This is a genomic window from Richelia sinica FACHB-800 (assembly GCF_014698825.1).
Classification (GTDB): Bacteria; Cyanobacteriota; Cyanobacteriia; order Cyanobacteriales; family Nostocaceae; genus FACHB-800.
On sequence record NZ_JACJTT010000033.1, the window covers coordinates 1 to 57,671 of the forward strand.

At 39.1% G+C, this 57,671-nt stretch carries 52 protein-coding genes, 1 tRNA gene and 1 pseudogene (1 of these 54 running past the window's edge); 23 read left to right on the forward strand and 31 right to left on the reverse strand.

Annotation, left to right across the window (positions count from 1 at the left end; translation table 11 throughout):
• Positions 1–104 precede the first annotated feature (104 nt).
• Positions 105–1,946 carry a GAF domain-containing protein gene (locus H6G73_RS18735; protein ID WP_190607244.1) on the reverse strand — a complete coding sequence of 614 codons (1,842 nt, stop codon included), beginning with the start codon at positions 1,944–1,946 and terminating at the stop codon, positions 105–107.
• A gap of 91 nt (positions 1,947–2,037) precedes the next feature.
• Here H6G73_RS18735 and H6G73_RS18740 point away from each other — a divergent pair, with 91 nt between their 5' ends.
• Positions 2,038–3,177, forward strand: coding sequence for a quinone-dependent dihydroorotate dehydrogenase (locus tag H6G73_RS18740; RefSeq protein WP_190607246.1), 1,140 nt, complete (start codon positions 2,038–2,040; stop codon positions 3,175–3,177).
• A gap of 96 nt (positions 3,178–3,273) precedes the next feature.
• Here H6G73_RS18740 and H6G73_RS18745 read toward each other — a convergent pair whose 3' ends face one another.
• Entirely contained in the window at positions 3,274–4,035 is a 762-nt protein-coding gene (locus tag H6G73_RS18745) for a hypothetical protein (RefSeq protein WP_190607248.1), read from the reverse strand.
• A gap of 569 nt (positions 4,036–4,604) precedes the next feature.
• Between H6G73_RS18745 and H6G73_RS18750 the strand changes: the two genes are divergently transcribed.
• A tRNA-OTHER gene (locus H6G73_RS18750) sits at positions 4,605–4,745 on the forward strand.
• Between the two features lie 188 nt (positions 4,746–4,933).
• Positions 4,934–6,535, forward strand: a complete 1,602-nt coding sequence (locus H6G73_RS18755) for a TROVE domain-containing protein (RefSeq protein WP_190607250.1) — start codon at positions 4,934–4,936, stop codon at positions 6,533–6,535.
• Positions 6,536–6,833: 298 nt separating this feature from the next.
• Here H6G73_RS18755 and H6G73_RS24295 read toward each other — a convergent pair whose 3' ends face one another.
• Entirely contained in the window at positions 6,834–6,980 is a 147-nt protein-coding gene (locus tag H6G73_RS24295; RefSeq protein WP_206756241.1) for a hypothetical protein, read from the reverse strand.
• Between the two features lie 1,133 nt (positions 6,981–8,113).
• Between H6G73_RS24295 and H6G73_RS18760 the strand changes: the two genes are divergently transcribed.
• Both H6G73_RS18760 and H6G73_RS18765 read left to right on the forward strand, forming a co-directional pair.
• On the forward strand, positions 8,114–8,638 hold the full coding sequence (locus H6G73_RS18760) for a LabA-like NYN domain-containing protein (protein ID WP_190607252.1): 525 nt from the start codon (positions 8,114–8,116) through the stop codon (positions 8,636–8,638).
• An 87-nt stretch (positions 8,639–8,725) separates the two neighbouring features.
• Positions 8,726–10,318 (forward strand): 2-isopropylmalate synthase, encoded by a 1,593-nt coding sequence (locus tag H6G73_RS18765; protein ID WP_190607254.1) that lies wholly within the window; start codon positions 8,726–8,728, stop codon positions 10,316–10,318.
• 29 nt (positions 10,319–10,347) lie between these two features.
• On the opposite strand, the gene H6G73_RS18770 is transcribed toward H6G73_RS18765, so the two are convergent.
• From H6G73_RS18770 to H6G73_RS18780, 3 genes are all read right to left on the reverse strand, one after another.
• Positions 10,348–10,773: a DUF29 family protein gene (locus H6G73_RS18770; RefSeq protein WP_190607255.1), complete on the reverse strand. Its 426-nt coding sequence runs from the start codon at positions 10,771–10,773 to the stop codon at positions 10,348–10,350.
• 151 nt (positions 10,774–10,924) lie between these two features.
• Entirely contained in the window at positions 10,925–11,338 is a 414-nt protein-coding gene (locus H6G73_RS18775) for a hypothetical protein (RefSeq protein ID WP_190607257.1), read from the reverse strand.
• A 56-nt stretch (positions 11,339–11,394) separates the two neighbouring features.
• On the reverse strand, positions 11,395–11,709 hold the full coding sequence (locus H6G73_RS18780) for a ribbon-helix-helix domain-containing protein (RefSeq protein WP_190607258.1): 315 nt from the start codon (positions 11,707–11,709) through the stop codon (positions 11,395–11,397).
• Positions 11,710–12,174: 465 nt separating this feature from the next.
• Between H6G73_RS18780 and H6G73_RS18785 the strand changes: the two genes are divergently transcribed.
• Genes H6G73_RS18785 through H6G73_RS18795 form a run of 3 tightly spaced genes read left to right on the forward strand, consistent with a single transcriptional unit; the run spans position 12,175 to position 14,727 of the window.
• A complete protein-coding gene (locus H6G73_RS18785) occupies positions 12,175–12,726 on the forward strand; it encodes a GNAT family N-acetyltransferase (RefSeq protein WP_190607260.1) in 552 nt (183 codons plus the stop codon).
• 21 nt (positions 12,727–12,747) lie between these two features.
• Positions 12,748–13,254, forward strand: coding sequence for a hypothetical protein (locus tag H6G73_RS18790; protein ID WP_190607262.1), 507 nt, complete (start codon positions 12,748–12,750; stop codon positions 13,252–13,254).
• Positions 13,255–13,281: 27 nt separating this feature from the next.
• On the forward strand, positions 13,282–14,727 hold the full coding sequence (locus H6G73_RS18795) for a RecQ family ATP-dependent DNA helicase (protein ID WP_190607264.1): 1,446 nt from the start codon (positions 13,282–13,284) through the stop codon (positions 14,725–14,727).
• 54 nt (positions 14,728–14,781) lie between these two features.
• On the opposite strand, the gene H6G73_RS18800 is transcribed toward H6G73_RS18795, so the two are convergent.
• From H6G73_RS18800 to pheS, 3 genes are all read right to left on the reverse strand, one after another.
• Positions 14,782–14,985, reverse strand: coding sequence for an MAE_28990/MAE_18760 family HEPN-like nuclease (locus H6G73_RS18800; RefSeq protein ID WP_190607265.1), 204 nt, complete (start codon positions 14,983–14,985; stop codon positions 14,782–14,784).
• Positions 14,982–16,097 (reverse strand): DUF262 domain-containing protein, encoded by a 1,116-nt coding sequence (locus H6G73_RS18805; protein WP_190607266.1) that lies wholly within the window; start codon positions 16,095–16,097, stop codon positions 14,982–14,984. The genes H6G73_RS18800 and H6G73_RS18805 overlap by 4 nt, the downstream gene beginning before the upstream one ends.
• A gap of 125 nt (positions 16,098–16,222) precedes the next feature.
• Positions 16,223–17,215, reverse strand: a complete 993-nt coding sequence (pheS, locus tag H6G73_RS18810; RefSeq protein ID WP_190607268.1) for a phenylalanine--tRNA ligase subunit alpha — start codon at positions 17,213–17,215, stop codon at positions 16,223–16,225.
• A gap of 362 nt (positions 17,216–17,577) precedes the next feature.
• Between pheS and surE the strand changes: the two genes are divergently transcribed.
• From surE to H6G73_RS18830, 4 genes are all read left to right on the forward strand, one after another.
• Positions 17,578–18,375, forward strand: coding sequence for a 5'/3'-nucleotidase SurE (gene surE, locus H6G73_RS18815; protein WP_190607270.1), 798 nt, complete (start codon positions 17,578–17,580; stop codon positions 18,373–18,375).
• 287 nt (positions 18,376–18,662) lie between these two features.
• Positions 18,663–19,559 carry an MBL fold metallo-hydrolase gene (locus H6G73_RS18820; RefSeq protein WP_190607271.1) on the forward strand — a complete coding sequence of 299 codons (897 nt, stop codon included), beginning with the start codon at positions 18,663–18,665 and terminating at the stop codon, positions 19,557–19,559.
• A 316-nt stretch (positions 19,560–19,875) separates the two neighbouring features.
• Positions 19,876–20,979, forward strand: a complete 1,104-nt coding sequence (locus H6G73_RS18825; protein WP_190607273.1) for a bifunctional riboflavin kinase/FAD synthetase — start codon at positions 19,876–19,878, stop codon at positions 20,977–20,979.
• Between the two features lie 126 nt (positions 20,980–21,105).
• On the forward strand, positions 21,106–22,014 hold the full coding sequence (locus tag H6G73_RS18830; protein WP_190607274.1) for an AAA family ATPase: 909 nt from the start codon (positions 21,106–21,108) through the stop codon (positions 22,012–22,014).
• Between the two features lie 51 nt (positions 22,015–22,065).
• Here the strand turns inward: H6G73_RS18830 and H6G73_RS18835 are convergent, their stop codons facing one another.
• The 16 genes from H6G73_RS18835 to H6G73_RS18910 form a co-directional block, all read right to left on the reverse strand.
• Positions 22,066–23,406, reverse strand: coding sequence for a TldD/PmbA family protein (locus H6G73_RS18835; RefSeq protein WP_190607276.1), 1,341 nt, complete (start codon positions 23,404–23,406; stop codon positions 22,066–22,068).
• Positions 23,407–23,675: 269 nt separating this feature from the next.
• Positions 23,676–25,148, reverse strand: a complete 1,473-nt coding sequence (locus tag H6G73_RS18840; RefSeq protein WP_190607278.1) for a TldD/PmbA family protein — start codon at positions 25,146–25,148, stop codon at positions 23,676–23,678.
• 237 nt (positions 25,149–25,385) lie between these two features.
• Entirely contained in the window at positions 25,386–26,240 is an 855-nt protein-coding gene (locus tag H6G73_RS18845) for a glycosyltransferase (protein WP_190607280.1), read from the reverse strand.
• Positions 26,237–27,313, reverse strand: coding sequence for a glucose-1-phosphate thymidylyltransferase (locus tag H6G73_RS18850; protein ID WP_190607281.1), 1,077 nt, complete (start codon positions 27,311–27,313; stop codon positions 26,237–26,239). The genes H6G73_RS18845 and H6G73_RS18850 overlap by 4 nt, the downstream gene beginning before the upstream one ends.
• Positions 27,310–28,203 (reverse strand): dTDP-4-dehydrorhamnose reductase, encoded by an 894-nt coding sequence (gene rfbD, locus H6G73_RS18855; RefSeq protein WP_190607283.1) that lies wholly within the window; start codon positions 28,201–28,203, stop codon positions 27,310–27,312. The genes H6G73_RS18850 and rfbD overlap by 4 nt, the downstream gene beginning before the upstream one ends.
• Positions 28,196–28,741 carry a dTDP-4-dehydrorhamnose 3,5-epimerase gene (rfbC, locus tag H6G73_RS18860; protein WP_190607285.1) on the reverse strand — a complete coding sequence of 182 codons (546 nt, stop codon included), beginning with the start codon at positions 28,739–28,741 and terminating at the stop codon, positions 28,196–28,198. The genes rfbD and rfbC overlap by 8 nt, the downstream gene beginning before the upstream one ends.
• A gap of 94 nt (positions 28,742–28,835) precedes the next feature.
• Positions 28,836–29,750 (reverse strand): glycosyltransferase family 2 protein, encoded by a 915-nt coding sequence (locus H6G73_RS18865; RefSeq protein ID WP_190607287.1) that lies wholly within the window; start codon positions 29,748–29,750, stop codon positions 28,836–28,838.
• 340 nt (positions 29,751–30,090) lie between these two features.
• Positions 30,091–31,422 (reverse strand): glycosyltransferase family 4 protein, encoded by a 1,332-nt coding sequence (locus H6G73_RS18870; protein ID WP_199317771.1) that lies wholly within the window; start codon positions 31,420–31,422, stop codon positions 30,091–30,093.
• Between the two features lie 10 nt (positions 31,423–31,432).
• A complete protein-coding gene (locus tag H6G73_RS18875) occupies positions 31,433–32,521 on the reverse strand; it encodes a glycosyltransferase family protein (RefSeq protein WP_190607289.1) in 1,089 nt (362 codons plus the stop codon).
• Between the two features lie 71 nt (positions 32,522–32,592).
• On the reverse strand, positions 32,593–33,756 hold the full coding sequence (locus H6G73_RS18880; protein WP_190607290.1) for a glycosyltransferase family 2 protein: 1,164 nt from the start codon (positions 33,754–33,756) through the stop codon (positions 32,593–32,595).
• Positions 33,757–34,857, reverse strand: coding sequence for a DegT/DnrJ/EryC1/StrS family aminotransferase (locus tag H6G73_RS18885; RefSeq protein ID WP_190607292.1), 1,101 nt, complete (start codon positions 34,855–34,857; stop codon positions 33,757–33,759).
• Positions 34,854–35,267: a sugar 3,4-ketoisomerase gene (locus tag H6G73_RS18890; RefSeq protein WP_190607294.1), complete on the reverse strand. Its 414-nt coding sequence runs from the start codon at positions 35,265–35,267 to the stop codon at positions 34,854–34,856. Before H6G73_RS18890 ends, H6G73_RS18885 begins: the two co-directional genes overlap by 4 nt.
• Positions 35,268–35,307: 40 nt before the next feature.
• Positions 35,308–36,552, reverse strand: coding sequence for an acyltransferase family protein (locus tag H6G73_RS18895; RefSeq protein WP_244997471.1), 1,245 nt, complete (start codon positions 36,550–36,552; stop codon positions 35,308–35,310).
• Between the two features lie 128 nt (positions 36,553–36,680).
• Positions 36,681–37,412 (reverse strand): DapH/DapD/GlmU-related protein, encoded by a 732-nt coding sequence (locus tag H6G73_RS24895; protein WP_190607296.1) that lies wholly within the window; start codon positions 37,410–37,412, stop codon positions 36,681–36,683.
• A 32-nt stretch (positions 37,413–37,444) separates the two neighbouring features.
• Complete coding sequence (locus tag H6G73_RS18905) at positions 37,445–38,803, reverse strand: ABC transporter ATP-binding protein (protein ID WP_190607298.1); 1,359 nt, start codon at positions 38,801–38,803, stop codon at positions 37,445–37,447.
• A gap of 76 nt (positions 38,804–38,879) precedes the next feature.
• Complete coding sequence (locus tag H6G73_RS18910) at positions 38,880–39,716, reverse strand: ABC transporter permease (protein ID WP_247719043.1); 837 nt, start codon at positions 39,714–39,716, stop codon at positions 38,880–38,882.
• A 377-nt stretch (positions 39,717–40,093) separates the two neighbouring features.
• Between H6G73_RS18910 and petP the strand changes: the two genes are divergently transcribed.
• The 5 genes from petP (at position 40,094) to H6G73_RS18935 (ending at position 46,833) form a co-directional block, all read left to right on the forward strand.
• The gene (petP, locus tag H6G73_RS18915) at positions 40,094–40,285 is read left to right on the forward strand and encodes a cytochrome b6f subunit PetP (protein WP_190607299.1); all 192 of its coding nucleotides are present in this window, start codon (positions 40,094–40,096) and stop codon (positions 40,283–40,285) included.
• Between the two features lie 92 nt (positions 40,286–40,377).
• Positions 40,378–41,475, forward strand: coding sequence for a Get3/ArsA fold putative tail anchor-mediating ATPase NosAFP (locus tag H6G73_RS18920; RefSeq protein WP_190607301.1), 1,098 nt, complete (start codon positions 40,378–40,380; stop codon positions 41,473–41,475).
• A 209-nt stretch (positions 41,476–41,684) separates the two neighbouring features.
• Positions 41,685–42,710, forward strand: a complete 1,026-nt coding sequence (gene chlG, locus H6G73_RS18925; protein WP_190607302.1) for a chlorophyll synthase ChlG — start codon at positions 41,685–41,687, stop codon at positions 42,708–42,710.
• A 595-nt stretch (positions 42,711–43,305) separates the two neighbouring features.
• Positions 43,306–46,095 carry a preprotein translocase subunit SecA gene (secA, locus tag H6G73_RS18930; RefSeq protein WP_190607304.1) on the forward strand — a complete coding sequence of 930 codons (2,790 nt, stop codon included), beginning with the start codon at positions 43,306–43,308 and terminating at the stop codon, positions 46,093–46,095.
• A gap of 222 nt (positions 46,096–46,317) precedes the next feature.
• A complete protein-coding gene (locus H6G73_RS18935; protein ID WP_242034243.1) occupies positions 46,318–46,833 on the forward strand; it encodes a class I SAM-dependent methyltransferase in 516 nt (171 codons plus the stop codon).
• 148 nt (positions 46,834–46,981) lie between these two features.
• Here H6G73_RS18935 and H6G73_RS25165 read toward each other — a convergent pair.
• Positions 46,982–47,140 (reverse strand): annotated as a pseudogene (locus H6G73_RS25165) (transposase); the annotation flags it as partial.
• A 45-nt stretch (positions 47,141–47,185) separates the two neighbouring features.
• A complete protein-coding gene (locus H6G73_RS18945) occupies positions 47,186–48,199 on the reverse strand; it encodes a VOC family protein (RefSeq protein ID WP_190607307.1) in 1,014 nt (337 codons plus the stop codon).
• 246 nt (positions 48,200–48,445) lie between these two features.
• Here H6G73_RS18945 and H6G73_RS18950 point away from each other — a divergent pair, with 246 nt between their 5' ends.
• The 5 genes from H6G73_RS18950 to H6G73_RS18970 all read left to right on the forward strand — a co-directional run bounded on the left by H6G73_RS18950 (position 48,446) and on the right by H6G73_RS18970 (position 52,775).
• A complete protein-coding gene (locus H6G73_RS18950) occupies positions 48,446–49,237 on the forward strand; it encodes an aminotransferase class IV (RefSeq protein ID WP_190607309.1) in 792 nt (263 codons plus the stop codon).
• Between the two features lie 109 nt (positions 49,238–49,346).
• Complete coding sequence (gene ftsH3 / locus H6G73_RS18955) at positions 49,347–51,188, forward strand: ATP-dependent zinc metalloprotease FtsH3 (RefSeq protein ID WP_269468934.1); 1,842 nt, start codon at positions 49,347–49,349, stop codon at positions 51,186–51,188.
• Between the two features lie 152 nt (positions 51,189–51,340).
• Positions 51,341–51,496: a DUF3285 domain-containing protein gene (locus H6G73_RS18960; RefSeq protein WP_190607310.1), complete on the forward strand. Its 156-nt coding sequence runs from the start codon at positions 51,341–51,343 to the stop codon at positions 51,494–51,496.
• Between the two features lie 19 nt (positions 51,497–51,515).
• Entirely contained in the window at positions 51,516–52,043 is a 528-nt protein-coding gene (gene ybeY / locus H6G73_RS18965) for an rRNA maturation RNase YbeY (protein WP_190607337.1), read from the forward strand.
• A 276-nt stretch (positions 52,044–52,319) separates the two neighbouring features.
• Entirely contained in the window at positions 52,320–52,775 is a 456-nt protein-coding gene (locus tag H6G73_RS18970) for a diacylglycerol kinase family protein (RefSeq protein ID WP_190607312.1), read from the forward strand.
• A gap of 224 nt (positions 52,776–52,999) precedes the next feature.
• On the opposite strand, the gene purE is transcribed toward H6G73_RS18970, so the two are convergent.
• Positions 53,000–53,518 (reverse strand): 5-(carboxyamino)imidazole ribonucleotide mutase, encoded by a 519-nt coding sequence (gene purE / locus H6G73_RS18975; protein WP_190607314.1) that lies wholly within the window; start codon positions 53,516–53,518, stop codon positions 53,000–53,002.
• Positions 53,519–53,595: 77 nt separating this feature from the next.
• On the opposite strand from purE, the gene nagA reads away from it, so the two are divergent.
• The gene (gene nagA / locus H6G73_RS18980) at positions 53,596–54,753 is read left to right on the forward strand and encodes an N-acetylglucosamine-6-phosphate deacetylase (RefSeq protein ID WP_190607315.1); all 1,158 of its coding nucleotides are present in this window, start codon (positions 53,596–53,598) and stop codon (positions 54,751–54,753) included.
• Positions 54,754–54,955: 202 nt separating this feature from the next.
• On the opposite strand, the gene cobA is transcribed toward nagA, so the two are convergent.
• The 3 genes in view from cobA to H6G73_RS18995 are tightly spaced (at most 30 nt apart) and all read right to left on the reverse strand, a layout consistent with a single transcriptional unit that may run on beyond the window.
• Positions 54,956–55,741, reverse strand: coding sequence for a uroporphyrinogen-III C-methyltransferase (cobA, locus tag H6G73_RS18985; RefSeq protein WP_190607317.1), 786 nt, complete (start codon positions 55,739–55,741; stop codon positions 54,956–54,958).
• Positions 55,741–56,451, reverse strand: coding sequence for a sirohydrochlorin chelatase (locus tag H6G73_RS18990; protein WP_190607319.1), 711 nt, complete (start codon positions 56,449–56,451; stop codon positions 55,741–55,743). Before H6G73_RS18990 ends, cobA begins: the two co-directional genes overlap by 1 nt.
• A 30-nt stretch (positions 56,452–56,481) precedes the next feature.
• Positions 56,482–57,671, reverse strand: the 3' portion of a protein-coding gene (locus H6G73_RS18995; RefSeq protein WP_190607321.1) for a serine/threonine-protein kinase. 163 nt of this gene lie beyond the right edge of the window; the window shows 1,190 of its 1,353 coding nt (coding positions 164–1,353); its start codon lies off the right edge, out of view — the gene reads right to left on this strand; its stop codon occupies positions 56,482–56,484.

The following is a 57,671-nucleotide window of genomic DNA, read 5'->3' on the forward strand; positions in this document are numbered from 1 at the left end:
CTTCAGGATTGTTATGAATATACTCGACTATGTTGCTCATAATACCAGGTTACATATGCGATTTTATCTGGTTATATCATAATTTTATTCTTTTTCGGAGATGTCTAATGGATAATAGCTTCTTGCTTGATATTAATTTTGGCATCAGCTAACAAGGTAAACTGATTATCTGTACAGACACCACGAATAATTGACGCTTCCTGATCATCTGGTGACCAAGACAGCATAAAGCCAAAGGGACAGCCGAGAACAGATGCTATTTGCTTGATGGCTGCCGTGGGTGTGATCTTTTGAGCGGAATTTGTTAAGATATCTAAGTATTTTTTGGCAGTTTGAGCAATTTTGTGCTGGTCTTCGCTGAAAGTCCGCATTTGCCAATGACGGATAACTACACCCAGATTTTGAGCAAACACCCACAGGAGTTCTTTTTCCAGGTTTTTCCAAGAGCGGTGACTATCATGGGTAATTAGTAATAGTAGCTCTGGAACACGACCTTGGGTACAGTTACAGATTAAAAGCGATCGCACACTATTCTCTAGCAACTGCTTACGCCAATTCAATAACCGTAAATCTTCCTCAAAATTTTCAATTTCTAAGGCTTGTTTGGCATTTTGCAACAGTTGAATATCGACTTCTGACAGTTCACCCAAAGATAAATTTAAATTGCGACGATTAGGCCGTACACTTTGAAAAATAATTTCATATTTCTTTTGATTGCTATCATATTCTAATAAAACAAAGCGTGTAGCCGTTAAACGTTCCAACAGCCTAGCTGCACAAATATGCAAACTAGCATCAATATCTTGTTCCTTATAAATAGTTTGAGCAACTTGCTGAGTTAATTGGGTATCTTGTTGAATTTGTCTAATGGTGGTTTCCATACTATCAGTAGGAGCCACTAGAGAAATAAAACCAGATGCTGCTTGCACAAAACTCATTTCCGCTTCTGACCAAATGCGCTGTTCATGACTTTCAACAGACAAGAAACCCAATAAGTCTTTTTGCCAAATAATTGGTGCAGCTAATACTGCTCGCACACCTAAACGCTGCAATAACTTATCTTTAAAATGACTCTTCAGAGAACTGCCAGTCTCCGTCACCCAAACCACTTGATTCACTGCTAAAGCATAGTAAAAATCACTTAATTCCTGAACAGTGATACCTGCTGTAGCGGCACTAGGATTACTTAAATCCCGACCCATATTAATCAAATGATTGCTCATTCGACACCAAAAATACCGCCCTTCCCGTTCTAGCCAATAAATATTAGTCCGTGATGGAGCCACAAATTGATGAGCCGCTTCCACAACTGCTTCTAGTCGTTTATTCAAGCTGCCTAAAGACCGGATATTTTCCAACAGTTTTAACAACGAATCGGTAGGAGATTTAGAAAACCTGGAACTTCTGTCTTTTTGAGCCAGGACTACTCCTAATTCTCCAATCACTATAAATAGTTTGGCTCTGAGTTCTCCTTTCAATAAATAACCCCACCTTTCAGATCCCAATAACACCAGACCTAAGAGGTTATTTTTGTAACGAATCGGTAAAATTATTGTCCCTTGAATATTATATTGAGCCGCTACTTCTTGCCATTCTGGAATACGAGCTTCGGCCTGTAAATTTGAAACACCAACTGGACATTGTTCATTGACTACTTGCTCTAATAAATTTCCCTCATAAAGACGGATATTGCGCTGCAATGCATTATGGTCATTATCTGGAGTCCAACCACCTCTACCATATAAAGTGTGATTGAGTGGATCATAAAGGGCCAGCCAAATTAACTGATATTCAAACTGTTCTAGTAAATAAGTAACTGTCGTTTTAATCAAAAAATCAAGATTATCCTCCTCGCGGAGGCTGTGAAGAACTTGACCCAACAATAGAATTTGTTGTTCGGATGATTGAGGTCTTTGTGGCTGCCCCATCTGATTATCAGTCACCATAACTTGTAGTAATATATAAAATGCTTATGAAAGCATCGTGCATTTAATCAAATCTGATGCTTTTTCACAAATCCACAGATGTTAACCTAATTTGGATACTTATCAAGCTATTATCAGGCCAATTTTGTTCAATCTGGTGAAGGCAGATCCAGAATGGTTACACCAGCAAACAATGAACAGTTTGCTTTGGCTATCGGCAACAAAAGAACACCCCCTTGGTAGCTGGTTAAATAATTGCTTACAGCAGCATTTGTGTCTAAGTGATAAACGTTTAGAACAAAATCTGTTGGGAATAAATTTTGCCAATCCCATAGGTTTAGCAGCAGGCTTTGATAAAGATGGCATTGCGGCTAACATTTGGTCTAGTCTTGGTTTTGGCTTTGCAGAACTGGGTACCATAACCTACCATTCACAACCAGGCAATCCTCGCCCTCGATTATTTCGCCTACCATTAGATCAAGCTGCTCTCAACCGGATGGGTTTTAATAATTCCGGTGCAGCAGCAGTAGCTGCTAGACTGAAACAGGATAAGTTAGAAATTACCTCGTCCGTATCTTCACCCAAAGGAATTAATTTAGGTAAATCTAAGATAACACCCTTGGAGGACGCAGCGCAGGATTATCTAGAGAGTTTTCGCTTACTGAAAGATGTAGGCGACTACTTTGTTGTTAATGTATCATCTCCCAATACCCCAGGATTGCGATCGCTCCAAGATGCCTCCCTACTCAGTTCAATTTTGGATGTATTGCAGCAAGAAAATACATCACAAAAGCCGTTATTTGTCAAGATAGCTCCCGATTTAGAATGGGAAGCGATCGCGGATATTATTCATCTGGCTCAAACCTACAATCTAGCTGGGTTGATTGCTACCAACACCACCATTAGTCGTGAAGGACTGAAAACCCAAATTATTGAACAAACAGGCCAACCACCCCAAGCAGAAGCTGGTGGCATCAGTGGAGCACCATTACGCGATCGCTCCACAGAAGTGATTAAATTTATTTACCAGCAAACTCAAGGCCAAATGCCCATCATTGGTGTAGGTGGCGTATTTACCACAGAACATGCTTGGCAAAAAATCACCGCTGGAGCCAGTCTCATCCAAGTCTACACAGGCTGGATTTATGAAGGGCCACTCATGGTTAAACGGATTCTTACTGGTTTACTAGGCAAACTAGAAGAACACAGCTTAAATTCCATCAGTGAAGCAGTAGGAATGGAAAATAGGTGACAGGTGACAGGTGACAGGTGACAGGTGACAGGTGACAGGTGACAGGGAACAGGTGAAAGTTATGAATTGCTTTCCCTGTTCTTCCTATTTACCCACCTATTCATCCAAAGGAAAGAATTCCCTGGTTTTTTTCGAGTATGACCAAGCAATCCCATCAGGATCGCGGTTACGGCTCCATTCAGGGAAATCAGGATCATTACGTCGTTTATATACCGTACTGGAATAGACGTTTAGCCGTTTAGCTAGTTCCGACTGAATCAACGAGCCAAACATTAACTGCTTTTCCAAAGGTTTGCTAACCTGCTGTTCCGTTGAAGGTGGTAAAGATTCAGACTCTGTTTCTGTGTCTTCCACCAGTTCCACTGCTTCAGATTCCGTTTCCACTGCTTCAGATTCTGTCGCTGGTGGCGCTAACAAAGAAAGAGCAGTTTTCGTCACTGGTTGAGGTGGAAGCTCTTTAACAGGCTCACTACTATCAAGTATGTCACCCAGAATACTGGCAGTCATAAAGTAGTATGACTGCTCATCCTCCTCTGATTTCAGTACACTAGCTCCAAATTCTGTAGCCTTACTTTCCAAGTAGCGTTTAGCCACAGTTCCTGAAAAATTGCCTCTAATTGCCAAATCTATAGGTGTAATTTTTCCCTGATTTTCGCGAATTAGCTGATAAAAAATTGGGTTAACTTGCTCACACCATTTTTCCCATCGATACTGCTGCCACAGATTAAAGCTAATTAGTACCAGCAATATGATCAGCAACACTCTCCAGGTAGAAACCAGGAAAACGATCAAAAAGGAAATTGGCAAAAGTAGAACAAGAAAACTTTTTCCCGTAGTTTCTATAGTTTTTTCACTCATGCTGATTTATGCCAAGTGAATTTTTGCAAAATCATATATTATCTTGGCAAAAATCGGGACATTTTTTTGTATAGTTTGGCAAAATTATGGCAAATTATCAGGCAAAACCTTTACTGGGTATTGAATACAAGCCATATAAATAAAAAAACTCTAGCCTCTAACCAGAAAATATCAACATTCAAGGCAAAAATTTTTCATCCCAGGTTTGCGAAAAAAACAGCCTTGTAACTTGTGTAGTTAATTGATGTGTTACGCCTAGCAGATACTTTAAGCATAAATGCTTATTTAACTATGAGAAAATCAATTCTTTGAGTCACTTGACAACTAGAAATTCTTGTATTACATTAATACTACAAAGCAACCTCATACAGGAGTTAGCTTTTCAATGTAGCGGATAGCTCAAGTGCTAGAGCGCCCACCTTGCCTTTTTAGGCCGACCTATCGAGGGTTATCGTATTTACATTCAAAGACCCTTGAAAACCATCCCGGAGATGCAGACTAAATTTCTGCTCCGCTACACCCAAAACTATTTATATTGAGTTTCTACAATCTCACTTTTGAATTGTTCTGTAGTGGGTGGCGAAATGGTAAACGCACCAGATTAAATCCTTAATTTACTTTCATTGCCTGAAAAGGCCGATTAATTGAGGTTTATCGGGTTCTGGCGACTAAATTAGTCTTGTAGGTTCAAGTCCTATCCCGCTACACCAAACCCAGAATTTTGAATTTTTATGTGGCAGGTAGCTTAGAAACACACCTTGCCTTTGAGGTAGAGACAGACCAACTAGGTTTGGAGAGGTTGCAGCTATTGCTCAAGCTATGGGAATAAATCCTTCTCTGCCACCTTCCAGTTTTCGCTGGAAATAAAATTTGCCCATCCGGGCCGGGAGAAGAAGCCATGAATTACAACTTCTTTACTAAAAACAAAACAACTACACCCCAAAATCAGCCTATCCCTGGACGAGAAGCAGAGATGATGAAGGGACGTAGTGGCGGCTTCATGTTTAATGCTGGTATTTGGCAAATGCTGCGCCGTTGTTTGTTAATTGGTACAGCGCAAAGCACATACTACGCAGGTAAACAGGAGCTAACAGAAGACTTTGTTAATGTTGTTAAACAAGCTGTGGCAGAAAATCCCGGCCGAGTTGCAGAAGAAATTCTCTATGCTAGTGATGGCCGCGCCATTAACAACAGCGCGCCGATATTCGCCTTAGTCTTGTTGTCTATGGGTGAAACACCAGAGGCTAAACAGGCTTTTGGAGAAATCTTTCCCCAAGTTATCCGTACTGGCAGTCACTTTTATGAATGGCTGAACTACACCAAATCTCTTCGGGGTTTTGGCAAAATTGTACGGGAAGCTGGCAAAGCTTGGCTGTCAAAAGAAGATGTCAAAGGTTTAGCTTATCAACTTTTAAAATATCAACAACGTCAAGGCTTTACTAATCGAGATGCGCTGAGGTTGTTCCATGTTTACCCACCTACAGAAAATCACCGTCAACTATTTGAGTGGGTGGTGAAAGGTTGGAAAGAGTTACCCGCAGACATACCCTCAGCCGCTTTAGCTCAGATTTGGTGGTATGAGTGGTTAAAACGAAATCCCAGCGAAACCCATACAGCTATTTCTCAAGGGCATTTAACCCATGAAATGGCTGCTCCTGTGGGCAAAATGGATCAACAAGCTTGGAATTTGCTCTTTCAAGAAATGCCTATTGGTGCAATGTTGCGGAACTTAGGTTCTTTGACAGAAATAGGTGTGCTCAGGGCTGATGAAGGCGCAAATTTACACCGTGTCGAAGCAGTTCTGAATAGTCCTGAACATCTGCACAAAGGTCGTATCCATCCCATTGATATCTTGAAAGCACTCAAAACCTATCAATCTGGTGGTAGGTTAGGACGCAGCAAGAAAAATTGGCAACCAGTTTCCCGCATTGTCGATATTTTGGAAAAGGCTGTGGAACTATCTTTTGAGGTGGTGCAACCTACGGGAAAAGTGTTTATGCACGCCGTAGACATTTCTAGTTCTATGGGTTGCTGGGTTGCAGATATGGGCCTCAGTTGCTGCGAAATGGCTACGACCATGGCTTTGGTGACAGCTAAAGCAGAGAAAAACTATGAAATTCGCGGTTTTTCTACTCAGTTTATTGATTTGGATATTACTGCCAAAGATAGTTTTAGTTCTGCGGTTCGCAAAGCTAGTAACCAAAATTTTGGGGGAACTGATGCTGCTATAGCTTATGACTGGATGATTCAGAATCAGTTCAAGGCTGATGTGGTCTGTTTTTGGACTGACTCGGAAAGTTGGGCGGGTTATAAGCATCCCAGTCAAGCATTGAAGGAGTATCGAAAAAAGGTCAATCCTGATGTGAAGGCAGTATATGTAACCTTGACTCCTTACCAAATTACTTTGGTAGATCCTCAAGACCCTTTATCTTGGGATTTGGCTGGTTTTGACTCCGGTACACCTCGTATTATCCAGATGTTAGCGTCTGGCGAATTGTAAGTTTTGCTGTAGATTGTCTGATGAAGGATAAATCCTCTTTTATCCTTTGTCTTTCTTGGCGGGTTTTCCTTCGTTCACAACTTGCCTTTCAGGCCGAAGAATGTAAGGTTATCGGTTATAGTCTCCACCATTTCTGGGGATGAGCGGGTTCAAATCCCGCACCCGCCGTTGTGAGTTTTAATTACAACTATTTTCTGCCAATTTAGCATACATATATTTTTTCTATTTTATCTTTAAACATATATATATAAAGGCTAAATCTGCCTGGCAGTATTAATAAACGAAGTTATGTAAAAATTTAAATTGCGGAGAAAGGCGATCGCCTTTTCGTAAAACTCGTCAACAAGGATGTAGAGTTAGCTGGCGGTACAGCCAATATCTTTAGTTTGCCATCCACATCTGCATGAATCGAGCATATCCAAGGTACAGGGTTTACCAAGCCCAACTAGATCAAAAACTCTAGCCCATACCAGAAGACAATCGGCAGCCTGTATCATCTTGGTGATAACCTGGGCATAGACTGTATATTTATAGAGGCATAATTTCAGTGGTTACAACTAAGCATATTGTTGCGGATATAATCTATAGTCCTGTTCAGGAATTGGTATAGATTAATCATCAATTGCAACAACTACAATATCTTCTGATGGGATAATTTAGACCATACCTTTCAGTAAAAGGACTCAGATTATGATTTTCCAACATCCGCACATAACTTAAATTCTCCACTCTTAACGCTAATACTAAAACAAGCGTGTTATTTCATGCTTATAAAATTCTTTTTTGGGGATTTACTTTATTAGCCGCAGCAAAACTTGATTTATTGGTTAAGGTAGACTTAGGTTATTCTGCCATATCGTCTAAATAATTAATTTAAGTACAACAACGGTTATTTATTTCCCCCATGTTTTATTACCAAATAATGTTGAAATAAGATTTACATGCCAATATTAAACATCTGTCAACTATTTTTTAATCCTAATCAAACCAAGATTAGTAAACTTGCTCCCAGCACCTTACCCAAACTACACAGCCCTCTGACTTCACTCAATCTTGTCTGTGAAAGTTACATAGACAAATTGCAGGGTTATTTTGCCTTAGGAATCACTAGCTGTCACATTCTCACCCCCAACACACTGTTGGTATCTTGATCCCAGGAACTACGACCAACTGTCATAGGAGAATGTCTCGTCACTAGTGACATATTGGCAAATGGCACTAAAAATCCTGGATATTGATAAAACAAGCTTATGATTGGGTATATATCCAAACATTACCTTTAGCCTAAACCTACCTCTTTGGGAGTAAACTTAACTGTTATCAAACACATAAAGCTGCTATTGAGTCAACTTTATTGGTAGATTTTGAGTACAGACTAAAGCCACAACACCTGGAGGTAAAACAAATTAACCGGTTATTACTTTAAAACTTTCACCCAAATTTAGGCTTTAAAAGAGGTAAGATAAAAGCTATACCTCAATATCTAGTTTATAGATATTAGCAAAGTAGCCAATTAATAATTGCTATAATCTATTGTTTTCTACTAACATTCATATCTATTATTAGGTGTAAATTTCTATGGGTTCTCCGATGAATCGTCTGTCTATTTTTGTAGACGGAAACAATATGTTCTATGCTCAACAAAAAAATGGCTGGTTTTTTGATCCACGGCGAGTCTTAGAATATTTCAAACACGAACAGTCAGAAACAACATTAATCAATGCCTTCTGGTACACTGGATTAAAAGACCCACAAGACCAACGTGGTTTCCGAGACGCACTGATTAGTTTAGGTTATACGGTTCGCACTAAAATTCTGAAAGAGTATTATGATGATGCCTCCGGTCGTTACTCACAAAAAGCGAATTTAGATATTGAAATTGTTGTAGATATGTTTAATACCGTTGATCAATACGACAGAGTAGTATTATTTAGCGGAGATGGTGATTTTGAAAGAGCTATCGAATTACTCAGATCCAAAAATACCCATATAACTGTAGTATCAACGGAAGGAATGATTGCTAGGGAATTGCGTAATGCTACAGATAGATATATAGACTTGAATGATATTAGAGACCAAATAGAAAAAGTTGAAGGACAATAGATATAACATTTATTTACAAATTTCAAAATAAAAATTACTGTTCAAGCTATTTAACCCTCACAATCACAACTACACATCATCAATCCCATGAATCAGCCAACAGACCGAATTATTATCTTTGACACCACATTGCGTGATGGAGAACAATGTCCAGGTGCGACATTAAACATTGACGAAAAGATTGTCATTGCTAAACAATTAGCCCGTCTAGGTGTAGATGTTATAGAAGCAGGTTTTGCCTTTGCTAGTCCTGGAGATTTTGAAGCCGTCAACAAAATAGCTCAAATTGTTGGTATACCCGAAGGCCCTGTGATTTGTAGTTTAGCTAGAGCTAAACATGATGATATCAAAGCCGCAGCAGAAGCGATTAAGCCAGCAGCTAAAGGCAGAATTCATACATTTATTGCCACTTCTGATATTCATCTCAAATACAAACTGAAAAAAACTAAATCAGAAGTCATAGCCATCGCGGAAGAAATGGTAGCTTATGCCAAAAGTTTCACTAATGATGTGGAATTTTCCCCGGAAGACGCGGGACGTTCTGATCCAGAATTTCTCTATCAAGTATTAGAGCGAGTAATCGCTGCTGGAGCTACTACAGTTAATATTCCTGATACAGTAGGTTACACTACACCTAGTGAATTTGGTGCATTGATTAAGGGCATAAAAGATAACGTGCCCAATATTGATCAAGCCATTATTTCTGTTCACGGTCATAACGATTTAGGTCTAGCTGTTGCCAACTTCTTAGAAGCCGTCAAGAATGGTGCAAGGCAACTAGAATGTACTATCAATGGTATTGGGGAAAGAGCCGGTAATGCTGCTCTAGAAGAGTTGGTAATGGCATTACACGTGCGGAGACAATACTTTAACCCCTTCTTTGGGAGACCAGAAGACTCCCAAGATTCACTCACCAATATTGACACCAAACAAATTTATAAAACATCTCGTTTGGTTTCCAATTTAACGGGAATGTTGGTACAACCAAATAAAGCCATTGTCGGTGCCAATGCCTTTGCTCATGAATCTGGCATTCACCAAGATGGTGTGTTGAAAAACAAACTCACCTACGAAATTATGGATGCCCAATTGATTGGTTTAACAGACAATCAAATAGTATTGGGTAAACATTCTGGTAGAAATGCTTTCCGTACTCGCTTGAAAGAATTGGGCTTTGAACTGTCAGAAACAGAGCTAAATAAAGCCTTTGTCAAATTCAAAGAAGTAGCGGATAAAAAGAAAGAAATCTCTGATTGGGATTTGGAAGCTATTGTTAACGATGAAATCCAACAAGCACCAGATTTATTCCGGGTTGAGTTGGTGCAGGTTTCCTGTGGTAGTAATGCTCAACCCACTGCTACAGTAACTCTCCGCACTCCCAATGGAGAAGAATTAACTGATGCAGCAATTGGTACAGGCCCAGTAGATGCAGTCTACAAAGCCATCAACCGAGTAGTGAATGTTCCCAACGAGTTAATTGAATTTTCTGTACAATCGGTAACTGCTGGAATTGACGCTATTGGTGAAGTTACCATCCGCTTGCGTCATGAATCTCGTGTATTTTCAGGTCATGCAGCAAACACTGATATTATCGTGGCATCGGCTCAAGCTTATGTGAATGCACTGAATAGATTGTATTCTGCCTTGCAACAACAAGGTAAGGAAGAAGTAAGAGCATAGAAGTAGTAGAGACGTTCTATAGAACGTCTCTACTTTGGTTGAATTAATTCCAACGCCTGAGTTAATATTTCTTGTTCTTCCACCATAGTTGCTAACTCTTCAGTTTCATAACGTCCCTCAAAGGCTTCTAAAGCTGCTCTTTTGAGTGCTACTTGATATCCTTGTTGGAGAATTTCCATTAATTCTGTTTGATTTAAGTAAACACCTCCAGATTTGCGGCGTTTATTGATTTTATTGATTTCCCGTACTGCATTTTCTATAGATATTTCCCAAGAACGGGTAGAACGTTTTTCAGCTTTTTGTTTAATTAAATGGATAAGAAGAATCACGCCATAACTATCAATTTTATTGATTTTATCACTGAGGCTCATTTCTTCTAATTCATCAACTAATAGTAAGGCTTCAGGAATTTTACCCTGTTCTAGAAGTTGTCTGAGTTCTAGTAGTTCTTCCATGTTATATTTTCTGCTTCATGAAAAACATTGATTTTAGTTTTAGCTAATATTTCTGCTTACTGCTATCTCAATTCTAAACTGAAAACTTTTCCAAAGAAAAACCCCTACCTGGGTTAATTTAGTAGGGGTTGTTCACTATTCTTAATTATCTTTAATCGTCTTTCTTAGCTTTATCCCGTGTTAGCAACATATAGCCACTAAAGACGCTTCCTAACAGCGTTGCTTGTGGTGTGATTACAATCGGAATAATGTCTTTAACAAAACTCCTCACGTTATCGGATTTGTCCAAAGCAATGTAGGATATAGAAATCAGAGCAACTAAGCTGGACGCAAATATCCCGGCCAGGAAAATCAGTAGTCTGGCTTTGTTGTCTTCTTTTTTGTGATCTAACACAAGTTTGAGGAATGCTTCCTCGCTTATTTCTCGTGAAACAGGTTCATCACCTACTGTACTTACTACAACTAACTCATCAGGAAGTAGAGAAGTATTTTTATTATCTTGAGTATCAACAGGTGTTAACACTTTATTAGTAGGTGCTTGTTGTTCAACGTTTTTAACAGTCATTTTAAGAAATTTTCGGTAGGGTTTGCTGGGTTACTCTCCCCACATCTACCCTGTCCTTACCTGAAAATCACCTCCCTAATCTTCTCATTGGGTTTCTGAAGCAGAATCTGAGATCCATTTTTTCTTTCTTTTAGAAAATAGGCTTCAGTCGCTATAGCTTTTCTAAGAGCTTCGCTTTTAGATATACCTTGCGTTTCCGCGAGGTATTGCAGTAGCTCGGCAGCTTCATCAGTCATTAAAACTGATATTCGCTTTCCAGAGGTAGAGTTGGGAGAGTCTTGCACACTTGGGCTTTGGTTTTCTCCTGAAACACCTGAATCCTGCCCTGTGTCTAATTTTTTGCCTTGTAGCGTGAAATTTGTGGTTGCCATGTTCTACTACTCGATTATCAGGTACTGAAAATGAAATATGTTGATACCGATTCAATAACAGAATGTAACAAATCTGTAGGTTGGGTTGAACAAAGTGAAACCCAACATATACATAGGGTTGTGAAATGTTGGGTTTCGTTCCTCAACCCAACCTACATCCGTCATATTCTCTTATTGAATTGATCTCACCTATTATTATATGTCATTTTTATGTTTTTGAGTAATACTAAAATAATATTTTTTGCACATCCTATTAATACTAAGGTATGTATTAGCTATGCTGGTTAAATATAGATAAGCGTACATTAGACAGGTTGATGAGACTTCTATCTAAAAATGTTATTTTGTCAGTGACGATGGAAAACACCAAAAGCATTGCAGATAAAGGGTTATACCCTTCTGCATCCTACAAAACCACATTGAGCGATAAACTCAACTAATAGAAAATTCTGACAAGGTGTATTAGTGCAGCTACAAATTCAATTAAATCGAGGTATAGACAACTCACCTGTTAACGCTAATATTGTTGAATTGTCTCAAAAGCACATTGATGATTATGAAAACTTATGGCGCGAACAATTGCGGGTTGTTCAAGCAGAAGATAAGTTTTGGGACTGGTTGTTTAAACTGGGATATATTACTAAACAAGATAACGAAGAAGGTTATGCACTTGAGTGTGAAGATTGTACTCAAGGGTTAATAATGATAGAAACCCAATTGCATGGTTCACGCTTGGCAATAGGACAAAAGTTAGTATACATACAGTACATTACCTCTGCACCTTGGAATCGTAAAGAAATCCAACGTCCTCCACGCTACAAAGGTGTAGGTACTGCATTATTAAGATATGCAAGATTGAGAAGTGTAGAATTAGGTTATGGTGGAAGAATTGGTCTACATTCACTTCAGAGTGCGGAACGATTTTATGAAAACCAAAATATGCTCAATCTTGGTGTTGATGAAGAATACGAGAATCTGACATACTTTGAATATAGTATTTTGAGACTAAAACAATAATATAAATATAGGAAAAAACTTATGAATAATAATCAAAATGTAGCAGCAGCTATTGATTTACTTTTTAATCCTACATCCCTTCAAGAAGCAATTAAAATTGAAGATGAAACCGGCTGTGATGTAACAGCAGGTTTAGAATGGGGTTTAGCAGTTCCAGCTTTATTAAAAAACCCTGCATTATTAGGAAGATTAACAAAATTGCGCGTATCACTTAACCGAGAACTGCGGTTACTTTTACAAGCCTGGAATTTGGGTATAGGAGAAAAAACAGCATTAGAAGTAGCACAGCAACGCTTAATTAAAAGACTACAATTACCTGAACCTGCTGCAATATCAACACTGCAAGAAATTTTAGAACAAGATGAAATATTTAATGTTGAAGAATTTATATCAAATCGAAATTTGTTAAAGTCGCTCTTGGGTATATTACTATTAGATAGCGATTGGGAAGAAATAGCTATAGCTGCTGCAAATTCAGTACGAGAACAGGTAATTTATCAAGTAGGTGTTAATCATATTTCCGCCTAAAACAATGATTTAGGCTTAAATATTACTATGAATAGCCCAATTACAAATTCATTAACTCAAATTCGCACAGCATTAAAAGAAATCTGGGGTTATGATAATTTCCGGTCTCCACAGGGAGAAATTGTCAACAGTTTGTTATCAGGTAAAGATGCTTTAATTATTATGCCTACTGGTGGGGGAAAGTCGATTTGCTTTCAACTCCCGGCTTTGCTAAATACAGGATTAACTTTGGTGGTTTCTCCGTTGGTAGCACTGATGGAAAATCAAGTGGAGGAACTAAAGCAGCGAAACCAAAAAGCGGCTCTTTTACATAATGAATTATCTTCTTCTCAACGTCGTGCGACTTTGCAAGCTTTAGAAAAACAACAATTAAGATTATTATATTTATCTCCAGAAACTTTATTGAGTCCACCTGTATGGGAAAGATTATGTCAACCTGAATTACAAATTAATGGTTTGATTCTTGATGAAGCTCATTGTTTAGCCCAATGGGGTGATACTTTTCGTCCTGCTTATCGGCGTTTGGGTGCGGTTCGGCCAGCGTTATTAAAAACAAAACCAGTAGGGACAAAAATTAGTATAGCGGCTTTTACTGCTACGGCTGACCCTTCAGCACAAAAGATAATTACTGATGTTTTACAATTACAAAAACCTGATATTTATAAACTCAATCCTTATCGGGATAATTTACATCTTAATGTGCGTATTGCTTGGACACCAAAAGGTAGAAAACAACAATTATTAAAATTTATTCAAAAGCATCACAATCAAGCTGGTTTGATTTATGTCAGAACTCGCAAAGATAGCGAAGAATTAGCAGCATGGTTAACGGAATTAGGATATAATACTGCTAGTTATCATGCGGGATTAGGGGCAACAGAAAGACGGGCAGTAGAGGCAAGCTGGTTAACTGGAAAAATCCCTTTTGTTGTTTGTACTTGTGCCTTTGGAATGGGAATTAACAAGAATAATTGTCGTTGGATCATACATTTTCATGTACCACATTTGCTATCTGAATATGTGCAGGAGATTGGTCGGGCTGGTAGAGATGGTAAACCAGCAGAAGCACTGACTTTAGTGAGTGAACCGACTGGGTTTTTAGATAGCGAAGATAAGCAAAGACGGCAGTTCTTTGAAGCACAAATGTTTAAACAACAAGAAAGAGCTAAACAATTAGCGAAAAAAATTCCGAAACAGGGGGAAATAACTGCCATAACGCGCCAATTTTCCGATGGGGCAATGGCGTTGTCTTTACTGCATAGTAATGGTGAACTGAAATGGCTTGACCCTTTCCATTATGTAATTAATTCTCAATCAGGGCATCAAGCACCAACCCAACTGCAAGCAGCTAAAGAAATGACGCGGTATTTGTATACTAAACAGTGTCGGTGGAATTTTTTGTTAAAGGCTTTTGGTTTTGGGGCAGAAGCTGAAAATTGGCGTTGTGGGCATTGTGATAATTGTCGGAAATAGATAGTCAATTTAATAGATAATTAATAAAAAGTGAAAAATTTCATAATGAATTATTTAGATACATTTAGCTGCTACTTTAACAAATCCTTCCCAATGAGCATAAAGTATAGTGATACCACTGCGAAGTAATGCTTTTCGTTTCCCTGAAGCAAAAGATTTTGAATCAATTAAACTTTTCAACGCTGAAAGCTCTACTTTCCGCCATGCAAGTTCTCTTGCTAGTATATCACTAAGCTGTTCTACGGTACGTATTTTCATGGCTGGAACAGTTTACGACCAAGGGGAATTAATCTTGTTATTCTTCGTTGTGCATTAGCATTTGACCAACCTTGACTCGATAAAATTGTATTTTCAGTATCTATCCAAATTTGCTTTACTTTTTCTCTGATATTAATAGATGAATTAGATAATTTTTTATAGTTATAACCAACACCTAAAGCTATTAACTCATAGGCTGATACCAAAAATCCTCCTAAAAACTTATCTTTAGTAAGAGAATATTTACGAAAACTATCAATTCCCATGTGTTGATTTAAAATTTCAAATGTTTTATTAAATGCATTTTCTTCCTCTGAATAATCAAAGTTTTGATTTTGAGATATTTCAATCATTCTATCTGTCAAAAATTCATTTAGATTATTGCTTATATTGACTATTTTATCTTCTTCTAAATTGCGAAATACTAAAAATTTTAATAACAATTCCATATCATATTGTTCAGCGATTGATTTTTCACTTAGTCCTACACAATCTCTAAATAGTTCATTTTGACTTAATTTTTTCATCCAATTAAACATCTCCCGATTATACATAACAAGAATACAGCTTCTTACTTCCTGTACAGTAGCTATTGAACCACCAGTGTTTAATCTTTGAAATAACTCATATTTTGCCTTATCATCACTTTCTTTTAGAATAATAGTCACATCAATTTTTGCCCTTTTGATCAAAAGACGCTGATGTTGTGTTAGAGAGTTTTGAGGATTATCATCATCTTCCCATTTTTTTCCTGCTAGACTTGGTAAATATTTAGTGCCTTCAAGAATTAATGGCTCAACATAGTTGTTATTTTCATCTTTGAGTTTTCCAATAAATTCATAGATCGTAGATAGTCTATTAAGACCATCTACAATATCCCAAACTCCATCTTCACGTTGAGCAACAAAAATAGGTGGAATAGGTATACCCAGTAAAACAGATTCTATTAACCTCGTTTTTTGGACTGTTGACCACCGAAAAAATCTTTGAAATTCAGGATATAAGTTAATTGATTTATCTTCATATAGACTGATCCATTCTCCAATAGACATTGAATAGTGATCTGATCTAATCTCCGGCCTCATTTTGTCAATTTCTTCCTGAAGCCCCATGTTCTTACTCCTATTTTTAAATTAAGAAAATCTGAAAAACCGACTTTTGGAAATTGTTAATATTTAGAACATTTTAGGGTTTGGTAAATTAGTAGTTGATTGACTATAATTTACCAATACCTAAATTAAAACTGTTGCAAAAAGCGCAAATCGCTATTATACAAACGGCGAATATCATCTATTTGGTGCAATACCATGGCAAAACGTTCTACACCAAATCCAGCCGCAAAACCAGTATAAATTTCTGGGTCATAACCGACTGCTTTGAGAACATTGGGGTCAACCATGCCGCATCCCATAACTTCTAACCAGCGTCCATTCCACTGCAAATCAACTTCCGCAGAGGGTTCGGTGAAGGGGAAATAACTAGCGCGGAAGCGAATGGGTAAATCACCAAACATTGCTTGCAAAAATATTTTGACTGTGCCTTTGAGGTCTGTAAATGTTAATCCCTCATCAATGGCTAATAATTCGATTTGGTGGAAAACTGCGGAATGGGTGGCATCTACATCATCACGACGATAAACTCTTCCTGGGGCAACGATGCGGATGGGTGGTTCCTCTTTTTCCATGTAACGGATTTGTACTGAGGAGGTGTGAGTCCGCAGTAAGTTACCGTCTGGGAGATAGAAGGTGTCCTGCATATCACGGGCAGGGTGGTCTGGTGGAGTGTTGAGGGACTCAAAGTTATAATAGTCTGTTTCCATTTCTGGCCCTTGGGCGACGGTGTAACCCATACCGACGAAGATATCTAGGGCCCGATCAATAATGCCGTTGAGGGGATGTATGCGACCTTGGGGGCGATAAATCCCTGGCATGGTGACATCTATGGTTTCTGCCTCCAGCTGTGCTTGAATTTGGGCAGCTTCTAGGGCAGTCCGTTGTTGATCAAGATGATTTTGCAGGGCTTCTTTTACAGTATTAGCGATTGCCCCAATTTTTGGACGCTCCTCTGCACTCATTTGCCCCATACTGCGTAACAGTGCCCCTAGTTGTCCTTTTTTGCCCAGATAGTTGACTCTGAGTTCCTCTAGGCGTTCTAAACTGGTGGCAGCGGCGATCGCTGCTTCTCCTTCTTGTTGCAGTGCTAAAAGTTGAGCCTCTAAATTGCTAGTCATTAGTAATTAGTAATTAGTTATTTGTCGGTGGTCATTAGTCATTAGTCTATAGTTCAAATTTGGGAACTAGAGGACAAATAACCTCTGTGGTCTGGCATTAATAAAACTACACCATTTCTCTTTTTATCAGCTAAAGACCCATTCATAAATCTGGAGTGATGATGGAAAGCTTCTATAACTGCTTTTCTCTGTTCCCTGTCACACCTAGATTCAGAAATGATACCAATTTGAGATTGGTAAATGGATTTGAGACAATACAGGTGATGTCAACTATGCTAATCATCGGCAAATCTCTTGACCTTACATCTCCCTGATTGTTGATTTTTAGCGATCGCTGACAACTGATCCTTGATTAATAACACATGAAACTATTAATTAGTAATGATGACGGTATTGCCGCTTTAGGTATCCGTGCTTTAGCAAATGGACTGGCAGAGGCAGGTCATGATGTAACTGTGGTATGTCCTGACCGAGAGCGATCGGCCACTGGCCATGGACTCACCTTACTACAACCCATTCGCGCGGAAATGGTTGAATCACTGTTTCATCCAGCTATCAATGCTTGGGCTTGTGATGGTACTCCCTCAGATTGCGTGAAATTAGCACTGTGGGCGTTACTTGATTCCCCTCCCGATTTAGTTCTATCCGGTATTAACCAAGGTGCTAACTTAGGAACAGAAATCCTCTACTCTGGCACCGTATCAGCTGCCATGGAAGGTCTGATTGAAGGTATACCGAGTATTGCTTTTAGTCTTGCTAGCCATACCTATAAAGAATTTGCTGCCGCTGCCCAGTTCGCCCAGTCCTTAGTTGACCAGTTAGCGAACTGTCCACTCCCAGAGTTGATGTTACTAAATGTAAATATTCCACCTGTTTCCTGGACAGAAATTGCTGGGGTGACCTTTACCAGACAAGGAGTGAGGCGTTATGTGGATGTTTTTGACAAGCGAGTAGATCCACGGGGCAAAACGTATTACTGGCTCACTGGAGAAGTGTTAGAAGATATAGAACCGCCAGCAGGCTTAAATTTACCGGAAAATATTCCTATTGATGTACATGCTATCCGTGAAAATTACATTAGCATTACACCACTGCAATACAATCTTACTTATGCTAGGGGATTGCAGCAACTGTCCACCTGGAAATTTAAATTTCAGTAAATTTTTGCGGCTTGAGTAAATTCCAGCTTCAAATAAATTCACAGGAGCACGGTATAAGCTATAGAATTAGGAGCTATCTTGAGATCATTAATTACATATAAATTTTGATAATCTGAGAGTTAGAACTGACAATTCTTCACTCAGCACTTATCCAAACAGTCCAAAAACAAGGTATGCTGTTTTACCAATAGATACTTGCTCACCAAAGTGGTAAGACAGCATAAACTAAACACCATAAGAAACCTTTTTTTTGATTAACCGCCCGCTCAGTCCAGCAAGCAACACCCATGTCTAGGATAGAGAACCAGTTTAACGTTGAATTTTGGGGCGTTCGGGGTAGCATCCCCAGTCCAGGGTCACATACCGTCCGTTATGGAGGTAACACTCCTTGCGTCTCTATGCAAGTGGGAGGTAGACGCTTGATATTTGATGGCGGCACGGGACTACATGTGTTAGGACAATCGCTGCTGCGTCAGATGCCTTTACAAGCTTACCTATTTTTCACTCATTCCCACTGGGACCATATACAAGGTTTTCCCTTCTTTACCCCAGCGTTTATTAAAGGCAATAAATTTGATATTTATGGTGCGATCGCCCCTGACGGTTCAACAATAGAACAGCGTCTCAATGACCAGATGTTACATCCTAACTTCCCTGTACCTTTGCAAATTATGCAGGCAAGTTTAAGCTTCCACAACGTTAAACCAGGGGAACCCATTCAAATTGACGATATTACTATTGATACTGGACATTTAAACCATCCAGGGGAAGCAGTGGGCTATCGAGTTAACTGGCGCGGTGGGGCAGCTGTTTATATTACAGATACTGAGCATTATGCTAATAAGTTAGACGAAAATGTCCTCAGGCTTTGTCACAATGCTGACATAGTGATTTACGATTCTACTTATACAGAAGCAGAATATCACTCCCCCAAAGCACCAAAATATGGCTGGGGACATTCAACTTGGCAAGAAGCCGTAAAAGTTGCCAAAGCAGCCAATGTCAAAACCTTAGTCATTTATCATCATGACCCTTCCCACAATGATGAATTTCTAGATAATGTTGGGCAGGAAGCATCTGAGCAGTTTCCGGGAGCGATTATGGCTAGGGAAGGTTTAGTTCTCCATGTGCCTGTATCCTCTTCTTTATCGGAATCTTATTCAGTCAGTCAATCTTCTATATAACCTACCAACTCTCTGCTATTTAGTGGAGAACTTAAAGCGATTTAGTGAAAAGTCAGAGGGATTGATCGAAATTAGATTAGATTGGTGATCAGAGCGCTCACAGCACCAGATTGTACTCGTTGCTGAGGTGTCCATGAAGATGGTGCCCCAGAACGGTTTCATCAAATCCCCAGCATTTGGGAGTAAATGAGAGTAAACTAGTCTGGCCTCCACTGCATCAGGCTATTGGTGGTATGGTGTGATTGGCTAGGGAGTTTGCCATGATTGATGAACTGACTGCTGATAGCGATAATTAACCTCAAATCCCAAAATCCAAGTGCTAAATTTGTCTCAAAATGGGTCTTCTGTGTGGGTTGCGGCTGCGGCCGAATTGGCTCTAACACCGACTGCTGTTGCTCTTGGCAAATTTGATGGTGTACATCTTGGTCATCAAAGGGTAATTCAGCCAATTTTGCAGTCAGCAATAGCTGAACAGAGATGGAGAAATGGGGAAACTCCAGAAGTCAACTTATCCCCTCATCCTGTAACTGCACCAAATCTTAACTCACCCCAAAAACGTGCCTACTCCACAGTTGTTACCTTTCATCCCCATCCCCAGGAATTTTTTACAGGCCAACCCCGTGCGTTATTGACACCACTGGATGAAAAAGTGGAATTATTGCGATCGCTTGGGGTAGAACAATTAGTATTATTACCCTTCGACAAAGAACTATCAGCCCTCTCACCGGAGGAGTTCGTTGAAAAAATTTTGGTTAAGCAACTGCAATGTCAAAAAATTAGCGTCGGTCAAGATTTCTGTTTTGGGAAAAAGCGTGAAGGTACAGCCCAAGATTTGCAAAGCCTGGCAGCTAAATACAATATTCCTGTCACCATTGTTCCCATTAAAACCTATACCGATGAACTGCCTCCAGACGGTCACAGCCTCGACCCAGAATTAACAGCAGACGACCGCATTAGCACATCCTTAATTCGTCAAACCCTGGAAGCTGGCGATATTCCCCAGTCTAATATTTTACTAGGAAGACCATATACTTTAACTGGTGTAGTGATTCCAGGGCAAAAGTTAGGTCGAACTATTGGTTTTCCTACAGCTAACCTCCAACTGCCAGAAGATAAATTTTTACCCCGTTCTGGTGTTTATGCAGTGCAGGTACTGGTGAGAGGAGAAGCAACATCGACTACACCCACTATGATTCAGGGTGTAATGAATATTGGTAACCGCCCTACAGTCAACGGTACCCATAGAGCAGTCGAAGTACATTTATTTAATTGGTCTAGTGATTTATATGGTAAAACCCTGATTGTCCAACTGGTCAGATTTTTGCGTCCTGAACAAAAATTCTCGTCACTAGAGGCCTTGAGGAGCCAAATTCAACAAGATTGCGCCGTGGCTAGAGAAATTTTCCGGACAGAATGCTAGTTTGTTAATGCTAATTGGGAAAACTCTAGTTATGGTAATAGGTAATTGGTAACAGGTAATTGGTAGTTAGAAAAACTACTCTCCCTTTTCCATTTCCTATTCTTCATTAAGTAATTTTCCCAGAGCATGAGAGATAAAATTGACGCTTTAACGCAAAATCTAGCTCGTACTATCGTCGGTAAAACAGAAGCCATCCGTTTAGTTATAGTGGCTTTATTGGCTGGTGGACATGCCCTGCTAGAAGATGTTCCGGGCGTTGGCAAAACCCTCCTCGCTAAGTCCCTAGCACAATCTTTAGATGGTCGGTTTCAAAGGCTCCAATGTACTCCCGATTTACTACCGACGGATATTACGGGAACGAATATTTGGAACCCAAAAAGCGGTGAATTTACTTTTTTGCCTGGGCCAATCTTTGCTAATGTCCTACTAGCTGACGAAATTAACCGTGCCACTCCCCGTACCCAGTCAGCGTTGTTAGAGGTAATGGAGGAATACCAGGTCACAGTGGATGGTGTTTCTCGTCCAGTGCCCCAGCCTTTCTTTGTCATTGCCACCCAAAACCCCATTGAGTACCAAGGGACATTTCCCCTACCTGAAGCGCAAATGGACAGGTTTATGGTGTCTTTAAGCTTGGGCTATCCTTCTGAATCGGAAGAACTACAAATGCTGGAAAATCTGCAAGCTGGTGTGCGGGTAAGTGATTTACAGTCTTGTGTGAGTTTGGCAGAAATATCTGAACTAAGGAAAATGTGCGCTCAAGTAAAAATTGAGACATCTTTACAGCAATACATTCTTGATTTAGTCAGAGCCACTAGACAAGATGAGGAAGTAACATTAGGGGTGAGTCCCCGTGGTACTGTGGCATTACAAAAAGCGACTCAAGCGATCGCTTTTATTTTGGGTAGAGATTATGCTATTCCTGATGATGTAAAATTTCTTGCGCCCCACGTCCTCAGTCATCGCCTCATTCCTAGAGGAGGACGCAATGCCAAAACTATTATCGCTAAATTATTACAATCTCTGCCTATTCCTTAAACCCAGCCAGGTTAGGGACAAAGTTGGGTGGGTAATACCCACCCCAAAATATTAATCTCCAGTAATGGAAAGTTCACTCACCCAAATTCGCGGACAAACTCCCCCAGGAGTTAACTCCACCTCTTTTTCTACATAAACAATTGACTTCAACAATTCCAAGAAATCACCAGCTACAGTAGCAGACTCAATACTGGTTTTCTCGCCTTTATTTACCAACCAACCATCAAAGGGTAGGGAGAAAGAACCTTGTAACGCCCTTACCCCGGCATGAAGTGCTTGTAAATCATCAATTAAAATCACATTTTCCGCAGTTTCCAGGCTCAATTCCTGTTCAGGAGTTGCAGCTGCAAATACATGATAAAAATTCGGACCGACACTTACCTTAGCACCAATACTGGCGTTACCTGTAGGTTGAGCATTGAGTCGTTTAGCAGTTCCCGCACTATGGAGAAACCCAGTTAACACACCCTTTTCTATCAACTGAACTTGACGGGTAGGAGTACCTTCACCATCAAAACTTTCTGCACCAATGTTAGCTGGATGCAGCGCATCATCATAAACAGAAAGTAAGGGTGAAGCAATTTGCTTACCAATATCATCAGCTTTCGATAAACTTTGATTATCAAGAATGCTTTGGGCATTAAATAAATTAGAAAAAGCGCCCAATAAGCTCAAGAAAGCTTCAGCAGAAAACACCACTTGATATTTACCAGACTTGATTTTTTCATAATTCAAGTGACTGATAGTTTTCTCTGCTGTTTCCTGAATACAACCAGCAATATCTAAATTTGCTACACTTTCTTTAACTCGATAAGCACCAGCACTGCGGGGTTTTTTTCCTTCTTCATCAGTTTTACTGTAAAGATAAAGGGAAGCTAAAGAATGAGATTCAGTTCTCAAAGCACCATCGCTGTTGAGATAAAAGCGGTCAATGTCTCGTTGTGCCAAACCATTATAGGGAACACCTGTAATTGCAGGATGGGCTTCTAAAAGTTCTTTTTCTGCTACAACTAATTTTTCGATTAACTCCGAAACTGGTGCTTGTGGTGCTTTATCTTGATGGGTGATAGGAATAGGAATAGTGGCTTCTGGGCTAAAATCAGGCACGTTTTCCTTTACACCAAAAAAACTAGCTTCATAGGCAGTTTTTAAAGCTAATTCTAATCCTTGAGGGTCTACATCTGTGGTACTAGTGACACCGATTGTATTGTCTTCATTCCAAACACGAACCGTCACACCAGAACGGTTAGAAGCCTTAACTTGTTTGGGTTCACCTTGGTCAACTTGTACACTGGTTTCATCGACTGTAGAACCATAAATGTCAAATTTCTTAATGCCTAATCTTTCAGCATTTTCTTTGGCGTATTTAGCAATTTCTTGAATTTTTGCCATAGTTCAATTCACAATTCAAAATTTACGATTTTACCTCTCTACCTATCTCTGAAAAGACGAGGTGAAAAACTCATTTATAGCAATGGACAGAGCGGTTAGGACATTAACTAAGAATAAAACTTAGACAGCAAAAGGCTTTTAGCACTGTCACCTGTCACCTGTTACCTGTCACCTGCTATACCAAATCACAGTAAGATGGAACAAAATATCAAACAATGTGTTTTTATGTTGGGTTTCCTTACGTCAACCCAACCTACACAGTAAAATTCCTAGCGTCCACCAACGGTAATGGAATCGACTTTGATGTGGGGTTGTCCAACGGTGGTGTAAATGCTGCCACTCACGGAACCACAAAAACCAGGTGCTAGGGATAAATCTTGAGAACACATGGAAATTTTATTCATAATTTCCTTAGCCTCACCAATGAGAATTGCCCCTTTTAATGGTTTAGTGATTTTGCCATTTTCGATTAAATAAGCTTCATCGACACTGAAGTTGAATTGACCAGTAGCACCAACGCTACCACCACCCATTTTCTTACAGTAAATTCCTTTATCAATGGAACCAAATAAATCATCTAGACTGTATTCACCAGGAGCAATATAAGTATTTCGCATCCGACTAGCAGCAGCAAAAGTATAATTTTGGCGACGGCCACTGCCTGTCCTGGGATGTCCTGTCCTGACAGAACCTGCCCTGTCTGCTAAAAAGTTTTTGAGAACGCCTTTTTCTATTAATAATGTTCTTTGTGCCGGCATCCCTTCGTCATCCATATCAATTGTGCCGAAGGCGTTATCTGCCCTACCTTCATCCCAAGCGGTTAAACTTTCATGGGCAATTTTTTCACCTTTTTTATCGGCAAAGGGTGTGGTATTGCGTTCGATTTGAGTAGTTTCTAATAGGTGTCCACAGGCTTCATGGAAAATTACCCCGCCGAAGTGGTTGGCCATAATAATTGGGTAAGTTCCTGATTCCACATAATCGGCATACAACATTTTACCTGCGGATTCGGCAATGTGTTCTGCATCTTGTTGATAGTCCCAGGTTCTCAGAAAATTGGGGTCGCTAGTATTACCTGCACGTTCACCAATGGAGGTACGGTTAGCACCATCAGCACAGAGGAGATTAAAGCCTACGGACTGGGTGAGACGTATGTCACGGGCAAATGTACCATCACTAGCGGCTACTAATACCTCTTGCCAGTCACGGAAGTAGGAAGCGCGACGGGACTGTACATGGGTAGCTTTTTTATTAAGTTGAGCCGTACCATCAAGGAGAATTTCACCCATTTCGCGGATGGAACTGCACAGGTTTAACCACCCGTCTTTACCGCGCTTGGTGGCGTAGTCTCTGAGTAATTCTAAGTTAATTTCGGGAATAAAAGCATTGGGAGCAGGTAGTTGTAGTCCCATGATAGACAGCCCTTTTTCTAAGGCTGCTTTTAACCCAGAAAAGGTGAGGTCATTGGTGCTGACGTAGCAGTCGGCTTTGCCACGAAATACTCTCACTCCTGCGCCTGTGGCTAGACTGGGGGATATGCTGGTTATTGTGTCTTCTTCTGCTAGGCAACTGATGTAGTTACGACGTTCTAAATAAAATTCGACAAAATCTGCACCAGCAGCACGTCCCAGCCCCAACAGGGTTGCTAGGGGCGCTTCCCACGTGTCGTCGAAGCGTTCTGCTGTGGAAGAATATTGTAGGCTGGGGAGTTGATTTGAGAGAAGTAAGGTACTTGTAAGCATGAATAGCCTCTTCTGCTGCCGTTATCAGAGATTTGACTGAAAAATCCTGGTGTGATCAGTCTAACAAATCCATGAAAGCGGTTGTTGGCATTTAGGCAGTAGTGGTTTCCGATCCCAGAATGCTGCAACTTGGTCAAATTACATCAATGAGATTTGATTCTCAGGTCTTCAAAGTAGATAAAAATCTCATGCAAAGCCGGGAATAATCAACAGTAAATGGGAATGTCGAGTATAAGTTTACGATTTTATTATGTGGTGCTGAAAATAATTGTATATGCCCTGAAATTTTCCCTTTGCTACTAATGGTTGGATGGGTATTAAAAATAGACCATAGCAGATGAGGCGAGTTAGTCTGAATATTTGTACTGTTAAATTTGTGTATCTAGATAATGTTAAGAGGTAGCTGTAGGTACTATGTTGAGTTTTGAGCAGAATATTTTTATTAGTAATTGAAGAGGGTTGGTGAATGACACTAATTTTTTTAGTGATGGCGATAATGTGTCCTTGTTGAGAGTAGCGTCTACAAAAATCGAAGTCTTCGTAATAAAGGAAGTAGGAACTGTCGAAAACAGGAATTTGTGAAAATTTAGCGAAATTAATTATTAAGCTACAACCAGAAACCCATTCACAAGCAACATAATCTTTATCCTCGTTACTTGTGAATACATTTTTCTGTGAAATTGACCCAGTTAGCTGACTAAAAGTACCACCAGCAAACCAAGTCTGTGCTGTAAGTGTATAAATAATTGTGCCAAGAATGGAAATTTCTGGATGCCTGTCAAAAAAAGTTTTTAATTGTTTTAGACTATTGTCTGGTAGATAAGCATCTGGGTTAATAATCCAAACAATTGCTTGTTTATTTTGATTGAAAATCCATTTTAAACCTAAATTGCAGCCACTACCAAAGCCAATATTTTTTTCTGCGTCAATAATCAAAGTAGAGGAATTTTCTAGCTGATAAATTGATTGATCATCAGGTGAGTTGTTAATAATTACAATTTTATATTCAATCTCGTTGTCCAGAGGAAAAGAATTAATTAATTTGGCTACCAGTTGAGTCGAGTAATAGTTAACTGTTAAAAAATAAATCATGTCAGTTCGATTTGACAATCATCACCAATTAAGAAGCGTAAGGCTTTGGGCCGACGGGGTGCAACGGTTAATTGAGCGCGATAACCAATGACGCTATCAATAATTCGGTCATGAATACCGATGATTTTCGCTCCTTCTAGCACGACACTATGTTCTAAATCTGTATCTATAAGTGTGGTGTTATTAGCAATGCTGCTGTAGGGGCCAATAAAGCAATTTTCTAAATGACAGCCACTACCAATGACTACTGGCCCCCGAATTGTACAGTTAATAATTTGGGAATTAGCACCAATTTGGACTCTACCAATAATCTGACTATTGGTATCTACATCACCGACAATAGATTTGGTTAAATAGGTATCAAGAATTAATCTATTAGCTTCGAGTAAATCGTCTTTTTTTCCTGTGTCTAACCACCATCCATCTAAATTACAAGCCACAACTTGTTTTTGCCAATCAATTAAAGATTGTATGGCATCGGTGATTTCTAATTCTCCTCTGGCTGAGGGTTGGATGGCAGCGATCGCATCATGGATAATGGGGGAGAAGAAATAAACCCCAACTAATGCCAGATTTGAGGGTGGTTCTTTGGGTTTCTCTATCAGTTGTAATACTCTGCCTGTATCATCTACCTTAGCTACACCAAAGGCGCTAGGGTTAGACACCTGACGCAACAAAATTAACGCATCTGGCTGTTGTTGGTTAAATTCTTGGAGAAAATAACTTAAATCTCCTTGTTGAATCAAGTTATCACCCAAATACATCAAAAATGGCGAATCACCTAAAAAAGGAAGGGCAACCTTGACCGCATGGGCTAGTCCAGCTGGTTGTTCCTGTAAAATGTAGGTAATATTGGCGTTGAAGCGATCGCCATTTCCTGTTTTATTCCGTACTTCTGCTCCAGTTTCTGGGCTAATAATTATACCAATATCTTTAATTCCCGCTGCCACCATTTCCTCAATCCCATACCACAAAATTGGCTTATTGGCAACAGGTACAAGTTGTTTGGCACCCGTATAGGTGAGGGGGCGTAAGCGTGTGCCTTTTCCACCAGATAAAATCAGTGCTTTCATATGAGTCCACAATTAGGCAGCCATTCTTGCAGCATCAGCCTTAGCCTTTGTCGCCAATGGGGAGGATAAGTACCGATCACTGCTGATATTTTCCCACAAGCTAAGACAGAATAGGCAGGACGATGGGCTGGTAGGGGATATTCGGGGGTGGTGATGGGAACTATGCGGTTGACCTGGAGGGGAAAACCCATTTGTTGAGCTTCTTCAAAAATAGCGATCGCTAAATCATACCAACTAGCAACTCCACTATTAGTGTAGTGATAAATACCAGTTATGTCAGGGTTAAATTGAGGGATAATCTGGGCAATGACAGTAGCGATATCTCGTGCCCAGGTAGGACTACCAATTTGATCCTCAACTACCCGCAATTCTGGTCGTTCCCTACCTAATCGCAACACAGTTTTCACAAAATTGCTTTTGCCGAAACCGCCATAAACCCAAGCAGTACGCAAGATGATGTAATCTTGGCAAGTTTGTTGAATGGCTATTTCTCCTCCTAATTTGCTTTGACCATAGACACTTAAAGGGTGAGTTTGGTGAGCTTCTAAATAGGGGCTACTTGCTTGACCATCAAAAACATAATCTGTAGAAATATGAATTAAACAAGCACCCAGTTTCTGGGTTTCTTCCGCCATAATTTGGGGTGCAGTCGTATTAATAGCTGTAGCTAGTTCAGGTTCACTTTCCGCTTTGTCTACTGCTGTGTAAGCAGCAGCGTTAATGGTTATTTGGGGTTGGGCTTCCCTAATGATGTGACGTATAGTTTCTGGTTGGGCTAAATCTATGGTTGGACGTGCAACTGTGATAACTTTGTTTTCACCAAGGAGAGTTTTTTGTAGCTCTTGACCGACTTGACCATTGCCACCAATTAGTAATACTGTTTTACTCATACACTTCGGCATCTTTCAATAATCTACCGTTACTATCTTTCGCTGATAATATTGGTGGTTGTTGGAGTGGCCAATCTATAGCTAAATCGGGGTCATTCCATAGAATAGTGCGATCGCCCCCCGGTGAGTAGTAATCTGTAGTTTTGTAAATAACTTCCGCTACTTCTGACAGCACGAGAAAACCATGAGCAAAACCTGGTGGTATCCACAATTGGCGTTTGTTCTCTGCACTCAATTCATAGCCTACCCATTTACCAAAAGTAGAAGAGCTTTTGCGGATATCCACAGCTACATCAAAGATTTTGCCCACAACTACACGGACAAGTTTACCTTGAGGTTGAGTAATTTGGTAGTGCAAACCGCGTAAAACATTGTATGCAGATTGAGAATGATTATCTTGAACAAAGTCATAGTGTAAACTAGTTTTGTCTGTAAATATTTTTTGGTTGAATGATTCCAGAAAAAAACCTCGTGCATCTTCAAACACTTGTGGTTCTATCAATAAAACCTGAGGGATATCAGTAGACAGTATTTTCATAGAGGTTTAAGCATAAAAATTCTTTTTATTGCATTTTACTAAAAAATTAATATTTTTATCTTAATTCATAATTCTTAATTGTTTATCGAAACAATTACCAGTTTTGACTGATATTGCCTATCAAACCATAATACGTACCTAATAAACAAGCCCATATCTTTCGTGTTTTTTCTTCTTCATACAAGAAAATTAGAAAAATTTTTACTACCATATATTTTATCCTCTTAATTAAGCTAGTAAAGCGATAGTAGCCCTGAGAAAAACGAGTTTCTAAATAAGTGTGGTTACGACATATATAGTAATAGCGCAAAGCTGAATACTTTTGTATATAGCGATATTGATTGATAAATTTTACTTGAATTGGTTCACCAAAATGATGGTACATAATAGCCTGAGTAATAATCAAATTGTGAAACCCTTTCTGCCTTAGCCTTAAACCATAATCTAGGTCAATACCATCAATAAATAATTGAATACAAGGAGGAGAAATAGTTTTAGCAGCAGCCAAGGAAATAAGAGAACCTGATGTAATCGGTGCATCGCATTCATAGAAGTCAACATTGTTATTATGTTTAATTCCTTGAAAATGATCATTAGTAAAAATAGTGGCTTCTACTACTTGAGCAGTTCTCTTATCAGCAACACTAGGTGCAATTATGCCAATTTTATAATCATTGTTTTGAGATAGCTTAGAATAATTCTTTAGCAATATTTCTAGACAATTTTCAGTAGGAATACTATCTTGATCAAATGTCCATAGAAAATCATATTTTTGCTCTATAGACCAGTCCAATGCTTTTCCTAAACCTTCTGCAATTCCAATATTATGGGGATAATGATGGATTAATAATAAATTGTCTTTACTATAAAGTTGTAATGGCTGCTCAGAATTGTCTATTATATATATAGATGTAACCTGAATAGATTGAGACTCAATAGCTTGAATACAGCGATTAGAAGATTCTTGATCTTGATAACAGGTTATATAAGCTGCTATTTTTGACTGCATAGCTTTTTTAAAATCTTGTGAATTTCATATCAAAATATTTTTAGTCTATTGGCCAATTTTACAGAATCACATTATTTATTATCTACCTAATGACAATGCGAAAAATAAAACCAAATTAAGCCGAAACTGGCTTGATTAAATTATCAAATTTGAGGTTAGATAGTCACCAATTAATCATATATGCAAGGGTGGGCAAAGAGTTAGAAATAAATTGTTTTTTTAAATCCTTATTAATCTATCTATAGCTATTGCTAACATATTTGCTATGTATTAATTAATACATGCACTTGACAAATTGGTTAATAGTATAGATATTCCAATGTAATTTGCCCGTTTTATTTCATTCTTTAGATAAACCGAATTTTGTCTTGATTTTAAACCATAATTTTCGCAGTTTCCAAAATTTGCTACTTTCCATTGCTGAAATTTGAGATGCTAATGCTAATACATTTTCCTTCAGTGCATTGACATCATTAGTTTGCTGTAAGTCTATATTTAAATAGTCATTATTAGGTATTTTAAACAAGGTCTGATAAAAACTTTCAGCAATATTGCCATTAGTATAATTTTCTCTATCCTTTTGATTGATTAATTTTTGAAAAAATAATTCTAATTTGTCAATTGATTTTTCCCATCTAATTGACTCGGCTGTAGCTATTCCATTTTTCTGCAATTTTAGATATAAAGACTGGTCAGATATTAACCTTTGTAATGCTGACCTAGCTAAATTAATATCTCCATTAGGAACGACTAAAGCATTATATTCATTTTCAATATATTCATCATATCCAGTCACATCACTCACCACACATACCCCACCACAAGCCATCATCTCTAATGGGGGTCCAAATACACCTTCTACACTACTCAGTTTTAGCAAAATATCACAACTGGAGTATATATATTTCATTGTATCAAAATCTACTTTGTAGAAAAATTTATCTATTTGCCAGTCAGGAGATGGTTTACCATCATTCGACACACACCACACTTCACAGTTTAAGCCTTGACAAGCTTCTAGAGATTCTTTAATCCTTTTAAAAGGAGAAGATATAGAACCTTCTACTAAAATTCTCAATTTATCTTTTGGTTTTGGTTCTATTGGTTCCACCTGATAAACTATCTTTTCATCTAATCCATTGGGAATGTATTCAGCAGTATGTCCAAAGTTTTCTTGTAACCATTGAACAATCCATTTTGCCTCAGTCATATGATGAAATTTACATAAATATGTCAGAAGCACTTGAGTTTTAGTTCTTTCATCAGCATAAAAACGAGTTTCATCTGACTGGACAAAATACAGTTTATATTTAGCGGGTAACTTTAAAACTGTAAATGCTGTAGCCCAAAAAGTCGCAACACAAATATCTACTGAATTGGGAAAATCTTTGAGATGAAAAACCTTAGATGAAAATCCCGGAAACCAAGCAAAAGAATCAACGCTAGCTGGAATATTATCATTTAGCAAACAAATTGATACATCATATCCTCTAGCAGCAAGCCGAGTAATATGCTGAAGAACTACTATATGCCCCCCACAAACAAGGTTAGAAGATAAAACATAGACTATTTTCATAGTTTTTAAAAAATTAAAATAATTGGTATTTACAATCAATAATACTATTTTTTGATTTTTTAATATAGTTGAACTAACAACTACAAATAATCTCATCACAAATATTTTATTTAAACATCGTCTTTTTGAGACTCAATACCATTTTTCTAGCCTGCCAAAATTTACTACTTTCCATCCATCTCACCTTGTTTCGCATTTGTTGTAGATTTTCTTTTAAAACTTCTACGTCATTAATATTTTGTTTATTTTCCAGTTCATTGAGCATGACTTCTAGATTTAATTTAAACTTTGGATTACAAGAAAACTTTTGATACGCTTCATTTTGAAGATTTTCTATAAAGTTTGCAAACACTTGGCGAGAATTTAAGTATTTATGAACTTTATTCATACCATTCAAAGCAATTAATTCTCTTTCAGCTTCATGTTCTAAATAATATTTAGACTTTTCTAAAAGCTCTCCTGGCTCCGAAACAGTTACAAAATCTTTTCCCGGAATAAAATATGGATTATCACCAATATCTTCACTAATAACCATCCCACCTGTTGCCATCAACATTTGAACTCTTGGCTCCCAAGAAATTTCTTGTTCAGCATGAATATTCAACAATATCTTACTTTGATTCATATATGTAACTAAATCTTGACCATATATCCCATGGCAGATATGCAGAAATTCATAATAATGTTTAAGGGAGCTAAAAAATCTTTCCCGATGGTATGTTGAGCGTCCAATGAAAAAGAAATCCCAGCGCTTCGGTAAATTATTTTTTCTATAAATACTTGTTGCAACGGGTAGACCAAAAGCGCCACTTAAATTGATACCATCATCTTTCATAAAGGAAACTGAATGTTTATCATAATGAAAAACATAGTCAAATTGTTTATGAGTAATTAAATTTCTAAAATTTTCATATCTTTGTAGAGAATCAAATGAATAATTAATTTCATTATTAATAATTTTAGGAAAAATTTCGCTAGAAATGTTAACCTTAATTCCTTTCAGTCTCTCAAGAGTAGAATTTGGGAAATACTCTCCGCGGAAAAATATATTTACATCAGCATTAAATTCTTCCAAATCAGAAAATTTATTTTTGGTAAAATTAAAATTAAATTCCTTTACTTCTGCTAAATCATCTATGTCATTTTCATATATAAAACGAAAATATTCTGGTTGTGATATAAAAGCTATTTTCATAGTAGTTAATTCTTGAATTTTAATTATCGATTAATACTAGAATATCTATTCATTAAAAACAGAGGTTGGATTTAAAATGAGGGCTTAGTTTTTTGAAATAAGTCTTTACATCTCGTCCAGGCCTTCTTCATTTTCCAAAATTTACTACTTTCCATTGCTTGTATTTGATTTTGTAAATCCCCTAACTCGTCTTTAACTTCTTGTAAATTTGCATAAATATGCTGGTTTTCCCTTTCCAGATTCTGTAACAATAGACTATTAGTAAAGTCAATTTCTTTAGTCAAACTATATAATTGTGGTAAACCGAAGTCATATACTTTATTGGCAACCTCTAATGCTTGGGTATCTTGAAGTAGGGTAAACAGTTTTTCACATCCAATAATTTTAATTAAATTCCAAGAATGATTTAAATACATAAAAGCCTTTTCTAATTCATATTCTAATCCATCTTGAAAATCAAATTTTTTCAATTTTTGCGAAAAAGATTTCTTGAATAAATTATATGGCATATCATCAAATATGCTTCGATAGATTTGGTATATTTCAAAATCTCGCCTTACATCGTTGACAAAGCTACTCAAATTATTATTATTGTTTCTAATTCTGTATTTCACTAATTTATCGGAAATAATTAGGAAATCATATTTTTTTATCAGCTTAATCCAAATATCAAAATCTTGTGCTTGAATTGAACATGGATTGAATAGACCGACATCCAACAAATAATCTCTTTTTACAAAAGACGTAATAGCATTTAGACAATTACCTCGAAAAAAGAAATTATTAATAATATCGCTGCGCTGTTGATTATCTGTTAAAAACCAATTTTCTATTTTTTCATCATGAATAATTGTACTATCATCATCTATGACTTCAAATCCAGAAAATATAATTTGGTATTGATGAGAACTTACATACTGAAACTGCTGATCTAATCTATTAAAATTGCAAACATCATCTCCTGAAAAAAAAGCAATGTATTTTCCTTGGGATGCAAGTATAGCTCTGTTGACAGCAGCACTTGTACCTTGATTTTCTTGATAAATATAAGTAATTCTTTTATTGTTAAAGCTTTTAATAATCTCGTCAGTTCTATCTGTAGAGCCATCATTAACAATGATCAACTCAAAGTTTGTAAAAGATTGATTTAAAACACTATTTATCGCCTCAGCGATGTATTTTTCATGGTTATAAGTTGTCATGACAACGCTTACTAGAGGCGAATTTTCATCCATTTAAAAATCCTCCAATAAGATGTTGATGACTTCAGAAACCTGTTGATGAGTAAGATGGGGACTGATAGGTATACTGAGAATTTCTCGACTTAATTTTTCGCTTAACGGAAAACTACCAGGTTGCCATGTACTTGCAGCATACGCATCTGATAAATGAGGAGGAATTGGATAATGGATAAGTGTGCCCACACCTGCTTGTCTCAAATGTTGTTCTAAACTATCTCTCCTGGGGTGACGGATGACAAATAAATGCCATACTGGCTCGGCCCAGTGAGGTACAAAAGGCAAGGTTAGATTAGCAGTTTTCTTCAGGTTTTTCAAGTATGTTTCCGCTAATAGCGTGCGACGACTATTCCATTCATCTAGTTTAGTTAGCTTTACTCTCAAAAAGGCTGCCTGAAGTTCATCCAGTCGGCTATTAAACCCTTGAATTTCATTCTCATATTTAACACGGGAACCGTAGTTTCGCAGTAAACGCGCTTTATCTGCTAACTCTGCATCATTGGTTGTGATAGCCCCACCATCACCTATTGCACCTAAATTTTTAGTAGGGTAAAAGCTAAAACCTGCGGCATCTCCCAAGTTACCTGTACATCTACCTTTATATTTAGCCCCGTGAGCTTGGGCTGCATCTTCTATTACTTTGAGATTATATTGTTTAGCAATTTTATTGATAGCATCCATGTCTGCTGGCTGTCCATAGAGATGGACAGCTAATATAGCTTTGGTATGTTCTGTAATTACAGACTCTATCAGCAATGGATTAATGTTGTAGGTTGTTTCATCTGGTTCTACAGGAACTGGTGTTGCTCCGGTATAGGAAACAGCTAGCCAGGTAGCAATGTAAGTATTAGCTGGGACAATAACTTCATCACCCACACCAATATCCATTGCCCTGAGAATTAGATGTAGAGCATCCAAGCCATTACCTACACCGACACAGTATTTAGTGTCACAATAAGCAGCAAATTCTGCTTCAAATGCCTCTAGTTCCCGCCCAAGTATATACCAACCACTTGCCATTACTCGTTGGTAGGCAGCATCTAATTCTTCTTTCAACTCAAGATAGGGAGTTTTTAAATCTAGGAATGGCACATTCATTGCTGCTCACTCCGTACAGATGTTAAAAATTCTTGGTATTCTCTATAATAATCATTTTCATTATAAAAAGCAGAAGCTAATACCATGCAGACTGAACCAGAGGAGAAATTATCAATTTCTCTCCAAATCATGGGACAAATATATAATCCATAATAAGAGCGATTTAGATGAAATTTTTTTTGTTGGTAGCCGTCATCTAAAACAACATCAAAGCTACCAGACATAGCAATTAAAAACTGTTGACAGGTTTTGAGAGCGTGACCCGCACGGCTAGCCCCACCTGGTACATCATATAGATAAAATACCCTTTGAATATTAAAAGGGACATGTTTATCAGTTTCTATAAATGTCAAGTTACCTCGTGGGTCATTAATTTTAGGTAATTCTATAATTTGACAATTATTGAGCATTTATTTTCTAAACCTGCCAGATATAATTTATTAAAATATACTATTTATTCGCATTTACTGTATACATTTTCCGCTTTCCAAAAGGAACTTCAATTATGTAATAAGTAACTGTAGCTAATAAAATCGAAATAATCAAAGTGGCATTTAGTTTAGCATAAAACGCTTCTATTGGCACTTGCGTGGTGAATATAGGACTAATCTTCTGAAATACAGGTATATGCCAAAGATATACACCATAGGATACATTTCCAAAAAAATCTATGCTTTTGAAGGGATTTTTCAAAATCCCTGCTAGCGATAAATTTCCATTATTGTTATGATAGTGATAAACATCATATTCAAAAACAAATATAAAGAACGATGTTATTAATGCTGTTAATGGTTGCCAAATAAAGAAACTGGTAGCGGTTCTGATACCTGTGCCATCTCGGTTAGGCAATAAAAAAAGTTCTTGATGATATAAATGATAGGCAGTAACTAAATATAGTATTATCAACAAAAAAATAGATATTACTTTCAATTTTGTTTGATGATAGCTAACGAGTTTATTAAAATACAATAGGTGTTTTTCTTGTGAAATAATCAAGCTATTCACTAGAAAGCCCAATAAAAAGCAATCAAGGTTAGTTATTAAGGGAGTATACCAATATCGATAGGCATATTGCATATCCAAGTTTATTTGATTTCTGAATCCAACCCAAACGATATATCGAGCTATAAAGATTAAAATAATTATAACAATAGCAGTGATAAGAATATTTTTTGTGTGCTTTAAAACTGGCGATAGACATGTATAAATAAAAGGAACCAGCAAATAAAATTGTAGCTCTGTGGATAAAGACCACATAGCACCATTCCAATTTATAGGCAATGAATTATTATATGTAAATGTAATTATTCTCAATAAATAACCCCAATTTTCTATTTTCAGAATATCTGAATAAACAAATACAGATAAAATTAATACAGCAAAATAATATAGAGGAAAAATTCTTAAGATACGATTACGCCAAAAGTTGATAACTCCAGGAACATTAATCGTATAACGTTGGGTATAGAAGACCTTACCCATTAAATAACCAGAAAGACAAAAGAAAATCCATACACCTATACCTCCATGACTAAAAATCAACCAACTCAGATCATATTGTTTGTAAATGATTCCGTTTCTGGGAGGATTGCAATGGGAAATAACTACTATTAAACAAGCAAAGCTGCGTAAAGCTAATAGTGCATCTACACGATTAGATGGTTCAGTTTTTTTTTCAATTTCTAAATTTTTCACAATTACTCTTTTGATGTTGATAAATTAAGAAGCTAATTGTCATTTAAGTTCAGCTATTTTCTTGATTTTGACAGAGTTTTTCAATGGTCGATTTAAGTACGATTTAAAATTACTTAATTAAAATCTATTCAACCTATATCACCAACTGTTTTAATAACTCTTGCGGGATTACCAGCAACCATTTTTTCAGCAGGTACATCTTTACTAACAACTGATGCAGCTGCAACTACTGCACCTTCACCAATATATACTCCTGGTAGAATATTAGCTCCGGCACCAATTGCTACTCGATGACTAATTTTCGGGCCTTGTACACGTTCTTCGTCATATCCTAATTTACCAATGGCACGGTCATTAGTAGTGGCAACTAACACACTTATAAAGACATCATCACCGATTTCACAATTACCAGTAATATGGGTCATATCCATAATTTTTGTGCGCTGACCAATAGAAGTATTATAATTGACAGTTACACATCTACTTAGTAGACAAAATTCCCCAATTTTTACCTTTTCTCTAATAGAAGCATTATCACCGATTAATGTATTTTTGCCAATTTCTACATCGTAATAAATGATGCTATTTGGACCGATTGAACAGTTTTTATCTATGAATACTTTTTTTTCAAAATCTAGTTTTCTTTGGGTAGTTCCTGCTCCTTTTGGCTCTTTGCCGATATAGGCTCCGGGAAATATTTCTACACCGTCTCCAATGATAACTCCTGGTTCAATGGTGACATGGGGATGGATAATTACATGATTGCCTAATTGAACATTTTTGCCAATTACAGCGTAATCTTTTATTTCTACGTTGTCACCAATATCGCTAGTGTTTATTACTGCATTTTTACTAATCATAATTATTAATTATTGATGTTTGATCGTAAGCATTATCCATGAATTTTTGCAAAATCAAGTGTTACAGGTGCATAAGTTTTTGACCAAAATTTATCTAAAGGATTTTCTGGAGGGTTAACTTTGAATACCACAGCATTATCTACTAAATCTAAATAAATATGTTGTTGGTTAGGTGTAACTGGTAACTCTACGCCAAAAGCGATGGTATAAATGCCGTCATTTAAAGTATTTTTCGTTTTGGCTTCTACTACATAGATATCTCCTGCATTTACAGAAGGTATTTCTAGGTTTTCAGTAGTAGTTGTAGTGCCTATTAGCTCAATTCCTTTTAAATCTTTGATTAAATAACCGAAACAAAATGTAGCAAAACTCTTTTCAAATAAAATAGCTGCTTGAATGAAAAAATCTTGTTTGTATTCAATATGATTGGCAATTTTATGAGCGTGATTAAGGATTTTTATGTCTAATATTTTTGCTCCTCCATCACCATAACGGTAAGCACCTTCAGCAAATTCTGTTTCTCTATCAATGTTGACTACTATGGAAATAGTAGGTAGAGCTTTTTGAATTTTTTTCGTAGTGTCTAAGAAATTATCTGTTGGTGGATAGTCGCTGTTGGTAGTTTGTGCAATTTGTTTGTTTAATTCTTGATTTGTTTCATGACGAATAGTGCTCACATAAGTTTCTGTGACTTGGGAAGCTTTACCAATACTTTTGATTTCACCTTGCTCTAAAAAAGTACATCTTTGGCAAAGGCTTTTAACCGAACCAATATCATGACTGACAAACAAAACTGTCACTCCATTATCCATCATTTCTCGCATTCGAGCCATACATTTTGCCTGGAAGAACATATCTCCAACGGCCAAGGCTTCATCGACAATTAATATTTCCGGATCAACATGAATAGCTGAAGCAAATGCTAATCTTACATACATTCCACTGGAATAAGTCTTGACGGATTGATCAATAAAATCGCCTATATCCGCAAAGGCTGCAACTTTATCAAATCGCTCATCAATTTCCTGGGGAGAAAGTCCCATGATTGCCCCATTCATATATACATTTTCTCTACCTGTGAATTCTGGATTAAATCCAGCACCTAACTCTAATAAAGCTGCGACACGTCCATTGACTTGAACTTCTCCACTGGTGGGAGTTAGAGTTTTACAAATTATTTGTAAAAGTGTGGATTTACCAGCACCATTACGGCCAATAATGCCCATGGTTTCTCCTTTGATGATCTCAAAGGAGATGTTTCGCAAAGCCCAAAATTCTTGACCATAATTTTTATGAGGTAGTAATATTTCTTTGAGGCGATCTACAGGACGATTATATCGTTTAAAGCACTTTGATACATTATTCAAAGAAATAGCAATTTTCTCTCCCATAATCGTGTGATCATTCCTCGATACTCATAAATTTTATGTAATCAATGAAAATTACTCATATGTAAATTACAGAACCTCACAATACATCAGCAAAGGCAGGTCTTAAACGCTGATATAAAGAAAAGCCAAGATAAAAGATTACGGAAGATACTATAAAAGTAAATCCCCATTCCTGCCAATGCTGAACCTTACCGACTATGACTAAATCTCGGTAGACTTCAACTATTGATGTCATGGGATTGAACCAGAAGACTAAGTTGCGCCATTTTTCAGGAATGGCTGAAGTGGGATACATAATTGGTGTTAAATACATCCAAATATTTAAAATTACTCCTAAGCTTTGGGGAATATCACGCAGAAAAACTGTTAATCCGGCTGTTAAGTAGCCTAACCCAGATGTTAATAATAACTGCGTAAGCCAGATTAATGGCAATAGGGCTAATGTGGGATGTATGGTATGGGAGGTGAGTGCTACAAAAAAAATTAGCGCCATTAACCCAAAAGAACTTTCTATTAGCGTCGATAGAATTGGTACTAAGGGCAATAAAGCTAAGGGAAAAACTACTTTTTTGACTAAATTGGGTTGTCCGATCACTGAATTAGATGATTGCATTAAACCACCTGTAAAAGCAATCCAGGGAATTAAGCCAGCAAACAACCATAACCCAAAGGTAAAATTATTGTCTGGTAAAGTTTTGAGGGTTAGCTTAACTTTTAAGACAATGGAGAAGACATAGGTATAAATTAATAGTTGGGAAAGCTGATTAAGTAAAGGCCACAAGTTGCCGAGGACAGAACCTTTATACCGTGCTTCTAAATCTCGTCGCACCAGAGTTCTGAGTAAGTCATACTTGGCCCATACACTTTTATCTATGGGGAGTAAATTTTTTACTTGGTCAATAATACGGAAAATTCTGCCCAATTTGCCAATAATAACTACTTTTTTACTCACTAATTACACACCCATTTTCTCTGCATCAAACTTAGTGTTTATGAACATGGTTGTTGGCTGGTAATAATAATCAATGAATTACTAACAAAGCTTTGGTTCAATGATTGCGCTGATTATACAGTAAGATAACCTGGTTGTCCCATGTATTTGCTGGCTAGTTTAGATGAACTACTAAACTACAATATCTGATGGAAGAATCAATCTGATGATGCAAATCAAGTTAGGTTCTGTGGGGTATGTTCAATTTTTCCCAAATTTACTGCACCATGAATCTGTGATAGATCAGTGCCAGATTCGGCTAAACTGAATTTTGGATTTATTGAATATTGTGACTTGACATGGAAATTGGACAAAAGGTTAAGGTTTATCGCTTGCGCGATCGCGTATCTGCCTCTATCTCCCAAAAATTAGGCAAAGTAGGCATCATTGAAGGCTACAAAGTAACCGACGGTAACGGTGTTGGTGTAGTAGTCAAGTTTGACGATAACACTTCTACCTGGTTTTTTGAAGATGAGATTAAACCAGCATAGTAGATAAAACTCACGAATAGCAGAGGCTGAGACCCTTTGTTGAATGCTAAGTTGGAGTTGACAAGACCGGCGGTAAAAATAGGAATCAAGTAATGGCCTTGATACTGACATTTTTAGGCAAAAGCGGCATTGCTCGCAGCAAAATAGCGATCGCTACAGCCAAGCTATTGGCAAAACAAGGCAAGCGTGTACTCCTAGCAGGACTTGCAGAGCCAACATTGCCAATGTTAATAGGGACATCTATCACCCCCGACCCCCAGGAAATAGAACCCAATTTGCAAGCAGTACAGTTCCAAGCATCTGTATTACTAGAGCGGAACTGGGAAGAACTGAAAAAACTTGAGGCGCAATACCTCCGCACCCCTATCTTTAAAGAAGTATATGGACAAGAACTGGTAGTATTACCAGGCATGGACAGCGCCCTCGCTTTGAATGCCATCCGCGAATACGATGCCAGCGGCAACTATGACGTGATTATTTATGATGGCACAGGCGACTCTTTCACCCTGCGGATGTTGGGAATGCCAGAATCCCTCAGCTGGTATGTGCGGCGTTTCCGCCAACTGTTTGCCAATTCTGATTTAGGAAAGACCATCACAGAATCCCCCTTAGTACAACCGCTAATTAGCAGCCTGTTTAATGTCAACTGGACTGCTGATAACTTTGCTCAACCCACGAACCAAGTTAATAATTTTCTCGACAAAGGAAAAGCAGCCCTAGCAGATCCTCAGCGTGTTGCCGCCTTTTTAGTAACCACCCCAGACCCCATAGATACAGCAAATGCTCGTTATCTCTGGGGTAGTGCCCAACAAATTGGTCTAACCGTTGGGGGTGTAATTCTCCTTACGGCTGATCAACAAACCCTGTCAGAGGACTTCACACCCTTACCTGTGAGTGTAGTCCCTGAGGTAGCCACAGGAGATTGGTCATCTATGCTTGATGCCCTTCCTAACTTTACTGAACAGGCGGCTAAAGCTCCCAAACCCATAGAAATTGATATTCACAATCACCAAGTCCGCCTCTTTTTGCCAGGTTTTGACAAAAAACAAGTCAAACTTACCCAATACGGGCCAGAGGTGACTGTAGAGGCTGGAGACCAACGGCGTAATATCTTCCTACCCCCCGCCTTAAGTGGCAGACCTGTCACCGGTGCTAAGTTCCAGAATGGTTATTTGATAATTTCTTTTTAACCACTTCCCCCAAATTTCCCTTTCTCTTGGGGTGGGGTCGTCCATGCAACGCTTGAGAGGTGGATAACAGATAAATTTCCACCCGCTACTTCCAGATATCTGACCAATCACTCATCACCTGGCAAAATACCCACCCCAAAATATTTATTGACATGTCTGTTATGCAAACTAGATGTGGTTTAGCTTACCCATGACCTACGAATAAATTTATGTCTGAATCAACTCCCATCAACCAAAATCCTCAATCTACTGAGGCTGTGGAATCTCCAACTTCAGAAGCTGCTGACCGCACCGCTAAAACTAGACAACTACTAGGGATGAAAGGTGCAGCACCAGGGGAAACTTCCATCTGGAAAATTCGCTTGCAATTGATGAAGCCCATTACCTGGATACCTCTGATTTGGGGTGTGGTCTGTGGTGCGGCTTCTTCTGGTAACTACACCTGGAGTCTAGAAAATGTCCTCAAGGCAGCAGCTTGTATGTTGTTGTCTGGCCCATTGCTGACCGGCTATACCCAAACCCTGAATGATTTCTATGACAGGGAAATTGACGCGATTAACGAACCTTACCGTCCTATTCCTTCTGGGGCAATTTCTGTACCCCAGGTTGTCACACAAATCGTATTTTTATTGCTAGCTGGCATTGGTTTGGCATTTGTTTTAGATTTGTGGGCAGGACATGAGTTTCCCAATATCACCGTTTTGGCAATTTTTGGTACTTTTATTGCCTATATCTACTCTGCACCACCATTAAAACTCAAGCAAAATGGTTGGTTAGGCAACTATGCTTTAGGTGCTAGTTACATTGCTTTACCTTGGTGGGCTGGTCATGCTTTATTTGGCGAATTAAATTGGAAAATTATCGTCATTACCTTGGTTTACAGCTTGGCTGGATTGGGAATTGCCGTTGTTAACGACTTTAAGAGTGTGGAAGGCGATCGCCAACTGGGATTACAATCACTACCAGTTATGTTTGGCATCAACACTGCCGCTTGGATTTGTGTAGTGATGATTGATTTATTCCAAGGCTTAATAGCTGCTTATCTTGTGAGTATTCATGAGAATTTATATGCAGCAATTCTGGTGTTATTAATCCTGCCACAAATCACATTCCAAGATATGTATTTTCTCCGTGACCCCCTAGCTAATGATGTGAAATATCAAGCTAGTGCCCAACCATTCCTGGTATTAGGTATGTTGGTTGCTGGATTAGCATTAGGTCATGCTGGCATTTAACAAACTCGGAGGGCAGTAAGCAAGAGCAAACTGCTCTCTACATATAGCAGGGGACAGGGGACAGAAAGAGAGGGGGAGTAGAGGAGAGGAGGAGTAGAGGAGAGGAGGAGTAGAGGAGAGGGGGAGAAAAAAGAAGATATTCCTCCTTGTCCCCTTTGTCGTCCTTGTCTCCCTTGTTCTCCATTTCCTCCATGAGCAATTGCGTGGCCTTAGCCATAGGAGTAACAGGTGATAGGTGACAGTGCAGTAAAAACCTGTAAATCCAAGAAAGAGTGAGTATAAATTCTTCCAAAACCAGGGAATATCAGCAGGGACAGCCAGCAGGGCAAAAGTAGTGATAACCCTCCAGTTTGTATCGGGAAGCGATCGCTCCTCCATCACCCGCCAAAATGATACGATGAAGAAGTTTCAATATTAAGATATGAATGAAAACCAATCATTGATGAAAGTGATTGGTTTGTTTTCATTAGCTTTTTGAGTTAAATCTCATCTGTGACCCAATCACAACCACAACGGCTCGTTTGGGTTAAATGTTTATAATCATATAGCTAAACCTTTAATCCCCATCCCCCTTAATTTAGTTCCATAAACTGCCATGCTAAAACTTCTGTTGGGCGATCCCAACGCTCGTAAACTAAAAAAATACCAACCTTACATTACAGAAATTAACCTGTTAGAGGAAGAAATTAAGGCGCTCTCTGACGAAGCTTTAAAAGGTAAAACCGCCGAATTTAAACAACGCTTGGCCAAAGGTGAATCTCTGGATGATATTTTACCAGAGGCTTTTGCAGTTGTCCGAGAAGCAGGACGGCGAGTATTAGGTTTAAGGCATTTTGATGTTCAGCTACTAGGTGGGATTATTCTGCATTCTGGACAAATTGCAGAAATGAAAACCGGTGAAGGCAAAACCTTAGTAGCTACTTTACCAAGTTATCTCAATGCCCTAAGTGGTAAAGGTGTACACGTAGTCACCGTCAACGATTACCTGGCACGTCGGGACGCGGAATGGATGGGTCAGGTGCATCGCTTTTTGGGGTTAAGTGTGGGGCTAATTCAAGCCACCATGACCCCCAATGAACGGAAGAAAAACTATGACTGTGATATTACATATGTTACTAACAGTGAAGTAGGTTTTGATTACCTGCGGGACAATATGGCTACATCCATGGCAGATGTGGTACAGCGTCCGTTTAATTATTGTGTAATTGACGAAGTAGACTCAATTCTCGTTGATGAAGCCCGCACACCTTTAATTATTTCTGGTCAGGTAGAAAGACCCACAGAAAAGTATTTACAAGCCGCAGAAATTGCCTTCACCTTAAAAAAAGATGAACATTATGAGGTGGATGAAAAGGCACGAAATGTACTGTTAACTGATGAAGGATTTGCAGAAGCAGAAAATTTATTAGGAGTAACAGATTTATTTGACCCAGAAGACCCATGGGCGCATTTTGTCTTTAATGCTATTAAAGCCAAAGAATTATTCCTCAAGGATGTGAACTACATAGTCCGGAATGGGGAAGTGGTGATTGTTGATGAATTTACTGGCCGGGTGCTACCAGGACGACGGTGGAGTGATGGACTACACCAAGCCATTGAAGCGAAGGAAAGGGTAGAAATTCAGCCAGAAACCCAAACTTTGGCGACTATTACCTATCAAAACCTGTTCTTGCTTTATCCCAAGTTGGCAGGGATGACGGGAACAGCGAAGACAGAAGAAGCAGAATTTGAAAAGATTTATAAATTAGAAGTTACAATTATCCCCACCAACCGCACCAGAAAACGGCAAGATTTGTCGGATATGGTGTTTAAGACAGAACCTGGTAAATGGAGAGCGATCGCGCGAGAATGTGGAGAAATGCACGAACAAGGTAGACCCGTATTAGTGGGAACTACCAGTGTGGAAAAATCCGAACTTCTCAGCCGACTCCTCAAGGAAATGAACATTCCCCACGAGTTACTCAATGCTAGACCTGAGAACGTAGAACGGGAAGCGGAAATTGTCGCCCAAGCAGGACGCAGAGGGGCTGTCACCATCGCTACTAACATGGCAGGTCGAGGGACAGATATCATCCTGGGTGGTAACTCTGAATACATGGCGCGGTTGAAGTTGCGGGAATACTTTATGCCGCGTATCGTTCAGCCAGAAAATGAAGATGTATTTGGCGTACAACGGGCTGCTGGACTACCTGGTGGTCATGGTGGTGGTCAAGGCTTTGTTCCTGGTCGCAAGGTGAAAACTTGGCGGGCCTCTCCAGAAATCTTCCCCACCCAATTAACCCAAGCAGCAGAAAATCAGTTGAAACAAGCGGTAGAAGCTGCGGTGAAGGAGTATGGAGAACGCAGTCTACCAGAATTAGAAGCAGAAGATAAGATTGCGGTGGCTGTGGAAAAAGCACCCACAGACGACCCCATAATTCAACAGTTGCGGGATGCTTACAACCGGGTGAAACAGGAGTATGAGGAGTTCACCAGCCGCGAACATAATGAAGTGGTGGACTTGGGTGGTTTACATGTAATTGGTACAGAACGTCACGAGTCTCGCCGTATTGATAACCAGTTGCGTGGACGGGCAGGAAGACAAGGTGACCCGGGAACGACAAGATTTTTCCTCAGTTTAGAGGATAACCTATTGCGGATCTTTGGGGGCGATCGCGTTGCCGGTTTGATGAATGCTTTCCAAGTAGAAGAAGATATGCCCATTGAGTCGGGAATGTTAACCCGCAGCTTGGAAGGGGCACAGAAAAAGGTAGAAACCTATTACTACGACATCCGTAAGCAGGTGTTTGAGTATGACGAGGTAATGAATAACCAACGTCGTGCTATCTACGCTGAACGTCGTCGGGTATTAGAAGGTGAAGACTTGAAGGAACAGGTCATTACATACGCTGAAAAAACGATGGACGACATCGTTGATTATTACATCAACCCTGATTTACCTTCGGAAGAATGGGAATTAGAAAAGTTGGTAGATAAGGTCAAGGAATTTGTTTATCTCTTAGCTGATATGCAAGCTAGTCAGTTGGAGGATATGGGCGTACCAGAAATTAAGGCTTTCCTCCACGAACAAGCGCGTATCGCCTATGATATTAAAGAGGCGCAAATTGACCAAATTCAACCAGGTTTGATGCGTCAAGCGGAACGGTTCTTTATCCTCCAACGCATAGATACTTTGTGGCGAGAACATCTGCAACAAATGGATGCTTTGCGTGAGTCGGTTGGCTTGCGTGGTTATGGGCAAAAAGACCCGCTAATTGAGTATAAGAGTGAGGGTTATGAGTTGTTCTTGGATATGATGGTGAATATCCGTCGAGATGTGGTTTATTCGCTGTTTATGTTCCAGCCCCAGCCTCAGCCAACGGTGCAAACTTCGGAAATGGTATAAGAGATTTTTCTCACGCAGAGACGCAGAGGCGCAAGAGAGGCGTTTTCTGCGTCTTTTGTTTTATAGCTATCCTGAAGTTACAATAAACACATTAAACTAAAACATTTATTGACTATGTTTTATAATCCACTCAGAACGTTGCCAGGATTTAAAAAAATTAGATCATCTCTAGACTTTCTCTTGGGTAATAGCAAAATTCCCACTAACTGGAGTCGGGTGATTATGCAACAAGAGACTAGAAAACTGGTGGAGGGTTTACAGCCCAGCCAATTAAAGGTTTTAGAAATATCAGGGAACTATTGGGAAAAAACAGGGTTTAAAGAATACAAAGCCATTCATTATCCTGAATATGACATTTGTGAAACAGTTTTACCAAAAACCTTTGATTTAATTATTGCTGATCAGGTATTTGAACATTTACTTTGGCCTTATCGAGCAGGTAAAAATGTATATCAAATGCTCAATCCTGGAGGATATTTTCTTATATCTACACCATTTTTAGTGCGTATCCATAACTATCCTATTGATTGTAGTCGCTGGACTGAAATAGGACTAAAATATTTCTTAGCAGAATGTGGATTTCCTTTAGAAACTACACAAACCGGTTCATGGGGAAACCGTGCTTGTATTAAAGCCAATTGGCGTGATTGGGTTATTTATCGTCCAATTTTCTTGCATTCATTAAAAAATGAACCTGACTTTCCATATTGTGTTTGGGCATTAACACAGAAAATATAATCATTAATTCTCTGGTAAGAGGATGTCTGAAAAGTGTTGAGAAAGTGATTTTGATTACGCCAATTGCTTCAACATTAAACGAATCATTGCTACATAAATAAAAGCCTCTGTTGTTTCAGGTAAAATCTCATAGTCCTTACTCAGTAGTGATTACAACCACTAACAACAAGCCCAAGGTGTCAATAAGTATATGGCGCTTACGCCCCTTGATTTTCTTTCCTGAGTCATAACCAACATCCTTGGATACCATTGTTGCTGTTTCCACCGATTGGCTATCCATAATCGCTTCTGATGGTGATGGTTCTCTATTTATCTATGGTTAGTGCTGCTAATTAAAATTGGGCAAACCCTTTTAGTCTCTGCTTTCAACCAAAGTCCAAAAATAGCCATCAGGAGCTACAAATGAAAAACTCATTTCTCCAAATTCATTACTAGTAATTTGCGTCAATTTTCTCACATGACTATTTTCAACTTTAGTAAAATAATCATGAATTCCCTGAACACGATAAGTATAAAGACACATCCCCAAGCTACCAGGTTGAGCGAGTTCATATCTAGACTCTAGCTGAATACTTTCAGGAAAACGAATGATATAAAGTCTACCACTACGGGCCTGCATGAAATCAGAGACAGATGAACGAGGGTCATCAAAAGCAGTGACTATAAATTTTTCCCCTGGTTGCAGATGAAACATTTCTCTTCCTGCTGCTGATTCATCACCTGTTTCCACATCATCCCGCACCCGCAACAAATCTAAAACGTCTTCATAGAATTTGAGAATTTCTTTACTATCATCTTGGACAATCATTCCCATATGGGTGAATTGGCTGGTTTGGAAAGTTGACTGGGGGTTAATTTTGCCATAGTTGGGGACTACATATCCAAACCTTTGAAATAAAACTTGACGAGTCAATGGTTGCAGTAGCAGCATTTCTCTTACCCCAGTTAGGGAACTTATAAATGGCTGTATTTTCTGGTTTTTGTTATAAATTACTTCCCAAAAAGGATTACTATATTTAATATCCTTGCCTTCTTTTTCTGCTTCTTCTGCATGATTTAATATACCCAACAAATCAGCGGTTAAAGTAGTAGCCCAACGATTACCCTTAACTCGCATAGAACTAATAACCAAACCTTGATTAATAGGTTGCTGCCACATCATCAACCGAATTAAACCATGGTCTGCATCTTGATGATAAAGCCGAATTGATTGTAGTTCTGAATCGACTGCATATAAATCCTTGGCAGTATCAGCCCTTAAATTTCCTACTGCACCAATTCGATAACCAAATTGCTCCCAATATTGAATAGCGGAAATTGGTTCAGTGATGCCAATACAAACTTCATAAATTCCTTGTATAGTCATAATCAATTTAATTGCAAACTAACAGGGCAATGTTGAGAAAATGTAAAATACAGAATCAAGATTTATATGTTTTTTGCGTCTGTATAAATGGATGAGAAATCCTATTGTATAATTGAAATTTCCAAAATATCCATCTGATTAAATAAACCGATAACTGGCAAAGCATCAAATCTTTTTGAGTACACAGCCAGTTTCAGCCTCAACTGCCTTCAAGTAGACGATTCAGCATGTTTTTCCACTAAATAAATGACGGTTTATTGGTACAACGGTAAATTAATTTCCTCTCCCACCATCGAATTAGATATTTATGATCCAGGATTCTTGTATGGGGCGACGGTTTTTACTACATTAAGAGTGTATAATAATACTTTAGATAGCAGATTAACTAATTGGTCAGCCCATTGCGATCGCTTGAAATTTAGTCTCCACAGTTTTCATTGGTCAGAACCTAATTGGGAGCAAGTTCGTCAAGGTGGACAGCTACTTTTAGCACATTACCCCGTCCTGAGAATTACTATTTTTCCTGATGGTCGAGAATTGATTATTGGCAGATTTTTACCACCAAATTTAACCAGTCAGCAGACAGAAGGTATAAAATGTGTCTTAGCGATGGCGGAGTTGGGGCGGTCTCTCCCTGGCCATAAAACAGGTAATTATCTCAGCCCTTGGTTAGCCAAAAACCAAGCCACAGATGCCCAAGAAGCCATTCTTGTAGATGTAGCAGGTAATTGGTTGGAAACTAGCACTGGCAACCTGTGGGGCTGGAAAGATGGTACTTGGTGGACACCACCCTTAACAGCTGGAATTTTGCCAGGGGTAGTACGTCAGCAAATATTAAATCATTTAGAAAATCAGCAAATTATCTGCCAGATGGAACCTTGGTCAGCCGATATTGTGCAGGGATTTGAGGCGATCGCTTACACTAATAGTGTGGTTGAACTTATTCCCATTCACACAGTCCAATATCCTACAGGGTCATTACCATATCATCCCCATCACCCAAGTTTGCAGCAATTGAGGAGCTTTTTTCTAGCATGACAAGAGAAAGATTTTGGTATATCTTAAGATAAGTTAACATAATTCTCATAATGCTTTCTCCCTCGGAGACGCTGCGTGAAGGCAAAAAAATATAGGAGGAATAACCTCGGTGAATAAAAGATGGAGAAATGCGGGGCTGTACGCACTGCTTTTTATTGTTGTTATTGCATTAGGCACAGCTTTCTTTGATAAACAACCTCAAAGCAAAGAATCATGGCGCTACAGTCAATTTATTCAAGAAGTTGAAAAAGGTAGAGTAGAAAAGGTTAGTTTGAGTTCAGACCGGTCTACAGCACTGGTGACACCCAAATACGACCCCAATAAAAAGATAGTAACTTTAGTCAACGACCCAGACTTAATTAACACCCTCACTGCTAAAGGCGTTGATATCTCGGTCTTACCCCAATCAGATGAAGCATTTTGGTTTAAGGCCCTAAGTAGCTTATTTTTCCCTGTATTGCTTTTAGTTGGCTTATTTTTCTTACTCCGTCGTGCTCAAAATGGCCCTGGTAGCCAAGCCATGAACTTTGGCAAGTCCAGAGCTAGAGTGCAAATGGAACCTCAAACCCAAGTCACCTTTGGTGATGTTGCAGGTATTGACCAAGCTAAATTGGAATTAAATGAAGTCGTAGACTTTTTGAAAAATGCCGATCGCTTTACCGCTGTTGGTGCAAAAATTCCTAAAGGTGTACTATTAGTTGGCCCTCCAGGAACTGGTAAAACCCTCCTCGCTCGTGCTGTAGCAGGGGAAGCTGGTGTTCCTTTCTTCTCCATCTCCGGTTCTGAATTCGTGGAAATGTTCGTCGGTGTGGGTGCTTCCCGCGTCCGTGACTTATTTGAGCAAGCTAAAACTAACGCTCCTTGTATCGTCTTCATTGATGAAATTGACGCAGTAGGTCGTCAACGGGGTGCTGGTTTAGGTGGTGGTAACGATGAAAGAGAACAAACCCTCAACCAGTTACTCACCGAAATGGATGGTTTTGAAGGTAACACAGGTATTATTATCATCGCTGCTACCAACCGTCCTGACGTACTTGATGCAGCCTTATTACGTCCTGGTCGTTTCGACCGTCAAGTAGTAGTAGACCGTCCCGACTACTCTGGACGTTGTGAAATTCTCAAAGTCCATGCCCGTGGTAAAACCTTAGCTAAGGATGTAGACCTAGAGAAAATTGCCCGTCGTACCCCTGGTTTCACCGGTGCAGATTTATCCAACTTGTTGAACGAAGCCGCTATTTTAGCTGCACGTCGCAACTTAACGGAAATCTCCATGGATGAAATCAATGATGCCATCGACCGTGTATTAGCTGGGCCAGAGAAGAAAGACCGGGTAATGAGCGAAAAGCGCAAGACCTTGGTGGCATATCATGAAGCTGGTCACGCCTTAGTAGGGGCATTAATGCCAGATTACGACCCCGTACAGAAGATTAGCATTATTCCCCGTGGTCGTGCCGGTGGTTTGACTTGGTTCACCCCCAGTGAAGACCGGATGGAAACAGGTTTATATAGCCGTGCTTATTTAGAAAATCAAATGGCTGTGGCTTTAGGTGGTCGTCTCGCTGAAGAAATTGTCTTTGGTGATGAAGAAGTCACCACAGGTGCTTCCAATGACTTGCAGCAGGTGGCCAGAGTGGCCAGACAAATGATTACTCGGTTCGGAATGAGCGATCGCTTGGGACCTGTGGCACTAGGTCGTCAGCAAGGTAACATGTTCTTAGGCCGGGATATCATGGCAGAACGTGACTTTTCTGAAGAAACCGCAGCTGCCATTGACGAAGAAGTCCGCAAATTAGTGGATGCAGCTTATAGCAGAGCCAAGGAAGTATTGGTCAGCAACCGCAAAGTTTTGGACGAAATCGCCCAAATGTTGATTGACAAAGAAACCGTAGATGCGGACGAGTTGCAGGCTATTCTCGCTAATAACGATGTAAGAACTGCGGCATTTGCCTAACCATTGTTGGTCAGGATGAATAAATTAGGGTAATTCTGGAATTTCTGGAGTTACCCTAATTTTTTGGTGGATACAGGCAATTTTCTCTGTCTTCAGTCGTGCCGCTAATTATTCTGTTAATTTAAGATTAAAGAAATAGAGATTAAATCATTATGAGTGACTCTCCAACGACAGAAACTCAACCTAGCTACGTCAAACTTGCCATGCGAAACATGGTCAGGAAAGGCGCTACTTCGCTCAAACATTTTGCAATGACTGCTGTAGGGCTTTTAGCTGTCCTCGTGGGTCTTGCTTATCTCACCCGCTAATTGAGGATACTGTGTGGCCCTGCAAGTAGAATTGTTTTTAGAAAATTGTGTGCAGGAATCTGACTCTGTTCAATCACAAATCAAAGAGGATGATAGTCTGATTCCTGACCACACCTGGGAAAGTTGGTTTCATCAGTGGTTAGAAATTCTTCATCCCCATCTCCCCCCAGCCGCAAGTTATGAAATTGGTTTACGCTTGACGGATGATGGAGAAATTCAAGCTTTAAATGCTCAGTATCGACAGCAGGATAAGCCGACAGACGTTTTATCCTTTGCGGCTTTAGAGGCTGATTTTCCCCAAAATGAAGAAATGCTAGCATCTTTGCCTTTGTATTTGGGTGATATTGTAGTATCTCTAGATACGGCTGCCCGTCAAGCACAACAAAATGGCCATGGTTTGCCTCAAGAGCTAGCTTGGTTAACCGCTCATGGTTTATTACATCTTCTAGGATGGGATCATCCTGATGATGAAAGTTTGATGCGAATGTTACAACAACAGACCCAATTGCTGAATTCCGTGGGCATGACTATTGACTTAGAGTATTAACTTCAAGTATCAACGATAGTGACTAGGGCAGTGAGGTAAGAATAAATATCTATTGACAAAAGGTGCAAAAGCCAATGAAATAAGCGATATTTCTATTTACTGATCACCCTAGTAATGTTGTTTATTCAAGTCTGCGAATTGACAAATTTGAATTTTGAGTAAGACTTTTACAATTCTTATGTAACAAATTACTTAAAATTGCGTCAAAATCAGTAGCTTTATTAAAATCAGCAAGTATTCCCAATTTGCATTTTTTGTTGTTGTAGTTGTCAGCATATGTCCCAAAAAGTTTCGCCACCACCAACACCCAACCGTCTGCCCAAAATTGTGACTAAAGAACGGGAACTTTCTTGGCAAATAGCCTCTAATTTACTCGTTAGTTTTAAATATGCCTGGGCTGGTATCACCTATGGTTTTAAAACACAACGGAATTTTCGCATTCATGTAGCTGTATGCGCTATTGTCATTTCTCTAAGCCTATTTTTAAGGTTACCGTCTGTAGAGGTAGCAGTTATCGCCCTGACTAGTGGTTTAGTTTTAACCTTGGAATTGCTCAACACAGCGTTAGAGTCTATAGTTGACTTAACTGTGAAGCAAACTTACCATGAGTTAGCAAAAATTGCTAAAGACTGTGCTGCTGGTGCAGTGCTAATTTCTGCTTTAGTAGCTGTGTTAGTAGGCGGTACACTTTTGCTTCCACCTTTATTTAGATTAATATTGTCTACCATCTAGTAACTGTATTGTCATCATCTACAGCAGTTTTGAGTGATGAGTGACGGTATGTTAAGTAGTCATGCAAAGTGCAATATACATTTTCTTGGTGAAGTAAGAAAGATTGAATTTAGTAATAGCAGCGGTTTGCAGTTGCTGCATTCCTAATCTTCACAGGCAGTTTACACCAAGGTAATGACATCAATATTTTGATTTTGCATAGCTACTTAAAACTGGGAGTGGTTTTAAGACATTTGTTGTAAATATTGTTTGTAGCCTAATTCTGTTAATTGACTTTGTTTGTCCATCACCATATCCCGTAGACTTTGACGATATGCTTGGACTTTTGCGAGTAATTCTGGTTGGTGTGTGGCAAGAATTTGTACTGCTAACAAACCTGCATTTTTAGCGTTACCAATGGCTACTGTAGCCACGGGAATACCTGCGGGCATTTGCACAATGGAATATAGAGAATCGACACCTTGGAGGTGACGAGTCGCTACGGGAACGCCAATTACAGGTAGTGGGGTGAGGGATGCGACCATACCAGGAAGATGGGCTGCACCACCAGCACCAGCAATGATAACCTTGATACCCCGTTGGTGTGCTGTTTGGGCATACTCTACCATACGTTCTGGGGTACGGTGAGCGGAAACGATCGCTACTTCACACTCTACACCAAATTCTTCGCAGATGGCGATCGCATCTTTCATCGTGGGCAAATCAGAATCGCTGCCCATAATAATACCAACTTCAATAGACATAGAATTTGAGATTTTAGATTAATTGCCAATGGTTCAATTTAAAATCGGGTGAGATTTAGGTTTTTCTGGCCAGGGTGATGACTACAGCAACACTAAATTCGATTTTGACAAATGTAGATATTATCAATGCCCGAGTACCTGGTTATCAAGATTGGCAGAGAATTTTGATTAACCAAGAGGGTATGATTGAGTCAATTTCACCAATGGATGGAGAAAGAGTTCCTTTGCCAGATGTGCAAATTCTCGATGTAGCTGGTGATTGGATTTCTTTAGGTGGGGTTGATTTACAAATTAATGGGGCATTAGGTTTAGCATTTCCTGAGTTAACACCAGAAAATGCTCATTTGTTGCCCAAAATATCGCAATTTTTATGGAGTGTCGGGGTTGATGGCTATTTACCCACCTTAGTGACTACTTCTGTGGAGAATATACAGCGATCGCTGGCCATCTTGGCTAATTTTACCGAAAAATCTGGCGCTCAAATTCTCGGAGTCCATTTGGAAGGGCCATTTTTAAATTATCAGAAACGAGGTGCCCATCCCCCAGAATATCTTTTACCTCTCACTGTAGATGAAGTGAAGCGGGTTTTAGGTGATTATGCCCACATCGTTAAAGTTATCACCTTGGCACCAGAGTTAGATGCTAGCGGTGAAGTGATTCCATATTTGCGTTCCTTAGGCATTACCGTGAGTTTAGGCCATTCTCAAGCAACCGCAGCACAAGCACAAACAGCCTTTACACAGGGTGCAACAATGGTAACTCATGCTTTTAATGCCATGCCACCATTACACCATCGTGAACCTGGTTTATTAGGTGTGGCAATGAACCATCCTCATGTGATGTGTGGTTTTATTGCTGATGGTCAGCATGTCTCACCTACAATGTTAGAAATTCTCGTCCGTGCTAGTCGGGGACTGTTTTTAGTCAGTGATGCACTGGCACCCTTGGGATTACCTGATGGGGTGTATCCTTGGGATAGCCGAGAAATAGTAGTTACCAATGGTACTGCAAGATTAGCAGATGGAACTCTATCAGGAACTACTTTACCTTTATTAGTGGGAGTACAGAATTTAGTTGCCTGGGGAATTTGTGATGTGGAAACAGCTATTTTCCTCGCTACCGATGCACCTAGAAAAGCAATTAATTTACCAACTATCTCTCCCCATCAACCTGCTAAGTTATTACGCTGGCATTGGCATGAAGAAGAAAAACAACTTTCTTGGCAAAGAATTTAGTTAGGGCTAGTTGAATAAACCTACAACCTAGACGAGGTAAGAGTTTCAGAGGTATAAAAGGTAAATAATGTGGAAAGAAAACAGAGGATGGCATCAAAAATAGCTCAATTTTCCAGACTCGATAATACTCCTAACTCCTTCTAAATTATCCTGTTCGCGCAGCGTGCCGTAGGCATACTTCTGAACTCCTGAACTCCTACTCTCACGTGCTAACAGGACGACAACCAGACAATACACCGTGCATAGTTACTACTGCACCAATAATAGCGATCGCTGGGGCACTAAATCCAGTTGTTTCTACTTGGTTAACAATTGTCCCCAGTTGACCAATTAGTTCTTCCTGTTCGGGACGTGTTCCCCATCGCACTAAGCCAATGGGTGTGTCTAAACTCAAACCAGCTAAGGTTAATTGTTCTACGATGTAGGGTAAGTTGTGTATACCCATATAAATTACAATAGTTTCTGAACCTTGGGCGATCGCTTGCCAATTAACATGGGGTTTATACTTGCCTGAAGCCTCATGTCCAGTAACGAAAGTTACAGAAGAACTATAAAGACGATGGGTCAAAGGAATACCTGCATAGGCTGCGGCGGCTATTCCCGATGTAATTCCTGGCACTACTTCTGTGGGAATACCTGCCTCAACTAACTCGGACATTTCTTCTCCACCCCGGCCAAAAATAAACGGATCTCCACCTTTTAGCCGTACAACTATGGCATGTTCTTGGGCTTTTTCGATCAGCAATTGGGTGGTTTCTTCTTGCAACAGCGAATGTCTTCCCCGACGCTTACCTGCATTGATTTTTTCTGCTTCGGGGTTAATCATGGCCAAAATCGCTGGACTGACTAAGGCATCATAAATGACAACATCTGCACAAGCTAACAAGCCTTTGCCCTTTAATGTCATCAGACCAGGATCTCCAGGCCCCGCACCAACCAAATACACCGTACCCAAAAACTTTTGACCCTCCTTATCTGTGCAGTTCATCAGTTTGTCAATTCCCAAATTAAATTAGCTAGTTCTGCACTTGCTCCCAGAGGTGGCATTAATTGCAAACTTACCTCTGGAAATTGTAATTTTAACTCTTCTACTGCTTGAGCGATCGCATCGGTGATGCCACCAGCGAATAGAAAGTATGGCAAAATTGCAATCTGCCCCTTGCCAGTGGCGATAATTTCTTTTACTCTACTCTCTAAGCTAGGAGCCACAGACCAATATGCTGTGACAGCACCCAAACGATGAGCAATAGTCTCTATTGGTGTTTGAGAACCAGGACGACGGCTACCATGAGCTAACAGAATCAATGCGTCTGTGTTGAGATTCACTAAGCTTTGGTTCAGCAAATCAACCATACCAGGATGAGTGCCTAAATGTGGTCGCACATCAATTATCATCTCTTGCCTGAGAGTTTGCTGTGCAATAGTTACTTCCCCAGGAATATCAGTCATCACATGGACTCCTGGTAGTAGAAATAAGGGTACAATTTTTAAGCGATCGCATCCATAGATTTGGGCTTTTTGGGCAAAATGCTCAATTTGTTGATGTAAAGGCTGTGAATTTAATTCTAGAGTAGCTGTACCGACTAAATGCTCATGATGCGGTAATCTTTCACTGAATAACCTTGCCAATTGCTGCATAGCAATATCTGGACGTGGGTCACGACTTCCATGAGAGACCAACAGATAGGCAGAAGACATGGGCAAGGATCAAAACTTGTTAAGAAAATATTAACGATTGTAACAGCTTTTCAATTTTGTGTCTAAGGCACTGAGGTGCCGCCATAATTGCGTTCCACCAGACCAAAAGTGAGAAGGTAAATGGCCTGCTGGTGCTGACAAGCGAAAAGATAAAGCTTGAGTCAGAGAACTCGATTTAGACAAATTCCAACCCACCGCAGCACAGAATTGACCATAATCACAATCACAGATATTGTAAATTTTCACTTGGCTAGAAAAGCCAAACTTGCCGTTACTGTATTTTGCCCATAATTCATCAATAATCCGCAAATCTTCACAAGGCATGTTTTCAATATCTTTAATAAAAAAATAGCTGCCTAGAGGCTTAGATAAAGCTTGGCACATCAAATCCCAAGTCAGTTGATTGGCCTGTTGCCATTTCTGGACTGCCAGTAAATTATTTAATTGCTTATAATCAATTCCCGTCGAGGAATAAAGTTTATTAATAGGTTGGGGTGCAATTGGTTTTGCTTTGGGGGTAAGGGCAGCAATTACCTCTGTAGCAGACTTATAGCGTCGAGGCAGGGGATTTTGGATTAATTTATCGATAATTTCGCCCAAATCACCACTAATAGGATTATTATGAGGTAGATAATCGCGCCAAATCCAGCGATCGCTTGTCACATCAAATAAATCAAAGGGAGAAATCCCAGTTAATAAATAAATACAAGTCACACCAAAACTATAAAGGTCACTTGCTGGTAAAACCTTGCCTCTGGTTTGTTCAGGTGGCATATATTCTGGACTCCCCACTGTTGTACCCGTCTTCACTAAAACCGTAGAAGTCAGATATTTAGCCACACCAAAATCGATTAAAACAACTTCTCCCCCTGGCTGTCTCCGCATGATATTTGAGGGTTTAATATCCCGGTGAATCACTTGACGGGAATGAATAAACTCCAGTACAGGCAATAAATCTTTCAGCAATTGCCTAATTTTCGCCTCATTATAAACACCTTGATGTTTCAATTCCTGTTCTAAAGTCTCTCCCTGAATGAACTCTTGCACCAAATACAGCTGGTTCTCTTGCTCAAAATGTGCCAACAATTGAGGAATTTGTGGGTGTCGTAACTGATCAAGACGTACTGCTTCCTGCACAAATAACTCCATAGCCTTACTCCCAACACTATCGCTGTGCTGGTGTAAATGCAGCTGTTTAATCACACATTGAGGCTTGGAAG

Coding starts and splice junctions, on each gene's coding strand:
- H6G73_RS18945 (WP_190607307.1), bottom strand. CDS start 48,199: ATGACTATACAAGGAATTTATGAAGTTTGTATTGGCATCACTGAACCA.
- secA (WP_190607304.1), top strand. CDS start 43,306: ATGCTAAAACTTCTGTTGGGCGATCCCAACGCTCGTAAACTAAAAAAA.
- H6G73_RS18745 (WP_190607248.1), bottom strand. CDS start 4,035: ATGAGTGAAAAAACTATAGAAACTACGGGAAAAAGTTTTCTTGTTCTA.
- cobA (WP_190607317.1), bottom strand. CDS start 55,741: ATGAACTGCACAGATAAGGAGGGTCAAAAGTTTTTGGGTACGGTGTAT.
- pheS (WP_190607268.1), bottom strand. CDS start 17,215: ATGACTAGCAATTTAGAGGCTCAACTTTTAGCACTGCAACAAGAAGGA.
- H6G73_RS18760 (WP_190607252.1), top strand. CDS start 8,114: ATGGGTTCTCCGATGAATCGTCTGTCTATTTTTGTAGACGGAAACAAT.
- surE (WP_190607270.1), top strand. CDS start 17,578: ATGAAACTATTAATTAGTAATGATGACGGTATTGCCGCTTTAGGTATC.
- rfbC (WP_190607285.1), bottom strand. CDS start 28,741: ATGAAAATACTGTCTACTGATATCCCTCAGGTTTTATTGATAGAACCA.
- H6G73_RS18755 (WP_190607250.1), top strand. CDS start 4,934: ATGAATTACAACTTCTTTACTAAAAACAAAACAACTACACCCCAAAAT.
- H6G73_RS18950 (WP_190607309.1), top strand. CDS start 48,446: ATGACGGTTTATTGGTACAACGGTAAATTAATTTCCTCTCCCACCATC.
- H6G73_RS18850 (WP_190607281.1), bottom strand. CDS start 27,313: ATGAAAGCACTGATTTTATCTGGTGGAAAAGGCACACGCTTACGCCCC.
- H6G73_RS18780 (WP_190607258.1), bottom strand. CDS start 11,709: ATGGCAACCACAAATTTCACGCTACAAGGCAAAAAATTAGACACAGGG.
- H6G73_RS18765 (WP_190607254.1), top strand. CDS start 8,726: ATGAATCAGCCAACAGACCGAATTATTATCTTTGACACCACATTGCGT.
- H6G73_RS18875 (WP_190607289.1), bottom strand. CDS start 32,521: ATGAAAATAGCTTTTATATCACAACCAGAATATTTTCGTTTTATATAT.
- H6G73_RS18835 (WP_190607276.1), bottom strand. CDS start 23,406: ATGGCAAAAATTCAAGAAATTGCTAAATACGCCAAAGAAAATGCTGAA.
- rfbD (WP_190607283.1), bottom strand. CDS start 28,203: ATGAGTAAAACAGTATTACTAATTGGTGGCAATGGTCAAGTCGGTCAA.
- nagA (WP_190607315.1), top strand. CDS start 53,596: ATGACTACAGCAACACTAAATTCGATTTTGACAAATGTAGATATTATC.
- H6G73_RS18735 (WP_190607244.1), bottom strand. CDS start 1,946: ATGGTGACTGATAATCAGATGGGGCAGCCACAAAGACCTCAATCATCC.
- H6G73_RS18820 (WP_190607271.1), top strand. CDS start 18,663: ATGTCTAGGATAGAGAACCAGTTTAACGTTGAATTTTGGGGCGTTCGG.
- H6G73_RS18880 (WP_190607290.1), bottom strand. CDS start 33,756: ATGGATGAAAATTCGCCTCTAGTAAGCGTTGTCATGACAACTTATAAC.
- chlG (WP_190607302.1), top strand. CDS start 41,685: ATGTCTGAATCAACTCCCATCAACCAAAATCCTCAATCTACTGAGGCT.
- H6G73_RS18905 (WP_190607298.1), bottom strand. CDS start 38,803: ATGGGAGAGAAAATTGCTATTTCTTTGAATAATGTATCAAAGTGCTTT.
- petP (WP_190607299.1), top strand. CDS start 40,094: ATGGAAATTGGACAAAAGGTTAAGGTTTATCGCTTGCGCGATCGCGTA.
- H6G73_RS18770 (WP_190607255.1), bottom strand. CDS start 10,773: ATGGAAGAACTACTAGAACTCAGACAACTTCTAGAACAGGGTAAAATT.
- H6G73_RS18935 (WP_242034243.1), top strand. CDS start 46,318: ATGCAACAAGAGACTAGAAAACTGGTGGAGGGTTTACAGCCCAGCCAA.
- H6G73_RS18840 (WP_190607278.1), bottom strand. CDS start 25,148: ATGCTTACAAGTACCTTACTTCTCTCAAATCAACTCCCCAGCCTACAA.
- H6G73_RS18805 (WP_190607266.1), bottom strand. CDS start 16,097: ATGGGGCTTCAGGAAGAAATTGACAAAATGAGGCCGGAGATTAGATCA.
- H6G73_RS18920 (WP_190607301.1), top strand. CDS start 40,378: ATGGCCTTGATACTGACATTTTTAGGCAAAAGCGGCATTGCTCGCAGC.
- H6G73_RS18890 (WP_190607294.1), bottom strand. CDS start 35,267: ATGCTCAATAATTGTCAAATTATAGAATTACCTAAAATTAATGACCCA.
- H6G73_RS18795 (WP_190607264.1), top strand. CDS start 13,282: ATGAATAGCCCAATTACAAATTCATTAACTCAAATTCGCACAGCATTA.
- H6G73_RS18775 (WP_190607257.1), bottom strand. CDS start 11,338: ATGACTGTTAAAAACGTTGAACAACAAGCACCTACTAATAAAGTGTTA.
- H6G73_RS18885 (WP_190607292.1), bottom strand. CDS start 34,857: ATGAATGTGCCATTCCTAGATTTAAAAACTCCCTATCTTGAGTTGAAA.
- purE (WP_190607314.1), bottom strand. CDS start 53,518: ATGTCTATTGAAGTTGGTATTATTATGGGCAGCGATTCTGATTTGCCC.
- H6G73_RS18870 (WP_199317771.1), bottom strand. CDS start 31,422: ATGAGATTATTTGTAGTTGTTAGTTCAACTATATTAAAAAATCAAAAA.
- H6G73_RS18960 (WP_190607310.1), top strand. CDS start 51,341: ATGAGTGACTCTCCAACGACAGAAACTCAACCTAGCTACGTCAAACTT.
- H6G73_RS24895 (WP_190607296.1), bottom strand. CDS start 37,412: ATGATTAGTAAAAATGCAGTAATAAACACTAGCGATATTGGTGACAAC.
- H6G73_RS18845 (WP_190607280.1), bottom strand. CDS start 26,240: ATGATTTATTTTTTAACAGTTAACTATTACTCGACTCAACTGGTAGCC.
- H6G73_RS18865 (WP_190607287.1), bottom strand. CDS start 29,750: ATGCAGTCAAAAATAGCAGCTTATATAACCTGTTATCAAGATCAAGAA.
- H6G73_RS18790 (WP_190607262.1), top strand. CDS start 12,748: ATGAATAATAATCAAAATGTAGCAGCAGCTATTGATTTACTTTTTAAT.
- H6G73_RS18830 (WP_190607274.1), top strand. CDS start 21,106: ATGAGAGATAAAATTGACGCTTTAACGCAAAATCTAGCTCGTACTATC.
- H6G73_RS18990 (WP_190607319.1), bottom strand. CDS start 56,451: ATGTCTTCTGCCTATCTGTTGGTCTCTCATGGAAGTCGTGACCCACGT.
- H6G73_RS18800 (WP_190607265.1), bottom strand. CDS start 14,985: ATGAAAATACGTACCGTAGAACAGCTTAGTGATATACTAGCAAGAGAA.
- H6G73_RS18970 (WP_190607312.1), top strand. CDS start 52,320: ATGTCCCAAAAAGTTTCGCCACCACCAACACCCAACCGTCTGCCCAAA.